At 71.2% G+C, this 55,942-nt stretch carries 57 protein-coding genes (1 of these 57 cut by a window edge); 14 read left to right on the top strand and 43 right to left on the bottom strand.

Features of this window, described 5'->3' with window-relative positions; all coding sequences use genetic code 11:
- Positions 1-704 precede the first annotated feature (704 nt).
- From scpB to ACVKXF_RS12045, 9 genes are all read right to left on the bottom strand, one after another.
- The gene (scpB, locus tag ACVKXF_RS12085; RefSeq protein ID WP_456795841.1) at positions 705-1,406 is read right to left on the bottom strand and encodes an SMC-Scp complex subunit ScpB; all 702 of its coding nucleotides are present in this window, start codon (positions 1,404-1,406) and stop codon (positions 705-707) included.
- The gene (locus tag ACVKXF_RS12080; protein ID WP_456795840.1) at positions 1,396-2,199 is read right to left on the bottom strand and encodes a segregation and condensation protein A; all 804 of its coding nucleotides are present in this window, start codon (positions 2,197-2,199) and stop codon (positions 1,396-1,398) included. Before ACVKXF_RS12080 ends, scpB begins: the two co-directional genes overlap by 11 nt.
- Complete coding sequence (locus ACVKXF_RS12075; protein ID WP_111084609.1) at positions 2,183-3,058, bottom strand: ParA family protein; 876 nt, start codon at positions 3,056-3,058, stop codon at positions 2,183-2,185. Before ACVKXF_RS12075 ends, ACVKXF_RS12080 begins: the two co-directional genes overlap by 17 nt.
- A gap of 55 nt (positions 3,059-3,113) precedes the next feature.
- Positions 3,114-3,929, bottom strand: a complete 816-nt coding sequence (locus ACVKXF_RS12070; protein WP_456795839.1) for an SseB family protein — start codon at positions 3,927-3,929, stop codon at positions 3,114-3,116.
- A gap of 4 nt (positions 3,930-3,933) precedes the next feature.
- Positions 3,934-4,680, bottom strand: coding sequence for a bifunctional 1-(5-phosphoribosyl)-5-((5-phosphoribosylamino)methylideneamino)imidazole-4-carboxamide isomerase/phosphoribosylanthranilate isomerase PriA (gene priA / locus ACVKXF_RS12065; protein ID WP_123313545.1), 747 nt, complete (start codon positions 4,678-4,680; stop codon positions 3,934-3,936).
- A gap of 97 nt (positions 4,681-4,777) precedes the next feature.
- Positions 4,778-5,413 (bottom strand): imidazole glycerol phosphate synthase subunit HisH, encoded by a 636-nt coding sequence (hisH, locus tag ACVKXF_RS12060; protein ID WP_123313544.1) that lies wholly within the window; start codon positions 5,411-5,413, stop codon positions 4,778-4,780.
- Positions 5,410-6,012, bottom strand: coding sequence for an imidazoleglycerol-phosphate dehydratase (gene hisB, locus ACVKXF_RS12055; RefSeq protein WP_456795838.1), 603 nt, complete (start codon positions 6,010-6,012; stop codon positions 5,410-5,412). The genes hisH and hisB overlap by 4 nt, the downstream gene beginning before the upstream one ends.
- Positions 6,009-7,115 carry a histidinol-phosphate transaminase gene (locus ACVKXF_RS12050; protein WP_456795837.1) on the bottom strand — a complete coding sequence of 369 codons (1,107 nt, stop codon included), beginning with the start codon at positions 7,113-7,115 and terminating at the stop codon, positions 6,009-6,011. The genes hisB and ACVKXF_RS12050 overlap by 4 nt, the downstream gene beginning before the upstream one ends.
- A gap of 75 nt (positions 7,116-7,190) precedes the next feature.
- Entirely contained in the window at positions 7,191-7,568 is a 378-nt protein-coding gene (locus ACVKXF_RS12045; RefSeq protein WP_123313541.1) for a LysM peptidoglycan-binding domain-containing protein, read from the bottom strand.
- A gap of 235 nt (positions 7,569-7,803) precedes the next feature.
- Here ACVKXF_RS12045 and lexA point away from each other — a divergent pair, with 235 nt between their 5' ends.
- Positions 7,804-8,448 carry a transcriptional repressor LexA gene (lexA, locus tag ACVKXF_RS12040; RefSeq protein WP_123313540.1) on the top strand — a complete coding sequence of 215 codons (645 nt, stop codon included), beginning with the start codon at positions 7,804-7,806 and terminating at the stop codon, positions 8,446-8,448.
- Positions 8,449-8,645: 197 nt separating this feature from the next.
- On the opposite strand, the gene hflX is transcribed toward lexA, so the two are convergent.
- A complete protein-coding gene (gene hflX / locus ACVKXF_RS12035) occupies positions 8,646-10,184 on the bottom strand; it encodes a GTPase HflX (RefSeq protein ID WP_456795836.1) in 1,539 nt (512 codons plus the stop codon).
- Positions 10,185-10,245: 61 nt separating this feature from the next.
- Between hflX and ACVKXF_RS12030 the strand changes: the two genes are divergently transcribed.
- On the top strand, positions 10,246-10,857 hold the full coding sequence (locus ACVKXF_RS12030; protein ID WP_456795835.1) for a class I SAM-dependent methyltransferase: 612 nt from the start codon (positions 10,246-10,248) through the stop codon (positions 10,855-10,857).
- A 21-nt stretch (positions 10,858-10,878) separates the two neighbouring features.
- Here ACVKXF_RS12030 and dapF read toward each other — a convergent pair whose 3' ends face one another.
- The 14 genes from dapF to ACVKXF_RS11960 all read right to left on the bottom strand — a co-directional run bounded on the left by dapF (position 10,879) and on the right by ACVKXF_RS11960 (position 25,749).
- Positions 10,879-11,769 carry a diaminopimelate epimerase gene (dapF, locus tag ACVKXF_RS12025; RefSeq protein WP_456795834.1) on the bottom strand — a complete coding sequence of 297 codons (891 nt, stop codon included), beginning with the start codon at positions 11,767-11,769 and terminating at the stop codon, positions 10,879-10,881.
- The gene (gene miaA, locus ACVKXF_RS12020) at positions 11,766-12,677 is read right to left on the bottom strand and encodes a tRNA (adenosine(37)-N6)-dimethylallyltransferase MiaA (RefSeq protein WP_456795889.1); all 912 of its coding nucleotides are present in this window, start codon (positions 12,675-12,677) and stop codon (positions 11,766-11,768) included. The genes dapF and miaA overlap by 4 nt, the downstream gene beginning before the upstream one ends.
- Positions 12,678-12,756: 79 nt before the next feature.
- Positions 12,757-14,250 (bottom strand): tRNA (N6-isopentenyl adenosine(37)-C2)-methylthiotransferase MiaB, encoded by a 1,494-nt coding sequence (miaB, locus tag ACVKXF_RS12015; protein ID WP_456795833.1) that lies wholly within the window; start codon positions 14,248-14,250, stop codon positions 12,757-12,759.
- Between the two features lie 26 nt (positions 14,251-14,276).
- Positions 14,277-15,149, bottom strand: a complete 873-nt coding sequence (locus ACVKXF_RS12010; RefSeq protein ID WP_456795832.1) for a regulatory protein RecX — start codon at positions 15,147-15,149, stop codon at positions 14,277-14,279.
- Positions 15,146-16,207 (bottom strand): recombinase RecA, encoded by a 1,062-nt coding sequence (gene recA / locus ACVKXF_RS12005; RefSeq protein WP_123313535.1) that lies wholly within the window; start codon positions 16,205-16,207, stop codon positions 15,146-15,148. The genes ACVKXF_RS12010 and recA overlap by 4 nt, the downstream gene beginning before the upstream one ends.
- A 284-nt stretch (positions 16,208-16,491) precedes the next feature.
- Positions 16,492-16,716, bottom strand: a complete 225-nt coding sequence (locus ACVKXF_RS12000; protein WP_123313534.1) for a DUF3046 domain-containing protein — start codon at positions 16,714-16,716, stop codon at positions 16,492-16,494.
- 111 nt (positions 16,717-16,827) lie between these two features.
- Positions 16,828-17,136: a helix-turn-helix domain-containing protein gene (locus tag ACVKXF_RS11995; RefSeq protein WP_027464765.1), complete on the bottom strand. Its 309-nt coding sequence runs from the start codon at positions 17,134-17,136 to the stop codon at positions 16,828-16,830.
- 154 nt (positions 17,137-17,290) lie between these two features.
- Positions 17,291-17,806: a CinA family protein gene (locus ACVKXF_RS11990; RefSeq protein ID WP_396291108.1), complete on the bottom strand. Its 516-nt coding sequence runs from the start codon at positions 17,804-17,806 to the stop codon at positions 17,291-17,293.
- 26 nt (positions 17,807-17,832) lie between these two features.
- Complete coding sequence (gene pgsA, locus ACVKXF_RS11985) at positions 17,833-18,477, bottom strand: CDP-diacylglycerol--glycerol-3-phosphate 3-phosphatidyltransferase (RefSeq protein WP_396290714.1); 645 nt, start codon at positions 18,475-18,477, stop codon at positions 17,833-17,835.
- Positions 18,478-18,482: 5 nt separating this feature from the next.
- A complete protein-coding gene (locus ACVKXF_RS11980) occupies positions 18,483-21,410 on the bottom strand; it encodes a DNA translocase FtsK (RefSeq protein ID WP_456795831.1) in 2,928 nt (975 codons plus the stop codon).
- A gap of 128 nt (positions 21,411-21,538) precedes the next feature.
- Positions 21,539-23,215 (bottom strand): ribonuclease J, encoded by a 1,677-nt coding sequence (locus ACVKXF_RS11975; RefSeq protein ID WP_340196207.1) that lies wholly within the window; start codon positions 23,213-23,215, stop codon positions 21,539-21,541.
- A 49-nt stretch (positions 23,216-23,264) separates the two neighbouring features.
- A complete protein-coding gene (gene dapA, locus ACVKXF_RS11970) occupies positions 23,265-24,242 on the bottom strand; it encodes a 4-hydroxy-tetrahydrodipicolinate synthase (protein WP_123313656.1) in 978 nt (325 codons plus the stop codon).
- Between the two features lie 182 nt (positions 24,243-24,424).
- A complete protein-coding gene (locus tag ACVKXF_RS11965) occupies positions 24,425-24,919 on the bottom strand; it encodes a dihydrofolate reductase (protein WP_123313530.1) in 495 nt (164 codons plus the stop codon).
- Positions 24,919-25,749: a thymidylate synthase gene (locus tag ACVKXF_RS11960; RefSeq protein ID WP_456795830.1), complete on the bottom strand. Its 831-nt coding sequence runs from the start codon at positions 25,747-25,749 to the stop codon at positions 24,919-24,921. The genes ACVKXF_RS11965 and ACVKXF_RS11960 overlap by 1 nt, the downstream gene beginning before the upstream one ends.
- A gap of 38 nt (positions 25,750-25,787) precedes the next feature.
- On the opposite strand from ACVKXF_RS11960, the gene ACVKXF_RS11955 reads away from it, so the two are divergent.
- Positions 25,788-26,708 carry a TIGR01777 family oxidoreductase gene (locus ACVKXF_RS11955; RefSeq protein ID WP_123313528.1) on the top strand — a complete coding sequence of 307 codons (921 nt, stop codon included), beginning with the start codon at positions 25,788-25,790 and terminating at the stop codon, positions 26,706-26,708.
- A 7-nt stretch (positions 26,709-26,715) separates the two neighbouring features.
- Here the strand turns inward: ACVKXF_RS11955 and ACVKXF_RS11950 are convergent, their stop codons facing one another.
- Together ACVKXF_RS11950 and ACVKXF_RS11945 are read right to left on the bottom strand one after the other, a co-directional pair.
- Positions 26,716-27,186: a tetratricopeptide repeat protein gene (locus tag ACVKXF_RS11950; protein WP_456795829.1), complete on the bottom strand. Its 471-nt coding sequence runs from the start codon at positions 27,184-27,186 to the stop codon at positions 26,716-26,718.
- A 4-nt stretch (positions 27,187-27,190) separates the two neighbouring features.
- Positions 27,191-27,937, bottom strand: coding sequence for a 4-hydroxy-tetrahydrodipicolinate reductase (locus tag ACVKXF_RS11945; RefSeq protein ID WP_228505012.1), 747 nt, complete (start codon positions 27,935-27,937; stop codon positions 27,191-27,193).
- 23 nt (positions 27,938-27,960) lie between these two features.
- On the opposite strand from ACVKXF_RS11945, the gene ACVKXF_RS11940 reads away from it, so the two are divergent.
- Positions 27,961-28,455, top strand: coding sequence for a GNAT family N-acetyltransferase (locus ACVKXF_RS11940; protein ID WP_456795828.1), 495 nt, complete (start codon positions 27,961-27,963; stop codon positions 28,453-28,455).
- Here the strand turns inward: ACVKXF_RS11940 and ACVKXF_RS11935 are convergent.
- Both ACVKXF_RS11935 and ACVKXF_RS11930 read right to left on the bottom strand, forming a co-directional pair.
- On the bottom strand, positions 28,452-29,054 hold the full coding sequence (locus ACVKXF_RS11935; protein ID WP_123313525.1) for a histidine phosphatase family protein: 603 nt from the start codon (positions 29,052-29,054) through the stop codon (positions 28,452-28,454). The genes ACVKXF_RS11940 and ACVKXF_RS11935 overlap by 4 nt on opposite strands.
- A gap of 8 nt (positions 29,055-29,062) precedes the next feature.
- Positions 29,063-30,397, bottom strand: a complete 1,335-nt coding sequence (locus tag ACVKXF_RS11930; protein WP_123313524.1) for a M16 family metallopeptidase — start codon at positions 30,395-30,397, stop codon at positions 29,063-29,065.
- Positions 30,398-30,643: 246 nt separating this feature from the next.
- Here ACVKXF_RS11930 and ACVKXF_RS11925 point away from each other — a divergent pair, with 246 nt between their 5' ends.
- Together ACVKXF_RS11925 and ACVKXF_RS11920 are read left to right on the top strand one after the other, a co-directional pair.
- Positions 30,644-31,291, top strand: coding sequence for a TetR/AcrR family transcriptional regulator (locus tag ACVKXF_RS11925; protein WP_123313523.1), 648 nt, complete (start codon positions 30,644-30,646; stop codon positions 31,289-31,291).
- Between the two features lie 354 nt (positions 31,292-31,645).
- Positions 31,646-32,173: a YbhB/YbcL family Raf kinase inhibitor-like protein gene (locus ACVKXF_RS11920; RefSeq protein WP_123313522.1), complete on the top strand. Its 528-nt coding sequence runs from the start codon at positions 31,646-31,648 to the stop codon at positions 32,171-32,173.
- 69 nt (positions 32,174-32,242) lie between these two features.
- On the opposite strand, the gene ACVKXF_RS11915 is transcribed toward ACVKXF_RS11920, so the two are convergent.
- Positions 32,243-34,510, bottom strand: a complete 2,268-nt coding sequence (locus ACVKXF_RS11915; protein ID WP_123313521.1) for a polyribonucleotide nucleotidyltransferase — start codon at positions 34,508-34,510, stop codon at positions 32,243-32,245.
- A 281-nt stretch (positions 34,511-34,791) separates the two neighbouring features.
- Between ACVKXF_RS11915 and ACVKXF_RS11910 the strand changes: the two genes are divergently transcribed.
- Positions 34,792-36,003, top strand: a complete 1,212-nt coding sequence (locus tag ACVKXF_RS11910; RefSeq protein WP_456795827.1) for a coiled-coil domain-containing protein — start codon at positions 34,792-34,794, stop codon at positions 36,001-36,003.
- 10 nt (positions 36,004-36,013) lie between these two features.
- Here ACVKXF_RS11910 and ACVKXF_RS11905 read toward each other — a convergent pair whose 3' ends face one another.
- The 8 genes from ACVKXF_RS11905 to ACVKXF_RS11870 all read right to left on the bottom strand — a co-directional run bounded on the left by ACVKXF_RS11905 (position 36,014) and on the right by ACVKXF_RS11870 (position 41,031).
- Positions 36,014-36,262 carry a ferredoxin gene (locus tag ACVKXF_RS11905; protein WP_456795826.1) on the bottom strand — a complete coding sequence of 83 codons (249 nt, stop codon included), beginning with the start codon at positions 36,260-36,262 and terminating at the stop codon, positions 36,014-36,016.
- The gene (locus tag ACVKXF_RS11900; RefSeq protein WP_456795825.1) at positions 36,259-37,518 is read right to left on the bottom strand and encodes an NADH-ubiquinone oxidoreductase-F iron-sulfur binding region domain-containing protein; all 1,260 of its coding nucleotides are present in this window, start codon (positions 37,516-37,518) and stop codon (positions 36,259-36,261) included. The genes ACVKXF_RS11905 and ACVKXF_RS11900 overlap by 4 nt, the downstream gene beginning before the upstream one ends.
- Positions 37,515-38,072: a ferric reductase-like transmembrane domain-containing protein gene (locus tag ACVKXF_RS11895; protein ID WP_456795824.1), complete on the bottom strand. Its 558-nt coding sequence runs from the start codon at positions 38,070-38,072 to the stop codon at positions 37,515-37,517. The genes ACVKXF_RS11900 and ACVKXF_RS11895 overlap by 4 nt, the downstream gene beginning before the upstream one ends.
- Positions 38,072-39,013, bottom strand: a complete 942-nt coding sequence (locus ACVKXF_RS11890; protein WP_456795823.1) for an FAD:protein FMN transferase — start codon at positions 39,011-39,013, stop codon at positions 38,072-38,074. Before ACVKXF_RS11890 ends, ACVKXF_RS11895 begins: the two co-directional genes overlap by 1 nt.
- 2 nt (positions 39,014-39,015) lie before the next feature.
- Positions 39,016-39,330, bottom strand: coding sequence for a hypothetical protein (locus ACVKXF_RS11885; protein WP_456795822.1), 315 nt, complete (start codon positions 39,328-39,330; stop codon positions 39,016-39,018).
- Positions 39,331-39,456: 126 nt separating this feature from the next.
- Positions 39,457-40,074, bottom strand: coding sequence for an NADPH-dependent FMN reductase family protein (locus ACVKXF_RS11880; protein ID WP_456795821.1), 618 nt, complete (start codon positions 40,072-40,074; stop codon positions 39,457-39,459).
- 138 nt (positions 40,075-40,212) lie between these two features.
- Positions 40,213-40,482, bottom strand: a complete 270-nt coding sequence (gene rpsO / locus ACVKXF_RS11875) for a 30S ribosomal protein S15 (RefSeq protein ID WP_070416523.1) — start codon at positions 40,480-40,482, stop codon at positions 40,213-40,215.
- A gap of 102 nt (positions 40,483-40,584) precedes the next feature.
- Positions 40,585-41,031 (bottom strand): VanZ family protein, encoded by a 447-nt coding sequence (locus tag ACVKXF_RS11870; protein ID WP_111084575.1) that lies wholly within the window; start codon positions 41,029-41,031, stop codon positions 40,585-40,587.
- A 144-nt stretch (positions 41,032-41,175) separates the two neighbouring features.
- On the opposite strand from ACVKXF_RS11870, the gene ACVKXF_RS11865 reads away from it, so the two are divergent.
- The 3 genes from ACVKXF_RS11865 to ACVKXF_RS11855 are packed head-to-tail and all read left to right on the top strand — an operon-like array spanning position 41,176 to position 43,630.
- The gene (locus tag ACVKXF_RS11865) at positions 41,176-42,231 is read left to right on the top strand and encodes a glycoside hydrolase family 6 protein (protein WP_456795820.1); all 1,056 of its coding nucleotides are present in this window, start codon (positions 41,176-41,178) and stop codon (positions 42,229-42,231) included.
- 41 nt (positions 42,232-42,272) lie between these two features.
- Positions 42,273-43,322 (top strand): M4 family metallopeptidase, encoded by a 1,050-nt coding sequence (locus ACVKXF_RS11860; protein ID WP_456795819.1) that lies wholly within the window; start codon positions 42,273-42,275, stop codon positions 43,320-43,322.
- A gap of 29 nt (positions 43,323-43,351) precedes the next feature.
- Positions 43,352-43,630, top strand: a complete 279-nt coding sequence (locus ACVKXF_RS11855) for a protealysin inhibitor emfourin (protein ID WP_340196196.1) — start codon at positions 43,352-43,354, stop codon at positions 43,628-43,630.
- Positions 43,631-43,782: 152 nt separating this feature from the next.
- On the opposite strand, the gene ACVKXF_RS11850 is transcribed toward ACVKXF_RS11855, so the two are convergent.
- The 3 genes from ACVKXF_RS11850 to ACVKXF_RS11840 form a co-directional block, all read right to left on the bottom strand.
- Positions 43,783-46,026: a HelD family protein gene (locus ACVKXF_RS11850; RefSeq protein WP_456795818.1), complete on the bottom strand. Its 2,244-nt coding sequence runs from the start codon at positions 46,024-46,026 to the stop codon at positions 43,783-43,785.
- A gap of 73 nt (positions 46,027-46,099) precedes the next feature.
- The gene (locus ACVKXF_RS11845; RefSeq protein ID WP_340196194.1) at positions 46,100-46,936 is read right to left on the bottom strand and encodes an aldo/keto reductase; all 837 of its coding nucleotides are present in this window, start codon (positions 46,934-46,936) and stop codon (positions 46,100-46,102) included.
- The gene (locus tag ACVKXF_RS11840) at positions 46,936-47,307 is read right to left on the bottom strand and encodes an FKBP-type peptidyl-prolyl cis-trans isomerase (protein WP_123313509.1); all 372 of its coding nucleotides are present in this window, start codon (positions 47,305-47,307) and stop codon (positions 46,936-46,938) included. Before ACVKXF_RS11840 ends, ACVKXF_RS11845 begins: the two co-directional genes overlap by 1 nt.
- Before the next feature lie 69 nt (positions 47,308-47,376).
- Between ACVKXF_RS11840 and ACVKXF_RS11835 the strand changes: the two genes are divergently transcribed.
- Positions 47,377-48,696, top strand: coding sequence for an MFS transporter (locus ACVKXF_RS11835; RefSeq protein ID WP_396290698.1), 1,320 nt, complete (start codon positions 47,377-47,379; stop codon positions 48,694-48,696).
- Between the two features lie 49 nt (positions 48,697-48,745).
- Positions 48,746-49,843: a YihY/virulence factor BrkB family protein gene (locus ACVKXF_RS11830; RefSeq protein WP_456795888.1), complete on the top strand. Its 1,098-nt coding sequence runs from the start codon at positions 48,746-48,748 to the stop codon at positions 49,841-49,843.
- An 18-nt stretch (positions 49,844-49,861) separates the two neighbouring features.
- Here ACVKXF_RS11830 and ACVKXF_RS11825 read toward each other — a convergent pair whose 3' ends face one another.
- The 3 genes from ACVKXF_RS11825 to ACVKXF_RS11815 form a co-directional block, all read right to left on the bottom strand.
- Positions 49,862-51,352, bottom strand: a complete 1,491-nt coding sequence (locus ACVKXF_RS11825; RefSeq protein WP_396290696.1) for an aspartate ammonia-lyase — start codon at positions 51,350-51,352, stop codon at positions 49,862-49,864.
- Between the two features lie 71 nt (positions 51,353-51,423).
- Positions 51,424-51,720 (bottom strand): hypothetical protein, encoded by a 297-nt coding sequence (locus ACVKXF_RS11820; protein ID WP_123313505.1) that lies wholly within the window; start codon positions 51,718-51,720, stop codon positions 51,424-51,426.
- A complete protein-coding gene (locus ACVKXF_RS11815; RefSeq protein WP_123313504.1) occupies positions 51,720-52,976 on the bottom strand; it encodes an inorganic phosphate transporter in 1,257 nt (418 codons plus the stop codon). The genes ACVKXF_RS11820 and ACVKXF_RS11815 overlap by 1 nt, the downstream gene beginning before the upstream one ends.
- A 117-nt stretch (positions 52,977-53,093) precedes the next feature.
- Between ACVKXF_RS11815 and ACVKXF_RS11810 the strand changes: the two genes are divergently transcribed.
- Entirely contained in the window at positions 53,094-54,782 is a 1,689-nt protein-coding gene (locus tag ACVKXF_RS11810) for a cation:proton antiporter (RefSeq protein WP_123313503.1), read from the top strand.
- Positions 54,783-54,833: 51 nt separating this feature from the next.
- Positions 54,834-55,942: the 5' portion of an ABC transporter permease gene (locus tag ACVKXF_RS11805; protein ID WP_123313502.1), read on the top strand. 448 nt of this gene lie beyond the right edge of the window; the window shows 1,109 of its 1,557 coding nt (coding positions 1-1,109); the start codon lies at positions 54,834-54,836; its stop codon lies beyond the right edge, outside the window.

Below are 55,942 nucleotides of genomic sequence, written 5' to 3'. Positions count from 1 at the left end.
ATCCGCCACGGTCATCACGGGGCGGGGCGCTGCGGTCGTCGCGCCCGCGGTACCCACCACGGTCATCACGCGGCGCCGAACTGCGGTCATCGCGACCCCGGTACCCACCACGGTCATCGCGCGACGCCGAGTTGCCCCGGTACCCACCACGGTCATCACGCGGAGCCGAGCCGCGGTCATCACGACCCCGGTATCCGCCACGGTCATCACGCGGCGCCGAGTTGCCCCGGTACCCACCACGGTCATCACGCGGAGCCGAGTTGCCCCGGTATCCACCACGGTCATCACGGGGCGCCGAGCTGCGATCGTCGCGCCCGCGGTAGCCGCCACGGTCATCGCGCGGCGCCGAGCTGCGATCGTCGCGCCCGCGGTACCCACCACGGTCATCGCGCGGCGCCGAGCTGCGATCGTCACGACCGCGGTAGCCACCACGATCATCACGCGGCGCCGAACCGCGGTCATCGCGACCCCGGTACCCACCACGGTCACCACCGCGGTCGTCGCGCGACGGGTACCCGCCACGACGGTCGTCGTCGCGCGGCGGACGTGCGCCCCCGCGGTCGTCGCGCCCGTACCCGCCGGAGCGGCCACCGGCACTGGAGCCGGCCCCGCCGCGGCCGGGAGCCGAACGCCCGGGGCGATCCGGGCCTCCTGAGCGTCCGTTGCGGTCGTCTCGGTCTCGGGGCGCGCCGCGCCCCCGGTCGTCAAACCCGGCCATCGGGGATCCCTTCGTTCTGCCCGAAGCCGTCCGCACCGTCGTCCAGGAGGGGCGAGATGAGCGGCAGCTCGTCGAGCGAGTTGATGCCGAGCTGCTGCAGGAGCAGATCGGACGTGACGTAGTTGATGGCGCCGGTCTCGGAGTCGGTGAACGACTCCTCGATGAGACCGCGCGCGACCAGCGTTCGGACGACGCCGTCGACGTTGACGGCACGGATCGCCGCGATCTGGGATCGCGTGATCGGTTGCTTGTAGGCGACGACCGCCAGGGTCTCGAGCGCGGCCTGCGACAGACGCGAGGGGCGCTCGGCCTCGACGAACTGCTCGACGACGGCGTCCAGGTCCTGGCGGACGTAGAAACGCCAGCCGCCGCCGACCTCGCGGAGTTCGAACCCGCGTCGGATCGTGCCGTCGACACCGTCGAAGTCCGCGACGAGGCGCTCGATCGCCTGGCGGACGGCGGGCACCGGGGCGTCCACGGCGGCGCCGAGTGCGACGAGCGACTGGGGCTCGTCGGCGATCATCAGGATCGCCTCGAGCTGGCGGTCGAGCGGAATCGCCGGGTGCGCCTGCGGGGCGCGGTCGTGCTCGGCGCGCTCGTAGATCGCGTGCTCGATCGCGCGGGCATCGGCCATCTCGTCGGCGCCGCCGGGTTCGGCGCTGGACGCGTCGTGTGCGTCATCCGTCATAGTCGGCTCCCAGGTTGGCGAGGCTCTCGTCGGACCAGTCCTCGGCGGTCCACCGGAGCGTGAGTTCCCCGAGCGGCTCGAGTTGTTCGAACGAGATCGATGCGTTCCGGTACAGCTCCAGGATCGCGAGGAAGCGAGCCACCACGATACCCGTCTGGTCGACGCCCGCGACCAGTTCGCGGAACGAGACGCCCTCGCCGTCGTGTGTCCGCAGGATCGAGACGACGATCGCGGCCTGCTCGCGGATGCTGATGAGCGGCGCGTGCAGGTGGTCGAGACCGACCGTCGGGATCTCCCGCGGGGCGAACGCCAGCGCCGCCAGCGCAGCGAAGTCCTGCACCGACAGCGTCCACACGAGCTCGGGCGTGCGCGCGCGGAACCGCTCCTCGAGCCGGACGCTGCGGACGTGCCGACGCGACTCCACGCCCCAGCGTTCGCCGAACCAGTCGGCGGCCTGCTTGAACGCCCGGTACTGCAGCAGCCGCGCGAACAGCAGGTCGCGGGCCTCGAGCAGGGCGACGTCCTCGGCGTCCACGAGCTCACCCTGCGGCAGCAGCCCGACGATCTTCAGGTCGAGCAGGGTCGCGGCGACGACCAGGAACTCGCTGGCCTCGTCGAGCTCGTCCGCCGACTCGGCCTGGCGCACGTACTGGATGAACTCCCCCGTGACCGCGCCGAGCGAGACCTCGGTGATGTCGAGCTCGTGCTTCGTGATGAGCGACAGCAGGAGGTCGAACGGGCCGTCGAAGTTGGCGAGTCGGACCCGGAACCCCGGCTCAGGCGACGGCGCCACGCTGGACGAGCTCTCGTGCGAGCTGCCGGTAGGCGTGGGCGGCGGCGTGGTCGGGCGCCGTCTGGGTGATCGGCCGCGCGGAGACCGTGGCGTCGGGGAACTTCACGGTGCGTCCGATGACGGTGTCGAGGACCCGGTCGTCGAACGTGTCGACGACGCGCTCCATGACCTCGCGCGAGTGCAGGGTGCGGGAGTCGTACATGGTGGGCAGGATGCCGTCGAGCGTCAGTGCCGGGTTGAGTCGGTCGCGCACCTTGTCGATCGTCTCGATGAGCAGGGCGACACCGCGCAGGGCGAAGAACTCGCACTCGAGCGGGATGAGCACACCGTGCGCCGCGGTCAGGGCGTTGACGGTGAGCAGACCGAGCGACGGCTGGCAGTCGACCAGGATCACGTCGTAGTCGTTCGCGACCTTGCGCAGCACGCTCGCCAGGATCTGCTCGCGGGCGACCTCGTTGACCAGGTGCACCTCGGCCGCGGACAGGTCGATGTTCGCGGGGATCACGTCGAGCCCCGGGGTGTTGGTCGGCTGGATGACCTGGATCGGGTCCTTCACGGCGCCCATGAGCAGGTCGTAGACGGTGTGGATGTCGTGCGTGCGGACACCGAGACCCGCCGAGAGCGCACCCTGCGGGTCGAAGTCGACGGCCAAGACCTTGCGGCCGTACTCCGCCAGCGCTGCACCGAGGTTGATCGCCGTCGTGGTCTTGCCGACGCCGCCCTTCTGGTTGCAGAGGGCGATGATGCGCGCGGGGCCGGTGCTGTCGAGTTCCTCGGGCACGGGGAACTCCCGGACAGGACGACCCGTCGGACCGATGGAGGTCGCGCCGGTGGGGTTGGTCGTCGGGTTCGTGCTCACCCGGCCATCGTACCGGCGACGCCGCCCGGGCCGAGGCCGCACCGCCGCGCGCGGCTCAGGCTGCGCGGAGGGCCACGCGCATGCTGTCGACGCGTTCGGCGATGACCGGGTCTGTCGACCACCGCTGCTGCAGCCGGCCGACGAGGTCGCCGACCTGCTCGCGGTCGAGCCCCGGGTGCAGCGCCAGCCCGACGGTCAGCTCCGGTCCGGCGAAACGACCGACCGGGTCCCCGGGGGTGAGTTCGACGCGGGCGACGCTGCGCTCCCCCACGACCGAGTCCGCGAACGCCTGGGCGACCTCGGGGTCCTCGAAGCACGGTGTCCACGGCAGGTCCTGGCCGAGCGCCCAGACCGCGGGACGGCGCAGCACGAACTCGGTGTCGGACTTCGGGTCGAGCACGACGAGCTGGGTCTCCTCGCTCGCCGCGGCCATCGCCACCCGGCGTGATTCGACGGGCACGGGCCGGGCATCGGCGTCCCACACGTGCATCGCGTCGACCGAGGTGAACGCGGGCATCACGCTCCGCCCGTCCGGCCCTGCGACCGTCACGATGGAGAGTTCCTGGGTCTTGTCCACCACCTTGCCGGCGTCGGTCTCGCCGAGGTCACCGGCCTCGGCGATGAGCGGGATGAGCAGTCGGGCGGTGCGCAGCGCCTCGATGACCGCCGCCTGCGAGGCACCGGCGGCCAGGCCCGTGATCGCTGCCGTCACCGCAGGGTCGGACAGACCGTCGTCGTCGGCGAAGGCGGTGTCGTGGTGGTCGAACGTGCGGCCCTCCCACGCGAAGCCGGCCGAGTCCGCCGCGCCACCCGGGGTGTGCGCGTCGTCGGCGTCGGGCCCGGTTCCGCGCCCGTTGGAGATCCCCGCCACGCCGCTACTCCGAGGCGATGTCGAGCGCGGCCGGCAGCGTGAACGCCCCGGAGTACAGCGCCTTGCCGATGATCGCGCCCTCGAGCCCGAACGGCACGAGCTCGCGCAGGGCCCGTAGGTCGTCGAGTGTCGAGATCCCACCCGAGGCGACCACGGGCTGGTCGGTCCGGTCGCACACCTGGCGCAGCAGCTCGACGTTCGGGCCCTGCAGCGTGCCGTCCTTCGTCACGTCGGTGACGACGTAGCGTGCGCACCCCGCGGCCTCGAGGCGGTCCAGGACCTCCCACAGGTCGCCGGCGTCCTCGGTCCAGCCGCGGCTGGCGAGGGTCGTGCCCCGGACGTCGAGCCCGACGGCGATCTGCTCGCCGTACTCGCCGATCACCCGAGCGGCCCAGCCCGGGTTCTCGAGGGCCGCCGTGCCGAGGTTGACGCGCGCGGCACCGGTCGCGAGGGCCGCCTCGAGCGAGGCATCGTCGCGGATGCCGCCCGACAGCTCGACGGACACGCCCTCGACCTCGCGGATCGCGTGCGCGATGACCTTGCGGTTGTCGCCCCGCCCGAAGGCCGCGTCGAGGTCCACCAGGTGGATCCACTCCGCGCCCTGGTCGCGCCAGGTGCGTGCGGCGGCGACGGGGTCGCCGTAGCCGGTCTCGCTGCCCGCCTCGCCCTGGGTCAGCCGGACCGCCTGGCCGTCGACGACGTCGACGGCCGGCAGCAGGACGAGGGGCGAGGTGTCGGTGAGGTCGGTCATGGTCCTGTCGGTTTCGTCGCGGTGGAGAAGGTGCGGTGTTCGGACTGGAGGCCCGTGGCGCGTCCGGCGGCGCCGTCGCGCCCGTCGCGGGCCGGGTTCAGAGCGAGCGCACCCAGTTGGTCAGCAGGCGGATGCCCGGCTCGCCGGACTTCTCGGGGTGGAACTGGGTCGCCGTGAGCGGCCCGTTCTCGACCGCGGCGATGAACCGCTGCCCGTGCTCGGCCCAGGTCAGGCCGGGAGCACGGAACGGCCCGTAGGCGTCGAGCGGGAAGTCGGTCACCCCGTACGAGTGCACGAAGTAGAACCGCTCGTCGTGCAGCCCGTCGAACAGCACGGAGTCCTCCGGCGCCTGGACGGTGTTCCAGCCCATGTGCGGCAGGACCTCGGCCTCGAGCTGCTCGACGGTGCCAGGCCACTGCCCGAGCCCCTCGACGTCGGCACCGCGCTCGATGCCCCGCGAGAACAGCACCTGCATGCCGACGCAGATGCCGAGGACGGGACGGCCGCCGGCCAGACGGTGGTCGACGATCTCGCCGCCCTGGACGCCCTCGAGCTGGTCGATGACCGCGGCGAACGCCCCGACCCCGGGCACGAGCAGCCCGTCGGCTCGGAGCGCCGCCTGCTTGTCCGAGGTCAGCGTGACGTCGGCACCGGCCCGCTCGAGCGCCTTCGCCGCGGAGTGGACGTTCCCCGACCCGTAGTCGAGGACGACGACGTTCGGCTTCGCGGTCACAGTGCGCCCTTCGTGGAGGGGATGCCGTCGACGCGCGGGTCGAGTTCGACCGCCTTGCGCATCGCTCGCGCGAACGCCTTGAACTCGGCTTCGGCGATGTGGTGCGGGTCGCGACCACCGAGCACGCGGACGTGCACGGTGATGCCGGCGTTGAACGTGATCGCCTCGAACACGTGGCGGATCATCGACCCGGTGAAGTGCCCGCCGATCCGGTGGAACTCGAACCCGGCCGGCTCGCCGGAGTGCACGAGGAAGGGGCGCCCGGAGACGTCCACGACCGCCTGGGCGAGCGCTTCGTCGAGGGGCACGAGGGCGTCGCCGTACCGGCCGATGCCGGAGCGGTCGCCGAGTGCCTGCTTGAGGGCCTGGCCGAGCACGATGCCGGTGTCCTCGACCGTGTGGTGCACGTCGATGTCGGTGTCACCCGTCGAACGCACGCGGAGGTCGATGAGCGAGTGCTTGCTGAACGCCGTCAGCATGTGGTCGAAGAACGGCACGCTCGTCGAGATGTCGGACGAGCCGGTGCCGTCGAGGTCGAGCTCGAGTTCGACGCTCGATTCGCTCGTCCTGCGGCTGATCGAGGCGGTGCGGGCGGTCATGCCCCAACCCTAACCGGCGGCTGCTCGGCGGCGACCTGGCGCATGGCGTCGAGGAACGCGGTGGTCTCCTCTTCCGTTCCGGCGCTCACCCGCAGGTGGTGCGGGATGCCGAGGTCGCGCACGATGACGTCCCGCTCGAGCAGGGACTCGAACGCGGCGTGCGGGTCGGCGACCCCACCGAACAGGACGAAGTTCGACCACGTCTCGTACGTCCGGTAGCCCATGGCCTGCAGCTCCGTCACCATCCGGTCGCGCTGCTGCTTGATGTCGTCGACCATCGCGAGCATCTCGGGCGCGTGCCGCAGCGCCGCGACGGCCGCAGCCTGCGTCAGGACGGAGAGGTGGTACGGCAGCCGAACGAGCCGGAGGGCGTCGATCACGGCGGGGTGCGCGGCCATGTAGCCGACACGGGCCCCGGCGAAGGCGAACGCCTTGCTCATGGTGCGTGAGACGACGAGACGCTCACGACCCGGCAGCAGCGTGAGCGCGCTCGGGACGTCGGACGGCATGAACTCGGCGTAGGCCTCGTCCACCATCACGATGCCGTCGCTCGCGGCGTACGCGGCCTCGATCGTCTCGATCGGCAGCGGCGTGCCCGTGGGGTTGTTCGGCCCGCACAGGAACACGATGTCCGGCCGGTGCTGCTCGATCGCCGCCACCACGGTCTCCGGCGAGATGCGGTACTCGTCATCGCGCTCCGCCGGGATCCACGTCGTGCCGGTGCCGGACGCCAGGATGGAGTGCATCGAGTACGTGGGCGGGAACCCGAGGACCGTCCGGCCCGGGCCGCCGAACGCCTGCAGCAGCTGCTGGAGGACCTCGTTCGACCCGTTCGCTGCCCACAGCTGTTCTGCCGACAGGCCGTGCCCGAGGTAGCGAGCCAATGACTCGCGGAGCTCGGTGAACTCGCGGTCCGGGTAACGATTGACCGTTGCCAGCGCCTGTCGGATCGAGGCGACGATGTCGTCAGCCACGTCGTCCGGCACCGGATGCGTGTTCTCGTTGACGTTCAGCTGGACGCGGACGTGCTTCTGCGGAGCGCCGTACGGGCTCTGACCGCGGAGGTCGTCTCGGATCGGGAGGTCTTCGAGCGTGAATGCCACCGATCCATCGTAGGCCGCTGAGCGCGACCCGCGACCAGCCGTCTGGACGGGACTGCCCACCACGACGGGCGGCGACTACTGGCCGGAGGTGTACTTCGTCGGGATGGCGATCTGCTCGCCGGCCTGCAGCCCCGAGCCGTCGAGAGCGTTGAGGCTGATGACGTCCTGCACGAAGTCGCGCGGGTCGGCGTTCGGCGCGGTGTCCTCAGCCAGCTGCCAGAGCGTCTCGCCCGGCTGGATGGTGACGGTGTCGAAGTGCGTCCGGGCTCCACCGGCGGCGGCGTCACCGGCGGACGCCTGCCCGCCGTTCAGGACGAAGAAGGCGACGACGATGAGGAGAGGGAGTGCTGCGAGCGTCGTGAAGACGATGCGCCCGCGGCGCGTCAGGCGCAGGCGGACGCGTGCGGCGGGGGCCGCGGTGCGCTGGATGTCAGCGATGGCGATGGTGCTCATGTCGTTCTTGCCTTCCCGTTCGGGTGAACCGAAGTCGTGTACCGAACATAGTTTCGAATCGGACGTCGCACAAGTCCTGGGAGAGGATTTCTGCGGGGTTTTCTTGCGACACGCTCGAACAGGTGTTTGTCCGGGGTTGACCGGTCGGATACTGTTTCGATCGACTGGGACAAGTCAAGCGGGGACCACCGACATTCCCGCCACGGCCGCTCAGCACCGACGAAAGCGAGACGACGTGGTGGACGAACTGCGGGGCCAGAAGCCGCTGACCGCGAAGCAGCAGACGATCCTCGACGCCATCCGTGCGTCCATCGCCTCGCGGGGGTACCCGCCGAGCATGCGCGAGATCGGCGACGCGGCCGGGCTGTCCTCGTTGTCGAGCGTGTCCCACCAGCTCGGCCAGCTCGAGCTCGGCGGTTGGATCCGCCGTGACCCGAACCGCCCTCGCGCGCTCGAGGTCCTGGTCGACGAGCCGACGCCCGACGTCACCGGACCCGACGTCGACGCCACCACGCTCGTCCCCCTGGTCGGCCGGATCGCCGCCGGTGTGCCGATCACCGCCGAGCAGCACGTCGACGAGATCGTCCCGCTCCCCCGTCAGCTCGTCGGTTCGGGCGACCTCTTCATGCTCAAGGTCGTCGGCGAGTCCATGATCGACGCCGCGATCTGCGACGGCGACTGGGTGGTCGTCCGCTCGCAGCAGACCGCCGAGAACGGGGACATCGTCGCCGCGATGCTCGACGAGGAGGCGACCGTCAAGGTCTTCCGCCAGCGCGACGGTCACACGTGGCTGCTCCCCCGCAACACCGCGTTCGAACCGATCCTCGGCGACGCGGCATCGGTGCTCGGCAAGGTCGTCGCGGTCCTCCGCTCCCTCTGACCCGCGCCGGACGCCGGCCGCACTGACCCGCGCAGGGTCCAGACCCGCGCACAACCAGAATCGGCTCGAACCACGAGATCTCGTGGTTCGAGCCGATGTGCGTTGTGCGGCGTTGAACGGAACCGCGGCCGGACCGGACCCGCGCGGCGGACGCGGGGCGGGCCTCCCGGCCGTCAGCCGTCAGCCGTCGCCGGCCGTCAGGACGTGACGGGGGCGACCACGTACGGGTCGAGCTCCGCGACCTGGCGCTGGAAGACGCGCACGCGCAGGCGCGTGCCGTCCTCCACGTAGTCGACGGACTCCACCGCACCGGTGTCGTGCAGCGTGGACACGAGGTCGCCGCGGTCGTACGGCACGACGACCGTGAGCTCGACGTCGGGCTCCGGCAGACGGTCCTCGATGACGCGGAGCAGCTCGTCGATGCCCTCGCCCGTGCGCGCCGACACGAAGACCGCGTCCGACGCCAGACCGATGAGCACCAGACGCTGGGCGTCGTCGATCAGGTCGGCCTTGTTGAACACGACGATCTCGGGGATGTCGTGAGCACCGACGTCGCCGATGACCTCGCGCACGGTGGCGAGCTGCGCCGCGGGGTCGGGGTGCGAGCCGTCCACCACGTGCACGATGACGTCGGCCTCCCCGACCTCCTCGAGGGTGGAGCGGAACGCCTCGACCAGCTGGTGCGGCAGGTTCCGGACGAAGCCCACCGTGTCCACGAAGGTGAACTCGCGGCCCTTGGTGCTCTCGGTCCGGCGGACCGTGGCGTCGAGCGTCGCGAACAGCTGGTTCTGCACCAGCACACCGGCGCTCGTCAGGCGGTTCAGCAACGAGGACTTCCCCGCGTTGGTGTAGCCGGCGATCGCGACGCTCGGCACCTCGTTGCGGTGTCGGTCGGCACGCTTCGCCTCGCGCGCGGGCCGGAACCCGGCGATCTGGCGGCGGAGCTTCGACATGCGGGTGTGGATGCGACGACGGTCGAGCTCGATCTTCGTCTCACCGGGGCCACGGGACCCCATGCCGGCACCGCCGGAGACCTGGCCACCGGCCTGGCGGGACATCGAGTCGCCCCAGCCACGCAGTCGTGGCAGCAGGTACTGGAGCTGCGCGAGCTCGACCTGGGCCTTGCCCTCCCGGGTCTTCGCGTGCTGGCTGAAGATGTCGAGGATCACGGCCGTGCGGTCGATGACCTTGACCTTCACGACGTCCTCGAGCGCACGGCGCTGCGACGGGGCGAGCTCGGTGTCCGCGATCACGGTGTCGGCGCCGGTGGCCTTGACGACCATCGCGAGCTCTTCGGCCTTGCCCTTGCCGAGGTAGGTCGCCGGGTCGGGGTTCGGCCGGCGCTGCAGGAGTCCGTCGAGGACGACAGCGCCCGCGGTCTCGGCCAGGGCGGACAGCTCGCGCAGCGAGTTCTCGGCCTCTTGCGCATCGCCGTGCGGGTACACGCCGATCAGGACGACCTGTTCGAGCCGCAGCTGGCGGTACTCGACCTCGGTGACGTCCTCGAGTTCGGTGGAGAGGCCGGCGACGCGGCGCAGGGCCGCCCGGTCCTCGCGGTCGTACTGGTCGCCGTCGCCGTCCCAACTCGGGTCGTCGACCGAGCGGGTCTGGATCGCCTGGGCGGGGGCGAAGATGGACGATGCTGCGCGGTGGTCGGCGTTGCGCAACACCCGTTCGACGACACCGTCTGCGCTGTCGTCGTTGGTCTGGTCGTTCTGCTGATGGGTATCCGTCATCCTGTCCACAGGGTACCTCCGGCGGCCCTCGGACACACCGGGTTCCCGCTACGGTTCATCCATGGCGAACGACCACTACTTCTCCGCGAACCCGTCATCGGACACCCGCGAACGCCAGATCGACGTCACCCTCGCCGGCCGGCCGCTCACGCTGACCACCGCGGCCGGGGTCTTCAGCCCGGACGGCCTCGACCGCGGCACCCGCGTGCTGCTCGGTGCCGTCCCGCCGCCCGCGCACGACGGCGCCCTGCTCGACATCGGCTGCGGCTGGGGGCCGATCGCGATCACGATGGCGCTGCACTCCCCCGACGCCCAGGTGTGGGGCGTCGACGTCAACGAGCGCGTGCTCGGACTGGCGCGTGCGAACGCCGAGGCAACCGGAACCGCCAACGTCACGATCGCCCTGCCCGACGACGTGCCGGCCGACCTGCGGTTCCGGACGATCTGGTCGAACCCGCCCATCCGCGTCGGCAAGGACGAGCTGCACGAGATCCTGCTGACCTGGCTGCCCCGGCTCGAGGTCGAGGGCGACGCCTGGTTGGTGGTGTCGAAGGACCTCGGGGGCGACTCGCTGCAGAAGTGGCTCGTCGGCGCGCTCGGCACCGGGTTCCACGTCGCGCGGGCGTCCACGGACAAGGGGTTCCGCGTCATCCGCGTGCGCCGGACGGCGTAGGGACGGCACCGAGCGCCGGCGTCAGACCGTCAGGTCCCCGGAGAACACGAGCTCGGCCGGCCCGGACAACGAGACGTGCTCGCCGTCCTCCGCCGCGAACATCCGAACCGTCACGACCCCGCCCGGCACCCGTACGCGCCAGGTGTCCGGCGCGCCGGAGCCCACCCAGTACCGCGTCGCCAGGGCCGCTGCCACCGCACCGGTGCCGCACGACAGCGTCTCGCCACTGCCCCGCTCGTGCACCCGCATCGTGATCTCGCCGACGCCGTCGTTGATGAGTGGGTCGCCGGGCAGCACGAACTCGACGTTGGCGCCGTGTTCGGGCGCCGGGTCGAGCACCGGCAGGAAGGTCAGGTCGAGGTCGGCGAGTTCGTCCTCGGTCGCGACGGCGACGACGACGTGCGGGTTGCCCACGTCGATGCCGATCCCGGGACGAGCACCGTCGAGGTTCTTGGCGCGCACCATGACGTCGTCGGAGCCGCCGTCCTCGATGCCGAGTCCCCACCGGCCGAGGTCGGCAGCGAAGCCGTTCGTGGTGCGCTGGATGTCGACGAGGCCCTTGCGGCTGCCGACGGTCAGCGTCTCGCCGGGCGCCACCTCGACCAGGCCGGACTCGGTCAGGTAGCGCGCGAACACCCGGATCCCGTTGCCGCACATCTCGGCGATCGTGCCGTCGGCGTTGTGGTAGTCCATGAACCAGGTCGCGGCGGGTTCGACGGCGACCAGGGCGCGCCCCTCGGGGATCGCCTCGGACCGCACCGCACGGATCACGCCGTCGCCGCCCACGCCGAAGCGTCGGTCCGCGATCGCGCGGATCCGCTCGGGGGTCAGGTCGACGGTGGCGTCGGGGTCGGCGAACAGGACGAAGTCGTTGCCGGTCCCCTGGCCCTTGGTGAAGTGCAGCTCGGTCACGGGACGATCCTACGGGCCAGTTCCGACAGGTCCCCGCGGTCCGCTCCGGTGACGTCGAGGGTCTCGGCGTCGGCGTAGCGGCGGAACCAGGACACCTGCCGCCGCGCGTACTTGCGCGTCGCGATGCCGGTCGCCTCGACCGCGGCCTCGACCGTGGAGCTCCCCCGCAGCACGTCGAGCGCCTGCGAGTACCCGATCGCGGCCCGCGCCGTCTTGCCCTGCTCGATGCCCTGCTCGCGCAGCGCGGCTACCTCGTCCACGAGCCCGGCGGCGAACATGCCCGCCGCGCGCGCGTGCAGCGCCGCGACGAGTTGCTCGCGGTCCCGTCGCAGGTGCAGGATCCGGGACGGTCGCCACGCGCGGGGCGCGGACGGGAGGCTCGGGGTCACGACCTCGGATCGGCTCGCGATCTCGAGTGCGCGGATCAACCGCCGTGGGTTGCGTGCGTCGATCGTCGCTGCGGCTGCCGCGTCCATGCCGCGCAGCCGTTCGAGCAGGATGCCCGGACCGAGCTCGTCGTGCTCGCGTTCGAGCCGCGCGCGGAGTTCGGGGTCGGTGCCGGGGAACGCCAGGTCGAACAGCACCGACGACACGTAGAGCCCGCTGCCGCCGACGAGCACGGCGACGCCGCCGTCGGCACGGATCCGGTCGACCTCGGCTCGGGCAGCCACCTGGTAGGCGGCGACGCTCGCCTCGTCGGTGACGTCGAGCACGTCGAGTTGGTGGTGCGGGATGCCGTGCCGTTCGTCGAGCGACAGCTTCGCGGTGCCGATGTCCATGCCGCGGTACAGCTGCATGGCGTCGGCGTTGACGATCTCGGCGTTCCGGCCGGCGGCGCGGAGGCGCTCGGCGATGGCGATGCCGAGGTCGGACTTGCCCGTCCCCGTCGCACCGACGACCGCGATCAGGTCGGCATCGGTCGCGTCGCGGGGGTGCCCGTGGTCCGGGACCGGGTCGCGCCCGAGGTCGTCCGGTCCGACGAGGGCTTCAGCGCCCGACACGGAGCGTGGGCAGCCCGAGCGACACCGGGCGTGGGCCGTCGCCGGGCGCCGCCGGCGTCGGCACACCGCAGCTCTCGGCCTCGGCACGGTCCCAGGCGTCACCCGCCCGGGTGCGTCGGATGCGCAGCGGAGCATCGTCGTCGGCGATGAGGAAGTGCGGAGCAGCCCGGGTGATCTGGACGGTGACGACGTCACCGGGGCGCGGGACCGCGGAACCCTCCGGCACGGCGAAATGCACGAGCCGGGAGTCCTCGGCGCGTCCGGACAACCGGCGGGTGGCTTCGTCCTTCCGCCCTTCGCCCGTCGCGACCAGCACCTCGACGCTCCGGCCGACCTGCGCCGCGTTCTCCTCGGCGGTGATGCGTTCCTGCAGGGCGACGAGCCGCTCGTACCGCTCCTGCACCACCTGCTTCGGCAGTTGGTCGTCCATCGTCGCCGCGGGGGTGCCGGGGCGGATCGAGTACTGGAACGTGAAGGCGCTGGCGAACCGTGCCTGCTCCACGACGCGGAGCGTGTCCGCGAAGTCCGCTTCGGTCTCGCCGGGGAACCCGACGATGATGTCGGTGGAGATGGCAGCGTTCGGGATCTTCGCGCGCACCCGGTCGAGGATGCCGAGGAACCGCTCGCTCCGGTAACTGCGGCGCATCGCCTTGAGCACCCGATCCGAGCCGGACTGCAACGGCATGTGCAGCTGCGGCATCACGTTCGGGGTCTCGGCCATGGCGTCGATGACGTCGTCGGTGAAGGCCGCCGGGTGCGGGCTCGTGAAGCGGATGCGCTCGAGGCCGTCGATGGTGCCGGCCGCGCGCAGCAGCTTGCCGAAGGCCTGGCGATCGCCGAACTCGACCCCGTACGAGTTCACGTTCTGTCCGAGCAGGGTGACTTCGATCGCACCGTCGTCTACGAGCGCCTGGATCTCGGCGAGGACGTCGCCGGGGCGGCGATCCTTCTCCTTGCCACGGAGCGACGGGACGATGCAGAACGTGCAGGTGTTGTTGCAGCCGACCGAGATCGACACCCACCCGCTGTGGGTCGAGTCGCGCTTGGTGGGCAGCGTCGACGGGAACACGTCGAGCGCCTCGAGGATCTCGATCTGTGCTTCGTCGTTGTGGCGTGCACGCTCGAGCAGCGTCGGCAGTGACCCCATGTTGTGCGTCCCGAAGACGACGTCGACCCACGGCGCCTTCTCGAGGATGACGTTCTTGTCCTTCTGCGCCAGGCACCCACCGACGGCGATCTGCATGCCGGGGTGGTCGCGCTTGATGCCGGCGAGCTGCCCGAGGTTGCCGTACAGGCGGTTGTCGGCGTTCTCGCGCACAGCACAGGTGTTGATCACGACGACGTCGGCCTGCTCGCCATCCGCCGCCGTGTAGCCCGCCGCCTGCAGCGACCCGCTCAGTCGCTCGGAGTCGTGGACGTTCATCTGGCACCCGTAGGTGCGGACTTCGTAGGTGCGCTGGCGCGCTGCGACGGTGGCCATGGTCGTCCCAGTGTAGGTCGGGGCGACTACTCGAAGCGCACGGTCCCGCGGCCCGTCGGAGGCCGACGTCCGCCGCCGTCGAGGGCGCGCTGGACGGCGATCCGCACCACGCCCGAGCCGTAGCCCTTGCGCATCAGGAAGCCGGACAACCGACGCTCGGCGGTCGCTCGGTCGAGCCCGCGCATCTGCGGCACGCGCTTGTCGGCGAGCTCCTGGGCGCGGATGAACTCGTCGTCCTCGTCGTCTGCTGCTTCGTCGAGCGCGGTGTCGATCGCGATCTGGTCGATGCCGCGTCGCCGGAGCTCGGTCACGACGCCCTGCCGCCCCAGACCCTTGCGGGCGTGCAGGCGGTCCACCAGGTCGGTGGCGAGCGCGACGTCGTCGAGCAGCCCGACGCGGGTCAGGCGTTCGATCTCGTGCTCGACCACGTCGGGGTCGAGGTCCTGCTGCGTGAGGAGCGTCCGCATCTCGGACTCGCTCACGCCCTTGCGACCGAGCGCGCGCATGCTGAGCCGCTCGGCGTCGGCACGCTGTTCGTCGAGCGGACGAGGAGCATCCGCAGGGTCGAGTTCCCCGCCACCGGCGATCGAGAAGACCGATGCCGTGGTGGCGTCCGCGCCGTCGTCGGCGTAGCCGTCCTGCTCGGCCCGAGCGCTCCGGCCGGACCCGTCACCGATGACCGGCGAGACCCAGTCCGCCTGCGCACGCGGCCCGCGGATCGGCAGTGGGACGGGGGTGTCCGCGTCGTCCTCGAGCACGGGATCCGAGACGTCGGACAGCAGCCGCTCGGGCGTGGGAGGAGAGGTGGGCTCCGCAGGTGCCGGGGCCCGACGACGGGACCTCGCACCGAACAGGTCGGTGACCGGTGCGAGGCCGTCGTCGTCGTGGTCGGTGCTCACGCGCCCTTGCGCTCCGCGAGCTTCGGCGCGATCGACTCGACCGGGGCGTCCTCGGCCTTGGCACCGCCGACGCCGAGCTTGGCGAGGATCTTGCCCTCGATCTCAGCAGCCGTGTCCGGGTTCTGGATCAGGAAGGAACGCGAGTTCTCCTTGCCCTGCCCGAGCTGGTCACCGTCGTAGGTGTACCAGGCACCCGACTTCTTGACGATGCCGTGGTCGACACCGAAGTCGAGCAGCGAGCCTTCGCGCGAGATGCCGACGCCGTACAGGATGTCGAACTCGGCCTGCTTGAAGGGCGGCGCCATCTTGTTCTTGACGACCTTGACGCGCGTGCGGTTGCCGACGGCGTCGGTCCCGCTCTTCAGCGTCTCGATGCGACGGATGTCGAGGCGGACGGACGCGTAGAACTTCAGCGCCTTACCGCCAGAGGTGGTCTCCGGGGAACCGAAGAACACACCGATCTTCTCGCGCAGCTGGTTGATGAAGATCATCGTGGTCTGCGTCTGGTTCAGCCCACCGGCGAGCTTGCGCAGGGCCTGGGACATGAGGCGGGCCTGCAGACCGACGTGGGAGTCACCCATCTCGCCCTCGATCTCGGCGCGCGGCACGAGTGCGGCGACGGAGTCGATGACGATGAGGTCGATCGAACCGGAGCGGACGAGCATGTCCGCGATCTCGAGCGCCTGCTCGGCGGTGTCCGGCTGCGACACGAGCAGGGCGTCGATGTCGACACCGAGCTTCTTCGCGTACTCCGGGTCGAGCGCGTGCTCGGCGTCGATGAAGGCTGCGATGCCACCGGCGCGCTGGGCGTTGGCGATGGCGTGGATCGTGAGGGTCGTCTTACCCGACGACTCCGGACCGTAGATCTCGACGATGCGGCCGCGGGGCAGTCCGCCGATGCCGAGCGCGACGTCGAGCGCCACCGACCCGGTCTGGATGACGTTGACGGGGGCGCGTTCGTCCGAACCGAGGCGCATGATCGCACCCTTGCCGAACTGCCTGTCGATCTGTGCGAGTGCGGTCTCGAGGGCCTTTTCGCGGTCTGCCGGTGATGGCATGGGGTGCTCCTTCGTGCTCGTGTTCGGCCGCCTGTAGGCTGTCGCGTCCACGCCGGCCGGTGGTGCAAGGCCGATGGTTCTGCGACAAGGCTTCGGGCTGTTCCCGATGTCCATCAACCTATGGCTGGCCACCGACATCACTGCCGACGGTCACGCGATCTGTGGATGGAACACCCGGGCGACGCCGCTGTGGAGGAACGTACCACCGATCGAACACCCGTTCGAGCAACACGCCGAACAGAGTTTCGGGCGACGGAGCCGGCACGATCGGAGGAGCACGCGCCTCAGTTCTGCGGCTCGGCCAGCCCCTTGCCGTGCCGCCGGTCCAGCGGGACGTCCTGCGAATCGCACAGGGCGTCCCACACCCGGCGGGCGTCGATGCCGGCGTCCAACGCGTCCACGGCCGAGCGGCCACCGAGGTCCTCGAGCACGACGTCACGGGTGACCACGGATCCGTAGGCCTCGCCGAACACCTGGTCGACGGCACGCCAGAACTCACTCACCCGCATCCACCAAGCCTAGAGCGTCCGCGAACGCAGGGCCTCCCCGCACGCGCAGTACCCCCGGACGCAGAACGCCCCCGCCGGGAGGTTCCGGCGGGGGCGTTCAGTGCGAGGCGCTCAGCGCACCGCGAGGTCGTTGTCGAACTCTGCGACGAGGTCGTCCGGGAGCGTGTCGGGGACGGGAGTGAGTCCCTCGACGATCGCGAGACGGTCACCCACCTCGCGCATGATCGTGGAGATGGGGGTGTCCAGCGCATCCGCGACGGACGCGAGGATCTCCGAGCTGGCCTCTTTCTGACCACGCTCGACCTCACTGAGGTACCCGAGGGCCACACTGGCCTTGGACGCGACCTGACGGAGGGTCCGGCCCTTCTGCAAGCGGAAGTCCCGAAGCACATCGCCGATTTCCTGACGAACGAGAACCATGAGAACTCCTCCTCTCTGTCGTCTCCGCGCCCGCCCGATCCGGAGGATCGAGTTCGGGTTCAGCAACTTTAGCGTTGCCGGTTGAAGCATGCTAACCAGGCTGGCTGCCGTCCTGCTGGAGATTGCGTGAGATGTAACCCAGTGGAAACGGGACCTATTCCCGGCCCCGGACCACGGACGACATCCGTGTCAGGAGTTCGGAGACGGACGCCGTCCGGATTGCACCGCGGTCCCCGTCGAGGTGGAGTTCCCAGGCAGTGGCGCCGTCCGCCGACGCGATCCCGACGAACACGGTGCCGACGGGCTTGCCGTCCTGCGGGTCCGGCCCCGCGACGCCGGTCGTGCTGATCCCCCACGTCGCCGGCTCGCCGTCGACGGACAGCGCGGTCCGGACACCGGCAGCCATCTGCCGCGCGACCTCCGGGTCGACGGCGCCGTTGGCGGCCAGCAACTCGGCCGAGACCCCGAGCACGCTGTGCTTGACGGGCGTCGCGTAGGCCACGACTCCCCCGCGCACCACGGCGCTCGCCCCCGGTACGCCGACGAGCGTCGACACCACCGATCCGCCGGTGAGCGACTCCGCCACGGCGACGGTCTCACCGCGACGCGTCAGCTCGGCGACCAGGGACTGCGCGATCGCGTCGACCGTGTCGGCCGGACCGGGAGGCACGGTGCCGGTCGCGTCGTCGGCCTGCGTCACGCGGTGGTCCGGTTGTGCTTCCACGCCTGGTACAGGTAGTCGATGCCGCTCAGCACGGTCGCCAGGAAGGCGGCGGTCATCAGGATGCCGTTGACCCAGTGCGCCCAGTCGCCGACGAGCTCCCACCACGGGAACAGTGCCGCCGTCAGGGCGACGGCCTGCAGCACGGTCTTGATCTTGCCGCCGCGGCTGGCCGGGATCACCCGGTCCGACAGCACCGCGAAGCGGAACACCGTGATGCCGATCTCGCGCACCATGATCAGGACGGTCACGTACCAGGGCAGCTCCCCGAGGATCGACAGGGCGACGAGCGCGCCGCCGATCAGGACCTTGTCGGCGATGGGGTCGACGAGCTTGCCGAAGTCGGTGACCAGGTTCTGCCGGCGGGCGATGATGCCGTCGGCACTGTCGGTGACGATCGCGACGACGAAGACGACCGCGGCCCAGATGCGCAGTGGGCCGTCGTTGCCGGCGTCGGCGAGGAGCAGCACGAAGAACAGCGGCGCCATGAGGATGCGCACGACGGTGATGATGTTCGCGACGTTGGCCGTCGATGCGGGGCCGGGGCCCTTGCGGAGCAGTCGCCCGCGCCAGGGGAACTTCGCGCCGTGTGTCGTGTCCGTGCCGTCCGAGGCGGTCATCGCCTTCACTCCCTGCCCGTCAGTCCCCACGCGTCCTCATCGGGCTCGTCGTGCACTTCATCGTACCCGCGGGTCATGTCGCCCACGGGGTCGGCGCCGTACCGGTCGCCGTCGTCACTCGGACCGGGCGCGGGGGCCACGGGCGCCGGAGCGGCGGGCGGCTCCTCGCCACGGAGCTTCGCGAGCACCGCGGGCAGCTGGTCCGCGGTGACGAGCACGTCGCGGGCCTTCGACCCCTCGGACGGCCCGACGATGTCGCGGGACTCCATCAGGTCCATCAGGCGACCCGCCTTCGCGAAGCCGACACGGAGCTTGCGCTGCAGCATCGAGGTGGACCCGAACTGCGTCGAGACCACCTGCTCGACCGCCGCGAGGAGCAACTCGAGGTCGTCGCCGATGTCGGCGTCGATCTCCTTGCGCTCGACCACGGCCTGGACGTCCTGGCGGTACTCGGGCTGGGCCTGCCGCGTGACGTGCTGGACGACCTCGGCGACCTCGCCCTCCTGCACCCAGGCACCCTGCACGCGCAGGGACTTCGACGACCCCATCGGGAGGAAGAGCGCGTCACCCTGGCCGATGAGCTTGTCCGCACCGGGCTGGTCGAGGATGACGCGGGAGTCCGTGACGCTCGTGACCGCGAAGGCGATGCGGGACGGCACGTTCGCCTTGATCAGGCCGGTGATGACGTCCACCGACGGACGCTGCGTCGCGAGCACCAGGTGGATGCCGGCTGCACGGGCGAGCTGGGTGATGCGGACGATCGACTCCTCGACGTCGCGCGGGGCGACGAGCATGAGGTCGGCGAGCTCGTCGACCACGACGAGCAGGTACGGGTACGGCTTGAGCTTCCGCTCACTGCCTGCCGGCAGGACGATCTCCTCGTTCTCGATCGCCTTGTTGAAGTCGTCGACGTGGCGGAACCCGAACGACGCCAGGTCGTCGTACCGCATGTCCATCTCCTTCACGACCCACTGCAGCGCTTCGGCCGCCTTCTTCGGGTTCGTGATGATGGGCGTGATGAGGTGCGGGACACCCGCGTAGATCGAGAGCTCGACGCGCTTCGGGTCGACCAGCACCATGCGGACCTCGGACGGCTTCGCGCGCATGAGCAGCGACGTGATCATTGAGTTGATGAAGACCGACTTGCCCGAACCGGTCGAACCGGCGACGAGCAGGTGCGGCATCTTCGCCAGGTTCGCGACGACGAAGCCGCCCTCGACGTCCTTGCCGACGCCGATCGTCATCGGGTGCTTCGACTTGCGCGCGGCGTTCGAGCGCAGCACGTCGCCCAGGGACACGATCTCGCGGTCGGTGTTCGGGATCTCGACGCCGATCGCGCTCTTGCCGGGGATCGGCGAGAGGATGCGGACCTCGTTCGACGCGACGGCGTAGGACAGGTTCTTCGACAGCGCCGTGACCCGCTCGACCTTGACGCCCGGACCGAGCTCGATCTCGTACCGCGTGACCGTCGGCCCACGGGAGAACCCGGTGACCTTCGCGTCGACCTTGAACTCGGTGAGCACACCGGTGATGGCGGCGACGATGTCGTCGTTCGCCTGACTGCGGGCGACCGAGGGCGTGCCGGAGCTGAGGGTCGTGGCGGCGGGCAGGCGGTACGGCTTCGACGGGTCCTCGTCGGACCCGGCTGCGGCCGCACTCAGCTCGGCGGCGGCGTCGTCCGGCTCGTCGACGACCTCGGGTTCGGACAGGACCGCAGGCACCGCCGGTCGGATGTCGGCGGTCGGTTCCGGACGCGCGGGGACGTCGGTGCCGAACGCCCGGAGCGCCTGCTCGGCGTCCTGCAGGTCCTGCTCGACGGAGTCGTTGAGGTTGACCGACGCGGGCTCGGCGGGTGTCAGGTCGACCAGGCCGGCCGCGGCGCCGGCGTTCGGGTTCGTGGTCGGTGCGGCCGTCGCGGGAGCAGCCGCAGCCGTGGGCGGGGCCGTCGGAGCGACACCGGTCGCCGGGGGCAGGACGGGGCTGTCGTACGCCGGGTCCTCTTCGCGCCCGGACTTGTTCCGGCGCCACCACGGCACGTTGTCGCCGTCCGCCGCGCCTTCGGCAGCGGACTGCTCGTCGCCGAAGCCGAGGTCGTCGAACAGCTGGAAGTCGGTGTCGCCCTTCTTGCCGCGCTTCGACGTGCGGGTGCGGGTGGCGGGCTCGGCCACGGCCGCGGCGGCCTCGGGCTCGGCAGCCGGGGCCGGGGCCGGCGCACCGAACAGGTACGCGTACAGCTCGTGCAGGCGACGACCGACCTTGTTCGGCGGCGTCTTGGTGATGATGAAGAGCGAGAGCACGAGCAGCACGATCGCCACCGGGACCGCGACCCACGCGGTCGCGATGGTCACGAGCCAGCCGATCACGACCCAGCCGAGCACCCCGCCGGCCGCGGCCAGCGCGGGCATGCCGTCGGCTGCGCTCGGCTGACCACCGAAGACGTGGCAGAGCGAGGCGATGGAGACGAGCAGGATCCCCAGGCCGATGCCGATGCGGGTGTTGTCGTGCACGGAGGCCGGGTGCCGGAACAGCCATCCGGCGAAGACGATCATGATCACCGGCAGCGCGAACGCCAACCGGCCGAACAGTCCACCGAAGGTGTAGGCGTCGAGTGCGACGGACACGTCGTTCGTCGGGTTGAGCCACTCGACGACCGCACCGGCGATGGCCAGCACGAACAGCAGGAACGGGAACCCGTCGCGCCGCTGGTCCTTCTCGAGCGACTCCTTGCCGAGCAGCCGGAACACCGCGCCGACGCCGTGCGCCATCGCGAGCCAGAAGGTCACGAGCGGGTTCTGCTCGCGGAACACCGGTGTCGGTGCAGCCTGCGGCAGCTTCTTCGTCGTGGCCTGGGTGCGCGACGAACCACGCGTCCCGTTCCCACGGGACGACGTGGACGCGCGCGAGCGCGTGGTCGACTTGGTGCCTCCGGCCATGGGCAGAACCCTAATCCCCACTCAGGACAAACCAAGGGAGGCCCGCCGCAGCGTCCGTGACGGACGCTGGACGGGCCTCCCGGTCGACCGCGATGAACGCGACTGACGCGACTGACGCGACTGACGCGCTACGCCTCGATGACCACCGGGACGATCATCGGACGGCGGCGGTGCTTGGTGTTGACCCACCGGCCGACCGTGCGGCGGACGACCTGCGCGAACGCGTGCGAGTCCCGCGTGCCGTTCGCGGCCGCCTCGGCGATCGCCTTGGCGATCTGCGGACGGACGTCGTCGAACACGGAGTCGTCCTCGGCGAAGCCGCGCGACTGGATCTCCGGGCCGATGACGCACTGGCCGGTGGTGAAGTCCACCGCGGCGAAGACCGAGATGAAGCCCTCTTCCGACAGGACACGGCGGTCCTTGAGGTCGGCGTCGGTGATCTCGCCCACGGTCGAGCCGTCGACGTACACGTAGCCGATGTCGAGCTGCCCGGCGACCGTCGCGACGCCGTCCTTCAGGTCGACGACGATGCCGTCCTGCCCGAGGATCACGTTGCGCGGCGGCACACCCGTCTGGATCGCCAGGTCGGCGTTCGCGTACAGGTGACGGTGCTCGCCGTGCACGGGCAGCACGTTGCGCGGACGCAGGATGTTGTAGCAGTAGAGCAGTTCGCCGGCCGAGGCGTGTCCGGAGACGTGCACCTTCGCGTTGCCCTTGTGCACGACCTTCGCGCCGAGCTTCGTCAGCCCGTCGATGACGCGGTACACGGCGTTCTCGTTGCCGGGGATGAGCGACGACGCGAGGATGACGGTGTCGCCCTCGCCGATCTCGATCTGGTGCTCGAGGTTCGCCATCCGCGCGAGCACGGCCATCGGCTCGCCCTGCGACCCGGTCGACATGTAGACGATCTGGTCGTCGGGGACGTTCTTCGCCTTCTTCGTGTCGATGAGGACGTTCTCGGGCACCCGGAGGTAGCCGAGGTCGGCGGCGATGGTCATGTTGCGGATCATCGAGCGCCCCATGAACGCGACCTTGCGGTTCGCGGCCGCGGCGGCGTCGAGGACCTGCTGCACACGGTGCACGTGCGACGAGAAGCTCGCCACGACGACCTTCTTGCGTGCCCGCATGATGATGTTCTCGAGCACCGGTCCAATGTCCCGCTCGGGCGCGGTGAAGCCCGGCACGTCGGCGTTCGTCGAGTCCGGCAGGAACAGGTCGACGCCGGCCTCACCGAGACGCGCGAACGCACGGAGGTCGGTGATGCGGTCGTCCAGCGGGAGCTGGTCCATCTTGAAGTCACCCGTGTGCAGGACACGACCGGCGGGGGTCGTGATCGCGACGGCGAGGGCGTCCGGGATGGAGTGGTTCACGGCGACGAACTCGAGGTGGAACGGGCCGAGCTGTTCGGTCTGGTCCTCGGCCACGACGAGCGTGTACGGCTTGATCCGGTGTTCCTTGAGCTTCGCCTCGACGAGCGCGAGGGTCAGCGTGGAGCCGATCAGCGGGATGTCGTCGCGGAGCTTCAACAGGTACGGGACGGCGCCGATGTGGTCCTCGTGACCGTGCGTGAGCACGACACCGAGGACGTCGTCGAGGCGGTCACGGATCGGCGCGAAGTCCGGCAGGATCAGGTCGACCCCGGGCTGGTGCTCCTCGGGGAAGAGCACGCCGGCGTCGACGATGAGCAGCTTGCCCTCGTACTCGTAGACGGTCATGTTGCGACCGATCTCGCCGAGTCCCCCGATGGGGATGACGCGGAGGGTGCCGGGTTCGAGCGGCTGCGGTGTGGAGACTTGTGTGGGCATTCGGTCCTACGGATTCGGGCGACGCGCGGGGAGCGCGCCGCGGTGTTCGCTAGCGGGTGGTGCCTGGCACCTTTGGCAGTGCGCCGCCGGCCGCTGCGTTGCGGTCGGGGCGGAAGTTCGAGAAGTCGGCGCCGGGCACGTCGCGCACGGCTTCGAGCGAGGTCTCGATGGCGTACGCCTCGGAGTCCTCGGGGCCGACGAGCGGCAGACGGACGCGCGGGCTGCCGATGCGGCCGAGCCCGTGCAGGATGTACTTCGCCGCGACGGTGCCGGGCACGTGGGTCATCACGGCGCGGACGAGCGGCTCGACGCGCTTGTGCTCGGCGGTGGCGGTCGCCAGGTCGCCGCGGTTCACGGCGTCGACGATGGTGCGGTACGGCGTGCTCGTGATGTTCGCGGTGACGCCAATCAGGCCCGTCGCGCCGATGGACAGGTGCGGGAGCACGTTGGTGTCGTCGCCGGAGAAGTACATCAGGTCAGTGTTGTTCAGCACGCGGGACACCTCGGCGAAGTCGCCCTTGGCGTCCTTCACGGCGAGGATGTTCGGGTGCTTCGACGCGCGCAGGATCGTGTCGTAGGTGATCGGGATGCCCGTGCGCCCGGGGATGTCGTACAGGATCACCGGCAGGTCGGTGGCGTCGGCGATCATCCGGAAGTGGGTGAGCACGCCCGACTGGGTCGGCTTGTTGTAGTACGGCGTGACGATCATGACGCCGTCGGCGCCGGCCCGCTCGCTCTGCTTGTAGAGGTGGATCGCGTGCGCGGTCTCGTTCGAGCCACCGCCCGTGATGATCTTCGCGCGGCCCGCGGCGACGGACTTGCCGACCTCGACCAGACGGAGCTTCTCGGGGTCGGTCAGGGTGCTCGTCTCGCCGGTGGTGCCGGTGACGACGATGCCGTCGGCGCCGGCCGTGATGCAGTCGTCGATGTGCTGCTCGACGCCGGGCCAGTCGACCTCGCCGTCGGCCGTGAACGGGGTCACGAGGGCGACGAGGACCTGACCGAAGGGATTCTCACGCGGGGACACGGGCACCAGCGTACCGGGGATGGGCGCGATGGCCGCCGTCCGGGTGGACGGTCGCCTGCCTGCGGCGCGGACGGGAGGCCCGGATCGCGTCCGTCAGGCGCTGCCCGTCCGGTGGGAACCAGGTTCCGGACACCACACCACGCGATTGCGCGGTGCTGTGTCCGGAACCTGGTTCCGAACGCTCAGGGGCGCTGCCACTCGAGGAAGCGGTAGCGGGTCCCGGTGCGGGACTCCTGCCACGGGCCCTCGTCGACGAGCGACCAGTCGGCCGACCCGGCGAGCGTCGGAGCGACGGTGTCGCCGGGCACGTCGACGTCGATCACGGTCTCGGACACCCGCTCGGCACGGTCCAGCGCTGCGGCGTAGACCTGCCCGCCGCCGATGACCCAGACGGTCTCGTCGGCACCGTCGGCACCGTCGAGGGCGGCCGCCAGCTCGTGCACGACCTCGGCGCCGTCCGCCGACCACGACGGGTCGCGGGTGAGCACCACGTTGCGCCGACCGGGCAGCGGACGGAACCGCTCGGGCAGGGACTCCCAGGTGCGCCGGCCCATCAGCACCGTGGCGTCACCGGTGACCTGCTTGAAGTGCGCGAGGTCCTCGGGCACGTGCCAGGGCATGCCGCCGTCGGCCCCGATGACCCCGCCGGTCGACCGGGCCCACACCATGCCGATCATCAGACCGCGACCGCGGCCTTGATCGACGGGTGGTGGTGGTAGCCGACGACCGTGAAGTCCTCGTACTCGTAGTCGTCGATCGAGTCCCTCGGTGCGAGCTCCAGGGTCGGCAGGGCGTACGCCGTGCGGGACAGCTGCTCCTCCACCTGCTCGACGTGGTTGTCGTAGACGTGGCAGTCGCCGCCGGTCCAGACGAAGTCACCGACCTCGAGCCCGGTCTGCGCGGCGATCATGTGGGTGAGCAGGGCGTACGACGCGATGTTGAACGGGACCCCGAGGAACATGTCCGCGCTGCGCTGGTAGAGCTGGCACGAGAGCTTGCCGTCGTTGACGTAGAACTGGAAGAACGCATGGCACGGCGCGAGTGCCATGTCCGGGATGTCCGCCACGTTCCAGGCCGACACGATGAGCCGTCGGCTGTCGGGGTTCGTGCGGATCTGGTCGATCACCTGGGCGATCTGGTCGACGTGCTCGCCGGACGGGGTCGGCCACGAGCGCCACTGCACGCCGTAGACCGGGCCGAGGTCGCCGTCCTCGTCCGCCCACTCGTTCCAGATCCGGACGCCGTGCTCCTGCAGCCAGGTCGCGTTGCCGTCGCCGCGCAGGAACCAGAGCAGCTCGTACGCGATCGACTTGAAGTGCACGCGCTTCGTGGAGACGAGCGGGAAGCCCTTCGACAGGTCGTAGCGGAGCTGCGCACCGAACAGACTGCGGGTCCCGGTGCCGGTGCGGTCGCCCTTCGGCGTGCCCTCGGTGAGGACCCGGCGGAGCAGGTCTTCGTAAGGGGTCGGCACGGTGGGGTCGGGCTGCACGGTCTCGCTGTCGCTCACACACAGAAGACTACGTCGGCATGAGTAGCGTTGGCGGCATGGCAGACACGGCGGCAGAGCCGCTCTCGATCCTGATCGCCGGCGCGTCCGGTTTCATCGGCACCCCGCTCGTCCGCGCCCTGCGCGAGGCGGGCCACCACGTGACCACGCTCGTGCGACGCGAGCCGCACACGGCCACCGAGTTCCGCTGGGCCCCCGGACAGCGTCCGCTCGACCCGGCCATCGTCGACGGCGCCGACGTGGTGATCAACCTGGCGGGGGCCAACATCGGCAAGTTGCCGTGGACCGCGAAGTACCGCGAGGAGATCCGGCGCTCGCGCGTCGACGCGACCGACACCCTGGTCGAGGCGATGCGGCACGCCAGCACGCCCCCGGCGCTGTTCCTGTCCGGATCGGCCTCGGGCGTGTACGGCGACCGCCCGGCGGACGTCCTGCAGGACGACGCGGCGCCCGGCACCGGGTTCCTCGCCGAGGTCTGCACCGCATGGGAGGCCGCGGCGAACGCGGCGCCGGACGGCGTGCGCGTCATCACCCTGCGCACCGGCATCGTCATCGGCGAGGGCGGCGGCGCGCTCGCACCGATCTTGCCGCTGACCCGGTTCGGACTGGGCAGCCGCCTCGGCACCGGCGGGCAGCACTGGCCGTGGATCGCGCTCGAGGACGAGGTCGGCGCCATCGTGCACCTGGCCACGAGCCCGTCGGCGTCCGGGGTCAGCGGCCCGGTGAACCTCGCAGGACCGGAACCCGTCGTGGCCGACCGCATCACGAAGCGCGTCGCCGAGGACCTGCACCGTCCGTACCTGTTCCGGATCCCGGAGTTCGCACTGCGACTGGCGCTGCAGGACGCGGCGGACGAGATGCTGCTGTCGAGTCAGCAGATGGTGCCGACGAAGCTGCTCGAGTCCGGCTACGCCTTCCGCTACACCCACGCGTCGGACGCGGTCGACGCGGTCCTCTGACCGGAGGTCAGGCGCTCGCCCGCGACAGCGCGGTGCGCATCGCGGCGCGGGCGCGCTTCCGGTCTCCCGCGGCGTCGTAGACGACCCCGAGCCGGTACCACACGCGCCAGTCGGCAGGATCCTGTTCGACGGCGGCCTGGTACTTCGGGAAGACCTCGTCGGCGGCTTCGCGCGTCGGACGTCCCGACGGTCGCACGGGCACGACGTCCTCCGGCGCACCGCCCTCGGCCTCGAGCCGGGAACCGAGCCGGGTGATCCGGACACCGAACCGGAACTCGAGCACGAGCAGGAGTGCCCCGATCGCGGCGACGACGAACAGGGCGACGCCGATGCCGATCCCGATCGGGATGCCGGTCGCGATGAACGCGACGGCCCGCTGCCCGACGAGCACGATGTAGAGCGCCAGCAGCAGGGTCATCAGCGCCGCACCCCAGAACGGCGACCGGATCGCGCGCCCGGCCCGCGCTGCACGTCCCACCGGGTCAGCCGATGCCGAGGACGCTGCCGAGGCCCACGGTGAGTCCGCGGGCGGACCCGAGTGCCGACAGTGCCGCCCGGATCCCGGCGACGTAGGCGACGTCGTCGTTGGTGTCGTGCCGGATGGTCAGGGTCTCGCCGGGGCCGCTGAGCAGGACGTCCTGCACCGCCTTCACCCCGGGCAGCCGGAGCGAGTGGATCGGAACGCTCGCCACCTGCTGACCGCGGGCGCGTTGGTCGACGTGCGGGGCCTCGACCGGACCGACGTCGCGCCGCGCCTCGGCGATCAGTTCGGCGGTGCGCACCGCGGTGCCGGACGGCGAGTCGATCTTGCCGGCGTGGTGCGTCTCGACGATCTCGACCGAGGGGAACCACGGCGCCGCGATCGTGGCGAGGTGGGTGCCGAGCACCGAGCCGATCGAGAAGTTCGGGACCACGAGGACGCCCTGGTCGGGTCGCTCCTGCAGCGCGGTGCGGAGCTTCGCGAGACGGTCGGCCGACCAACCCGAGGTGCCGACGAGCACGTTCGCCCCGCTCGACAGGGCGTTCTCGACGATCGCGGGGCTGAGCGCCGGCACCGTCACGTCGACGACGAGCGCGGCGCCGCCGAACACCGACGGAGGCGCCTCGTGGGCACCGTCCTTCGACGACAGACGGGCGACGAGCTCGAACTCCGGGAGTTCCTCGACGACGGAGGCCACGAGGCCCCCGAGACGACCGGTGGCGCCGACGACGGCGACGGGAGTGACCATGCCGTCCATCCTAGGATCGACCCATGTCAGTCGAGGTCAGGACCGTGCCCGCCGATCTGCCCGAGGTCGACGTCCTGCTCGACGCGTACCTGGACGAGCGCGAGGCGACGTTCCCGAGCGCGCAGGGCGCCTACTCGCGCAAGCGGACACCGGCTGCCGAGTTCACGCCGCCGAACGGGGTCTTCGCGGTGGCCTACGACGGCGGCACCGCGGTCGGGTGCGGCGGGCTCCGGCGGATCCCGGCCGGGGTCGACGAGACGGGCGCCGACGACGTCCGGTTCGAGGTCAAGCACGTCTTCGTGACCCCTGGCGGACGGGGCAAGGGCATCGCGTCGGCGCTGATGGACCTGCTCGAACGGGAAGGTACGGCGCTGGGAGCGACGAGCATCGTGCTCGACACGAACGACTCGCTCGTCGCCGCGGGCGCGATGTACCGCGGTCGGGGCTACGAGCGCGTCACAGCGTTCAACGACAACCCGAACGCGACCGCCTGGTACCGCAAGCCGACGACCCGCTAGACGGGCTGGTCGACCGGCAGCCCGGTCCGCAGCTCCACCGGCAGGTGGGCCAGGTCGTTCAGGGCGACCACCTCGGCCGGCTTCGCGGAGCGGATCCGGATGATCGTGAGTGCGGTGTGCGCGACGTTCGTGCCCATCCAGCGCCACTCGGGGGCCTGGAACGCTTCGCGCACGAACCAGCCGATCACGGCGTTGTGCGTGATGAGCAGGTCGTGCCGGTCCTCGCGCGCCGGGGTGAACCACTCGGAGACGGCATCGCCCATCTGGGCCTGTCCGGCGACGATCTCCTCTTCGGTGACGCCGCCGTACCAGCCCTGGTAGGCGTGCGGCATGTCCGGGGTCGGGCCGGAGGGGACGCAGTCGAACAGCAGTGTCGACGGTTCGGGCTGGATCGAGGGCAGCCGTTGCGCCAGGAACGCAGCCGTCTCGCTCGGGGCCTGCAACGGGGAGTGGTACACGCCGTCGAAGGGCAGGCCACCCAGTCGGTCGGCGACGAGCATCGCCTGCCGCTTGCCGCGCTCCGACAGCTTGCCGTCGCGGAGGCCGTGCTCGGCGTCCTGGTGTTCGCCGTGCCGGACGAGGTACAGGTAGTGGGACATGTCCGTGCTCAGCTGCCCATCCCGATCGCTGCGGCGAGTTCGTCCTGCTGCACCGCTCCGACCACCGACGTGATCGTCGGACGGGTCAGGAGGTCGCGGGCGAGTTCGAGCACGCCGTCGGTGGTGACCCGGTCGACGCGCTCCAGTGCGGTCGACAGGTCGGTGTACTCCCCGGTGCCGAGCTCGGACCGGCCGAGGCGGGTCATCCGGGCGTCGGAGTCCTCGAGCGAGAGGGTCAGGGCACCCTCGATCTGGCCCTTCGCACGGCGGAGCTCGTCGTCGGTGATGCCGTGGTCCACCATGCGGCGGAACTCGGCGTCGATGATCTCGATGACCCCGGGGACGTTGTCGGGCGCGCAGCCCGCGTAGACGCCGAAGGCACCGTTGTCGAGGTAGGCGGGTGCGAACGACGACACCGCGTAGGCGAGACCGCGGCGCTCGCGGACCTCTTGGAACAGCCGGGAGCTCATGCCCCCGCCGAGCACGGCGTTCAGGACGCTGAGCGACGGCCGGCGGTCGTCGCGCAGGTCGAGTCCCTGCGAGCCGCGGAGCATGCTCACCTGCTCGGTCGGCCGGTGCACCACCGACAGCTTCGGCTCGATGGGGTCTGCGACGGTCTGGGGTGTGCGGCGTGCGAGCGGTTCGGCGCGCGGGGCGTCGTGGAACACCGCGGCGACCGCGTCGCAGAACCGGTCGTGGTCGACGGCGCCGGCGGCGGTCACGACGATGCCGTTCGGTGCGTAGTGCTCGCGGTAGTGGGCCAGGACCTCGTCGCGCTGGACCGCACGGATGCTGTCCGGGGTGCCACCGATGGGGCGACCGAGCGGGTGTCCGCTGAAGGCCGCGGCGAAGAACGCCTCGCCCGCCACGTCGGCCGGGTCGTCGGCGGCCATCGCGAGCTCCTCGAGGATGACGCCGCGCTCGACGGCGAACGCCTCGGGGTCGAGCACCGAGCCGGTCACCATGTCCCCGATGACCTGCACGGCCATCGGGACGTCGGCGTCCCGCACCCGTGCGTAGTAGCAGGTGTACTCCTTGGCCGTCGCGGCGTTGTGCTCGCCGCCGACCGAGTCGAACGCGATGGCGATGTCGAGCGCCGACCGGGTCTCGGTGCCCTTGAACAGCAGGTGTTCGAGGAAGTGGGTCGATCCGAACTGCCCGTCGCGTTCGTCCCGCGAGCCGACGCCGACCCAGAACCCGATGCTCGTGGAGGCGGCACCAGGAACGGCTTCGGTCAGCACACGCACACCCGACGGCAGCACGGTGCGGCGGACGAAGGCCCCGCCGGACGTCAGGAACGACGTGTCCGGGGCCCCGAGCGGCAGTGGCACTGGCTGGTTCATCGCAGACGAGCCTACTGATGCTCCGGAGCCCGCATCCCAGTTTCCACAGGCCTGCCGACTGTCACTCGAAGAGGGGTACAGAAATTGCGGACAGACCGACTCGTCTGTCTGTCCTCCTTGTGGTACAGTCGTTCTCGCCGGATCGAAAGCCCCCCTAAGTTCCGATCCGGCGGCTCGGGACATCAGTCCTCGCGGCCACGAGTCCCCCCACTCGTCCGCGGAGCCGATGAACCAAGGAGCCACGCTGTGACGGTCGATTCCCCCCAACCGGCCGTCCAGCGTCTCCTCGGTCCGAGCACGAACCTCGCGTCGCCGGACGGGTCGAGCGTCCCCCCGACTCCCCGCTCCGGCGGCGCGAAGGTCCGCGTCCTCGAGACGGCCACGCGACTCTTCTACGAAGAGGGCATCCACAGCGTGGGCGTCGACCGCCTCATCTCCGAGGCGAGCGTCACGAAGGCGACGTTCTACAAGCACTACGGGTCGAAGGACAACCTGATCCTCGCCTACATCCGCACCCAGCACGAACGGGTGCAGGAACGCATGGAGCGACTCGTCGCCGATGCCGGCTCCCCCGCAGCAGCCGTCCGCGCCTGGGTCGCCGCCCTCGCCGACGAGGTCAACGACCCCGACTTCCGCGGGTGCGCCTTCCTGAACGCAGCCGCCGAGTACCACGACCCCCGTGACCCCGTGCGCGAGGTGGTCGCCACCCACCGCGACTGGTACACCGACCGGCTCGCCACCCTGCTGCAGGAGTCCGGCCACCAGCTGCCGGGCGACGGCGCCGACGAGCTCATGCTCGCGCGCGACGGCGCGATGGCCGGTGCCTACGCCGGTGACGCGATCGCCGCGACGGCCGCCCTCGGTCGCGTCGTCGACCGCGTCCTCGCCGACTGACGTCCGGCTGGTCCGCGCGCCGCGCGACGCGCGCGGGCACGGGCTTGGGCGCACCGTGCGCGCTCCCACATCCCGTGCGCGCTTCCCCGCTCCGTGCACGCCTACAACGCCGCACCCACCCACCAACGCCGCACCAGCCTGAGAAGGCGGCACCGTGCAGACGGGAGGAACGTGACGGGGCAGCACCGCGCCTCCCGTCCGCACCGTGCGCACTTCCACACCCCGTGTGAGCTTCCCCGCCCCGTGCACGCCTACAACACCGCACCCACCCACCAACGCCACACCAGCTGACAAAACGAGCCCCGCGCATCGGGCTTCGGGCACCCACTGAGGCTGCGGGTGTTGGCTGGTGGCATGGCCAACGACCCCAACTGGAACCTCCCCGAGGTCCCCTCGTTCACCCTGACCAGCCCCGACTTCACCGACGGCGGCGAGCTGCCGACCTCGGCGCGCGGCACCGACGCCGGTGGTGAGGACCGCTCCCCCGCACTCGAGTGGTCCGGCGCACCGGAGGGCACGAAGAGCTTCGTCCTCACCGTGTACGACCCCGACGCCCCCACCGGCTCGGGCTTCTGGCACTGGAGCCTGACGGACATCCCGGGCTCCGCGACCTCGCTGCCCGCCGGCGCCGGCACCGACGACGCCCTGCTGCCCGCCGAGGCACTCCGCCGGCGCAACGAGTTCGGCACCGACACGTTCCTCGGCGCCGCCCCGCCCGCGGGCCACGGCGTGCACCGCTACTTCTTCACGCTGAGCGCCCTCGACGTGCCGCTGCTCGAGGCGCCGGCCGACGCGACCCCCGCGGTCGTCGGGTTCGTGCTGCGCGAGCACCTGCTCGGCCGAGCCCAGCTCGTCGGCACGCAGGAGACCCCCGCCGCGTAGGACGATCCCGCAACGACGAACGGCCGCCGTCCCGCGAGGGACGACGGCCGTTCGTGTGCCAGGGGTGGATCAGACGGTGGCGTCCGTCGACTCCTCGCGCGCACCGCTGGAGTCGGTGTCCGACTCCTCGGCGACGACCGGCGCGAGCGACAGCTTGCCGCGGTCGTCCACCTTGGTGACCTCGACCAGGACCTTCTGGCCGACGCCCAGGACGTCCTCGACGTTCTCCACACGCTTGCCACCGGCGAGCTTGCGCACCTCGGAGACGTGGAGCAGACCGTCACGGCCCGGGAGCAGCGACACGAAGGCGCCGAACGTGGCGATCTTCACGACGGTGCCGAGGAACTGGTCCCCGATCTCCGGGTTGGTCGGGTTCGCGATCGCGTTGACCGACGCACGAGCGGCCTCGGCCGACGGACCGTCGACGGCACCGATGTAGACGGTGCCGTTGTCCTCGATCGAGATGTCGGCACCGGTCTCGTCCTGGATGCCGTTGATCGTCTTGCCCTTCGGGCCGATCAGCTCGCCGATCTTGTCGACGGGGATCTGCACCGAGATGACGCGAGGAGCGGTGTCCGCCATCTCGTCGGGAGCGTCGATCGCCTCGTTGAGCACACCCAGGATGGCCGAGCGGGCCTCCTTGGCCTGCTTCAGCGCCGCGTCGAGCACCGTCGACGGGATGCCGTCGAGCTTGGTGTCGAGCTGGATCGCGGTGACGAACTCCGAGGTACCGGCGACCTTGAAGTCCATGTCGCCGAGGGCGTCTTCCGCGCCGAGGATGTCGGTCAGCGCCGCGTAGCGGGTCTGACCGTCGACGGTGTCGGACACCAGGCCCATCGCGATGCCGGCGACCGGGGCCTTGAGGGGCACACCGGCGTTGAGCAGCGAGAGGGTCGAGGCGCAGACGGAACCCATCGAGGTCGACCCGTTGGAGCTGAGCGCCTCGGAGACCTGACGGATGGCGTACGGGAACTCTTCACGCGTCGGCAGCACCGGCACGAGGGCGCGCTCGGCGAGGAAGCCGTGCCCGATCTCGCGACGCTTCGGCGAACCCACACGGCCGGTCTCACCGGTCGAGTAGGGCGGGAAGTTGTAGTGGTGCAGGTAGCGCTTCTTCGTGACGGGCGACAGCGAGTCGATCTGCTGCTCCATCTTGAGCATGTTCAGCGTGGTGACGCCGAGGATCTGCGTCTCGCCGCGCTGGAAGATCGCCGAACCGTGGACGCGCGGGATCACGGCGACCTCGGCGTCGAGCGGACGGATGTCGGCGAGGCCGCGGCCGTCCATGCGGATCTGCTCGGTCAGGATGCGGCCGCGGACGACCTTCTTCGTGACCGACTTGTACGCGGCGCTGACCTGCGAGTTGGCGACCTCGGGCAGCTCGCCCGCGGTGACCTGCTCCGCGATGGCGGCCTTGACGCGCGACTTGAGCGCGTCGTCGGCGTCCTGACGCTCGGTCTTGGCGGCGATCTTGTAGACGTCACCGAGCTCGGAGAGCGCGAGGGCTTCGACGGCCGAGTAGACCTCGGGCGCGTACGGCGGGAAGACCGGGTAGTCCTGGATCTCCTTGGCCGACTGCGCGGCGAGCTTGGCCTGGGCGTCGACGAGCGACTTGAGGAACGGCTTGGCCGCCTCGAGGCCCTGCGCGACGACAGCCTCGTCGGGCTTGGTGGCGCCGCCCTGGATGAGCTCCCAGCTGTGCTCGGTGGCCTCGGCCTCGACCATCATGATGGCGACGTCCTCGTTGCCCGCCTCGTCCGTGACGACACGGCCGGCGACGGTGAGGTCGAAGACGGCGTCAGCGAGCTGCGACGCCTTCGGGAACGCGACCCACTGGTCACCGATGAGCGCGAGGCGCACACCGGCGATCGGGCCGGAGAACGGCAGACCGGAGATCTGCGTCGAGGCGGACGCGGCGTTGATGGCCAGCGCGTCGTAGAACTCGTCCGGAGCGATGCTCAGGACGGTGATGACGATCTGGACCTCGTTGCGCAGGCCGTCGACGAAGGACGGGCGCAGCGGCCGGTCGATCAGACGGCAGACCAGGATGGCCTCGGTCGACGGGCGGCCTTCGCGGCGGAAGAACGAGCCGGGGATCTTGCCGGCGGCGTAGGAGCGCTCCTCGACGTCGACGGTCAGCGGGAAGAAGTCGAATCCTTCACGCGGGTGCTTGCCGGCGCTGGTGGCCGAGAGGAGCATCGTTTCCTCGTCGAGGTACGCGGCGACCGCGCCCTGCGCCTGCTGTGCGAGCCGACCGGTCTCGAACCGGACGGTGCGCTTGCCGTACTTGCCGTTGTCGATGACGGCTTCGGCGAACTTGATCTCGGGACCCTCCAAAAGGGTGCCTCCTTGAAGTGTGTTCGGCAGGCCTTGGCGACGGCACTCGATGGTGCGTGCGCGCCGATCGTTCCGGACGCATGTCTGGCCAGCAGTAGAAGCACTCGGGAAACCGTTCCGGCCCGCGAGCCACCACCGATGACCAGCTCCGTGCCCGGCCTGCGCAGTGTTTTTTCGTGCGTCCGGGGAAACGGTCCCCGGACACGATGGACTTTACCAGTCCACAGGGAATCGGCGGCGCGGCTCGCTGACACCCGGGCGAGCCTCGGTAGCCTGCTGCCATGCGTCTCACCCCCTCGCGGGGCGTGCTCGTCGCGGCCGCCGTGGTCGTCGGCGCGCTCGTCGCCCCGGTCCTCACCGCTGTCCCGGCGACCGCGACGGAGTACCCGACCTGGCAGGACGTGCAGCGGGCCAAGGGCAACGAGACCGCCAAGCGTGCCGAGGTGACCAAGGTCCAGGCCGCGCTGCAGTCGGCGCAGGACGAGGCCGCAGCGAAGTCGCAGGCCGCGCTGACGGCCTCGTCGAAGGCGGACGCGGCCGAGGCGGAGCTGGCGGAGGCCACCCAGGCCGCCACGAGCCTCCAGGCCCAGGCGCGACGCGCGTCAGAGACGGCCGAACGCGCGCAGACGCGCGCCGGTCAGCTGGCGGCGAACCTGTACCGCGACGGCAGCACGAACCAGATGACCACCCGGATCGCGACCGCCGGCAACCCGGACCAGCTGCTCTACCAGCTGGGCGCCCTCGACCAGCTGTCGTCCACCTGGTCCGGCGTGATGGACGAGGCGTCCGTCGCGGCCGGCACGGCGTCGTCGCTGCACGAACAGGCCGAACGCGCCGAGGCCGAGCGCGCGACACGTGCGCAGGCAGCCGAGGAACGCTCCGCGGCGGCGAAGTCGGCCGAGGCCGTGGCGAACGCCGCCGTCGAGTCGACCGAGCAGCACAGCGACGAGCTGTACGCGCAGCTGGCGTCGCTCCGGGACACCACCGCCGAGCAGGCCGCCGGGTACGAGCTCGGGCAGAAGGTCGCGGCGCAGAAGGCCGAACAGCAGCGCAAGCGCGCGGCGGCGGCCGCAGCACAGGCGGCGGCAGCAGCTTCGGCGAGCGCCGACACCGGTGGCGGGAGCACCAGCGCCAGCGGTGGCTCGGGCACGAGCTACCCGAGCACCGGCGGGGTCGTCGTGGACCCCGCCGCGGCCCAGGCCTACGCCCGGAGCGCCCTGGGTTCCTACGGCTGGGGCGACGACCAGTTCTCGTGCCTGGTGTCGCTCTGGACGCAGGAGTCCGGCTGGCGGGCGAACGCACTGAACGCCTCGAGCGGCGCCTACGGCATCCCGCAGTCGCTGCCGGCCGAGAAGATGTCGGCGGCCGGAGCGGACTGGCGGACGAACGCGAACACGCAGATCAACTGGGGGCTCGCCTACATCAAGAGCGCGTACGGGTCGCCGTGCGGTGCCTGGGGGCACGAGATGAGCGTCAACCCGCACTGGTACTGAGCTCCCGCGCTCACCGCCCCACCAGCCGCAGCGCCTGCAGCGGGCACATCGCCACCGCGTCCGCGGCGGCGGCGCGTTCGTCCGGCCGAACCGGCACGTCGCGGGTGCCGCCGCCGTCCCGCGCGATCGGGTAGCCCCACTCGTCGCGCGCCAGCCGCTCGGCGAACAGCTCGGTGCACAGGCCGCGTCCCCGACAACGGGTCCAGTCGACGTGCAGCGCAACAGGTCCGGCGGCGGCACCGCCCGGTGCGCCGCTCACGGTCGTCCCCCGACCAGGCACGTGCCCCGCAGGTGCGCCTGCACGTCGTCGTGGAACACGTCGAGCGCGCTCCGCACCATCCGGGCGACGCCGTCCGGGTGGTGGCAGGCTCCACGTCCGTCGACGAGGCCAGCGATCCGCCGGACCTCGCCGGGCAGGTCGCCCGCCCGGTGCCCGGATGCGAGGTCGGCGACCACGTCGGCGATCCGCGGCAACCCGTTCACGCACGGCCCGCAGCGCCCGGCGGACGCTCCGGCGAGCGCCGCGGCGAGTCCCGCGGTGACCCCGACCGGGCAGCTCCGGTCGTCGAGCACGGCCAGCACGCCGGCCCCGGGCGCCGCACCCCACGGTGCCAGTCCGTCGACGTCGAAGGGCGCATCGAGCGCTGCGGCCGGCACCCAGGTGCCGCCCCGCCCGCCGACCAGGACGGCTCGCGTCCGTCCCGGATCGGCCGCCGGCAGCCGGGAGGCACCCAGCAGCTGCCCGAGCGGCGCACCCCCGGCGGTCTCCAGCACCACGGCACCGGCCGGGTCCGTCACGTCGCTGACGGTCACGAGGCGGGTGCCGGGAGCGCCCAGGCTGCCAACGCTCCGCGCCCACGCCGCCCCGTACCGTGCGACGAGCGCCGCCTGCGCGAGGGTCTCGACGTTCGACACCAGGGTCGGTCGTCCGCCCGGTCCACGCTCGGCCAGCCGGACGGCGCGGTCCTCCGGCAGACCTCGGCCACCGGCGACGGCCGAGGCGAGCGCCGTGGCCTGCCCGGCGACGAAGGTGCTATGCGGCAGGGCGCGGACCGTGATCGCGACCGGGTCGGTGCCGGCCCGGGCGTCGGTGCGTTCGACCAGGGCCTGCCGGACCCGGTCGGCGAGCCGTTCGCTCGTGGCGACCACGGCCTCGGTCGCACCGATCGCCAGCGCCGCGACCACGATGCCGTCGAGCACCAGGTGCGGTGCTCGTTCGAGCAGGACGGCGTCCTTGCGGCTGGCGGGTTCGCCCTCGGCGCCGTTCGCGATGACGATCGGGGCACCGCGTCGGCGGCGCCGTCCCGCGACGGCCTCGAGCTTCCGGGCGAGCGGGAACCCGGCTCCCCCGCGGCCGTCGACGCCGGCCAGGGCGATCTCGCCGACGGTGGTCGGCCCGACGTGCGGGAGCGGTCCGTGCGTCCGGTGGTGGTCGTCGAGTCCCGGCCCCGGGGCGGCGAGGAGGCGTTGTGTGCCGGTCGGTGGCGGGACGGTGAGCGGGTGGGTCAGGGTCATCGGAGGGCCTCCCTCGGGGTCGGACGGAACGCGGTGACGCCAGCGGTGCAGCGCCAGGCGACGGCACCGAGGACGGCTGCGGCGCAGACCCCGGCGATCACCAGGAACCAGGCCGACGTGCCGTCGGTCCCGGTACCGATCGCGTGCGCCATCGCGATCGGCCACATGGCGTAGGCGGCCCAGTGCACAGCGCGGAACACGCGTGGCCCGATCACCCGGCGGAGCATCCCCGTGACGACGAGCACCACGAGCAGGTCCACCGACAGCGTGCCGAGCCCGAGCCAGAACCAGCGGTACGCACCGGCGAACGGCACGAGGGCGTCGAGCAGGCGGAGTTCGGCCTCGGTGTCGAGCAGCAGCGTCACCACGTGCACGACCACGAACACGGTGGACGCCAGGGCGACGTCCCGGTGCACGAGCTGCACGCCGAACCGTGGCAGGCCGGGGAGCGGTCGTCCGCCGCGGGTCACGATGCCGAGCAGGACCGTCAGGGTCAGGAGCAGGACCGCGGCGACGCCCGTCCCACGGCCGACCACCCAGAGCGCGGTGTCCATCAGGCGGCGTCCGCCCCGTCGAGGTGGTCGACCTGGTCGTCGGGCCAGCCGCCGATCCGCAGCACCGAGCCGTCGGCCGCGACGAGTCGGGCAGCACGGCCACTCTGCCGGAGCCACTCCACGGCGCCGTGCCCCCGGACCACCGCGGCGGTGGTCATGGTGTTCGCCGTGGTGCACGACGGGGCGACGACCGTCACCGACCGCCACACCGGGTCGGCGGGCAGGCCCCACCGCGGGTCGAGGATGTGGTGCCGCACGGTCCCGTCCTGCTCCCAGCGGCGCTTCTGCGTGCTCGAGGTCGCGACGGACCACCCGGAGGCGATGCGGACGTGGTCGACGGGGTCGCCCTCCTGGTCCTGCACGCGCACCTGCCAGCCGCCGGCGGGGTCCGGGCCGGCCGTGGCGACGTCCCCGCCGAGCGAGACGAGGGCGCCGATGCCGAGCCGCGCGGTGATGCTCGCGGCGGCCATGTCCGCGGCGGCGGCCTTCGCCGTGGCGCCGAGGTCGAGCGTGACGCCCGCGGGGACCCGCAGGAACGTGCCGGACAACAGGATGCGCTGCCAGGCGGGTCGACCGTCGAGCGCTCGGGCGACGGTGTCGGGCGACGGGACCGGGGGCGCGTCGGCGAACGCGGCGTCGTACCCGAGGGACGCCATCCGCCGGCCGAGCGTCGGGTCGACGTCCCCGTCCGACAGTCGCGCGGCGTCGACGGCCTGGTGCACGAGCGTCGCCAGCAACGGCGAGACCTCGGTGCCGCGCACCAGGTCGTCGGCGCGGGACAGGAGCTCGGAGTCGTCGCGGAACCGACTGCACGCGGCGTCGACCGCCGCCGTGACCTCGCGGACGCACGACTCGGCGGCGGCGAGGTGGCGGCGGTCGCGGTGGTCCAGGACGACCCGGGCGGTGGTGGTCCAGAGGTCCCACTCGGCGGCGGCGCGCACGGTCAGGAACCCGTCGTCGTCGCGTCCGACGACCCACCGGTGGTGCCCTGCGAGACCCCGGTGTCGGTCGACGTGTCGGTCGACGACGACGAGGACGAGGACCCGGAGTCGGTGGCGGCATCACTCGACGTCCCGGTACCCGAACCGGAATCCGTGGTGGTGCTCGTGCTCGTGGACGTGTCGGTCGTCGTCGTGCCGGCCTGCTCGTGCCCGAACCACAGCCCGGCGCCCGTGACCGTCGCGACCGCGAGTCCGCCCAGGCTCACGAGCGCACTCGTGATCCGTGCGGATCGCCTACCGGTGCCTCTGGTGTCCATCGGTCCTCCTCGTCGTCATGACGAGGTTCCCGAGGCCACCGATGAGCGAGCCGCCAGCCGGCCGCACTCCGACCCCACGAACCCTGTGGCCCGCCTAAGAGCGGGCCGCGGGGTCAGCGATCCGGATCAGTGGCCGAGGCCACCGAGCAGGCTCGCGAAGTCCGCGGTCGCGGGGAGCGCGTCGGCTTCCTGCGGGGACCGACGGGAGGCCCGGATCGCCCAGGCCAGGTCGACTCCGGCCCGGCGGATGCGTCCGTCCAGGGCCGCGGCGTCACCGTCGCTCCCCCAGTCGTCGGTCGCGGCGAAGACACCGGTTGGCACCACCGCTGCGCGGAGGTACGCGAACACCGGGCGCAGGGCGTGGTCGATGGCGAGCGAGTGCCGCGAGGTCCCGCCGGTGGCGCCGAGGAGGACGGGCAGGTCGGCGAGCGAGTCCTTGTCGAGGATGTCCAGGAACGACTTCGCGAGACCGCTCACGCCGGCCGTGAAGATCGGCGTGACGAAGACGACCGCGTCGGCCTCGACCACGGCGGCCATGGCGGCGGACAGCGCGGGTGCGGCGAACCCGGTGAGCATCGCGTCGGTGATCTCGTGGGCGAGCGGCCGGAGCTCGACGTGCAGGACGTGGGCTGGCGTGCCCTCGGCGACGAGCGCGGCGACGGCGGCCTCGCCCAGGCGGTCGGCGAGCAGGCGGGTGGAGCTGGGCTCGGAGAGTCCGGCGGAGACGACGGCGATGGTGGTCATGGTGGTTCCCGACTTTCGATGCGTTTGCATGAACATCGTACCGAACCGTGCGCCACGCGCAACCATTCCCGCAGAACGGAGAACGCCCCGGTCCTCTCGAGGAGGACCGGGGCGTTCGGTCAAGCCGTGGGGCGTCGACTAGCGGCGCAGGCCGAGGCGCTCGATGAGCGCACGGTAGCGGGCGATGTCGACGTCGGAGAGGTAACCGAGGAGACGGCGACGCTGACCGACCATGAGCAGCAGACCACGACGCGAGTGGTGGTCGTGCTTGTGCTCCTTGAGGTGCTCGTTCAGGTCGTTGATACGACGCGTCAGAACGGCGACCTGGACCTCGGGGGAACCGGTGTCGCCCGGGTGGGTCGCGTACTCTTCGATGATCTCCTGCTTGACCTTCGCGTCAAGTGCCATGCGTAGATCCCCTTTCAGTCCGTTGCGCGGTGCCCGTGCCTGATGCACGAGCGCTCTTTGTCCGCGGCCGTTCGACGGCAACCGCGCAAGACTACCAGAGTCCTAGGCCGTCCTGGCGCGCAGGCGACGACGACGCGGCGCGGGCAGCAGGCTGCGGACGAGCCCGACGAGCGTCGCGCCGAGCAGTCCGCCGAGGCCGTTCGACAGCACGTCGCGGGGGTCGGCGACGCGGTAGGGCAGGTAGGTGGCCTGCGCGAACTCGATGCCGGTCGACAGGGCGACCGCGACCAGGGCCCCGAGGATCCACCAGCGCCGTGGCAACCAGAGCGCGGCGAGCATGCCGACCGGCACGAACATGGCGATGTTGGCGAGGAACTCGGTGCGCTCGTACGTGAACCAGGCACCGTGCGGCAGCTGCTGGACCCAGGCGATCGCGTGCAGCACGAACGAGTTCTGTGCCGATGTGAACACCTGCGGGGTCAGCGTCATCCGCCAGATCACCCAGGCGTACGCCGCGGTCACGGCGAGGAGGAGGAGTCGACGGAACATCCGGGTATTGTGCAACACCGTCCTGCGCGGTCGCTGGAGCGCTCCTGGCAGAAGCCGTCGGCGGACCTGGACGAACGCCCCGGTGCCCTGGTCAGGACTCCCCCGCACCTGTCAGCATGGAGAGCGAACAGGGAGGACCGCCGGATGCCGGAGGACCAGGGGATGCGCAGGTCGGCGCGCCGGCAGTGGCTGTGGATCGCGGCCGCGGTCGTCGCCGTCGCCGCGGTGGTCACGACGCTCGTCGTGGTCGTGCCGCACGGCAGCGGGCCGGACGCCGACCCGACGGCGAGCGGACGTGACGTCGTGACGCGGAAGACCGTGGAGCAGGCGTTCCCCGGCGGCCTCGCGCACCAGCCGTCGGCGGTGAACCAGCCGGGCATCCGCGAGCGCCAGGCACGAGCCGCCGGACACGACGACACCGCGGCGCAGATCGCCCGCATCGCCGACCAGCCGATCGCGACCTGGCTCACGAACACCTCGCGGTCCGAGACGCGCGCGACCATCCGCGCGGTCGTCCGGAACGCCGAGCAGCAGCGGGCCACCCCGGTGTTCGTGCTGTACACCGTGCCGGACCGCGACTGCGGCAGCTACTCGAAGGGCGGCACGACCGACGACGCCTACCTGCCGTGGGTCCGGTCCGCCGTGCGGGCGATGGCCGGGTCCGGGGCCGTCGTGCTCGTCGAGCCGGACGCGATCGCGCAGATCCAGAACTGCCAGCGCCTGCGCGACTCCCGGCTCCCCCTGCTCCGCAAGGCCGTGGACGCGCTGACCGGGCACGGGCTGACGGTGTACCTCGACGGCGGCAACGAGAACCGCGTCCCGACCGCGACGATGGCCGACTGGCTGCGGCAGGCGGGTGTCGATCAGGTGCAGGGCTTCTTCACGAACGTGTCGAACTTCTACCGCGTCGACCAGGAACGCGCCTACGCCGACGAGCTCGCCGACGCGATCGGTGGTGATCCGCACTTCGTCATCGACGTCTCCCGCAACGGGCAGGGCTGGCGCGGGACCTGGTGCAACCCCGAGGGCGCGGGGCTCGGCCAGGCCCCGCACGTCACCGGTGGATCGAGCCGACTCGACGCCCTGCTGTGGGTCAAGACGCCGGGGCTCAGCGACGGCACGTGCAACGGCGGACCGGCCGCCGGACAGTGGTGGGAGTCCTACGCGCTCGGTCTCGTCGAGAACCGCAAGCGCGACTGACCCGTGGCCGGGGTGTCGGTGCCCGGTGGTTGCATGAGCGCATGACCCCGACCGACAGCCGGCGCTCCGTCGTCCCGCCCTACCTGCTCCACGCCGTGGCCCAGGCGGCCGAGTTCCCCCGCGCAGCATCGGCCGCCCGCACCGCACTGGCGTCGCTCGAGCTCGTGCAGACCCCGAAGCACCGGCACCTGGTCGCCCCGCGCGGCGTCAGCGGCACCGCCGACCGGTCACCGCAGCGCACGATCGCCGATGCCCGCGGCACGACGACCCTGCCGGGCACGGTCGTCCGGAACGAGGGCGACCCCGAGACCGGTGACGCGGCCGTCGACGAGGCGTACGCCGGACTCGGCGCGACCCACGCCTTCTGGCTCGACGTCTTCGGCCGGGCGTCGATCGACGGCGCCGGGCTCCCCCTCGACGCCACGGTCCACTTCGGGCAGGACTACGACAACGCCTACTGGGACGGCAGCCGGATGGTGTTCGGTGACGGCGACGACGAGGTCTTCCGGCGGTTCACGATCGCCCTCGACGTCATCGGTCACGAGCTGGCGCACGGCGTCACGCAGTACACGGCCGACCTCACCTACCAGGGGCAGTCCGGGGCGCTCAACGAGTCCGTCAGCGACGTGTTCGGCTCCCTCGTGGCCCAGTACGCGGCCGGGCAGACCGCCGAACAGGCGAGCTGGCTCATCGGCGAGGGGCTCTTCACCGACGCCGTCCGCGGCGACGCCCTGCGGTCGATGCGGGCACCCGGTACCGCCTACGACGACCCGGTGCTCGGCAAGGACCCGCAGCCCGCGACGATGGCCGACTTCGTCGTGACGACCGACGACGCCGGCGGGGTGCACACCAACTCCGGCATCCCGAACCACGCGTTCTTCCTGGCGGCGACGGCGATCGGCGGGTACGCCTGGCAGGGTGCCGGTGCCGTGTGGTGGGACGCCCTGACCTCGGACGCCGTCACCGCCTCGATCGACTTCGCCGGGTTCGCCGCCGTCACGATCGGCGCCGCCGCCACCCGGTTCGGCGACGGGGCAGCGGAGCACGCCGCGGTGCAGGACGCCTGGCGGACGGTGGGCGTGCTCGCCTGAGCACGCCACCGGCGCGTACGGTCGGGAGCATGCGCATCGAGGTCCGTCGTTCCGGGGGCTTCGCCGGCACCACGCGGCGCTGGCGGGTCGACACCGACACGAGCGGTGACCCCGCGGCGTGGTCCGAGGTCGTCGACGCGCTCCCCCGCACCGCCGCGACGGAGTCGCCGTCCGGGGCACCGGTCCCCGACGACTTCACGTGGACGATCACCGTCGAGCGCACGACCGTGACGATCCCGGGCCGACGCCTGGACGGACCGTGGGCCGACCTCGTCGCGCGCGTCCGATCTGCAGGCGACCCGTCCTGAGACGGCGGGGGTGTGGCGAAGTCGCCACGAGCCTCCCGTCCGCACCGCGTCCGCCGTACCGCCGCGGATCGTGAGCAGGAATGGTCGTGTCCGCGCTGCTGACCCGACCATTTCTGCTCACGAAGTGGCCGCGGGAGCGCGCGACCCGCGGGTCAGGCGACGTCGATGACCGTCAGGCGCCGTGTCGGGCGGGTCATCGCGACGTAGACCGCGGCAGCGGGGCGCGCGGCGTCTCCACCGACACGGTCGGGGTCGACGAGCAGCACGCCGTCGAACTCGAGGCCCTTGGCGTCGGCCCCGGTCAGCACCGTGAGCGACCCGGCGTGCGGCGCGGCGAGCCCGCGCACGTCGGCCTCCGTGCGGGCGAGGCGCTGCCGGACGGCGTCGACCTCGGACTCGGGGACGATGACGCCGATCGTGCCCGCCCCGATCCGCTCGCGTTCGGCATCGGCGACCGACACGACGGTGTCGAGCAGGTCGGCGCGGGCGACGCGGACGCGCTCGACGGGATCGCCGTCGCGCACGGCCTCGTTCCGGGTGACGGTCAGGCCGGCACCGTCGGCGAAGACACCGGCGGCCTCGACGATCGACCGCGGGGTGCGGTAGTTCACGGTGAGCTGTTCGATGCGGTGGTCGAGCGGCACGAGCGGCGCCCGGCCACGGCGACGACGGGCCAACGCGCCGAGCACGTCGTCCCAGGTGCGCGCGGCCCCGGGCGAGGAGCCCTGCGCCATGTCGCCCACGATCGTGAAGGACCGCAGCGGGTTGCGGCGGGCGAGCACGCGCCACTGCATCGGCGACAGCTCCTGCGCCTCGTCGACCACGATGTGCCCGTAGGTCCACTCACGGTCGTCGGCCGCGCGTTCGGCCGTCGACCGGGGGTCGCCGCCCTCGGCGAACGAGCCGGCCACCTGTTCGGCGGTGACGATGCCCTCGACGCCCATGTTCTCGATCGCCTGGCGGGCGTTCTCGATGTCACGGTTCCGGCTGGCCTTCGCCGCGCGCTTGGCGGCGCCGCCGGTCGGGTCGAACGGGCCGAGCAGCTCGGCGGCCTCGTCGAGCAGGGGGACGTCCTCGACCGTCCACGCCGCACCACGGGCACGGTGCAACAGGGCGCGGCGCTCCGGGGTCCAGTCGGGGGTCAGCGACGCGAGCCAGTTCGGGCGGGCGTACAGGTCCTCGAGGAACTTCTCCGGCGGCAGCGGCAACCACGCGGTGTTGAGCAGCACCCGGGCGTCGTACGAACTCCGGATGTCCTCGCGCAGGACCTTCTCGTCGGCCTCGTCCACCGTCGTCCCACGCTCGCGCAGCTGGTCGGCGAGCAGCCGGGTCATCGCGTCGAGTGCGAGCTTGTTGAACGTCACACGCGCGGCGTTGTGGGGCTTGCCGCGGTCCTGTGCGCGCTTCATCGCGTCGGCCACGAGCTGCGGCAGCACGACGAGCCGCTCGCCCTCGACGTCGAGCGTCACCGACTCGGTCGGCACCACCTGACGGGAGCGCACCGCGCGGCGCAGGAGCGCGGCCGTCTGCGCGGAGCCCTTCACGGCCGCGACGTCGCGGGCGTCGTGCGTCGTCGCGTGCACACCCGGGTAGAGCGACCCGAGCGAGGCCATCACGACGCCGGTCTCGCCGAGCGACGGCAGGACCTGTTCGATGTACGTCAGGAACGCCGGCGACGGACCGACCATCAGGACCCCGGAGCCCCGCAGCCGCTCGCGGTACGAGTACAGCAGGTACGCGGCACGGTGCAGCGCCACGGCGGTCTTGCCGGTGCCGGGGCCGCCCTGCACGATCAGGACGCCCTCGAGCGGGGAGCGGATGATCCGGTCCTGCTCGCCCTGGATCGTGGCGACGATGTCGGTCATCCGGCCGGTGCGTTCCGCGGTCACCGCGGCGAGCAGCGCCCCCTCGCCCTGCAGGTGGGTGCGTTCGTCGTCGTAGAGGGCGGCGTCGAACACCTCGTCCTCGACACCGACGACCCGACGACCCTCGAGTGACAGGTGGCGGCGCGAGCGCATCCCCATCGGGTGCGCCGCGGTGGCCTGGTAGAAGGCACTGGCGCCGGGCACGCGCCAGTCGAGCAGCAGCGGGCGGTGGTCGGCGTCGCGGAGCCCCACGCGGCCGATGTACCGGAAGGCGTCCTCGGCGCTGTCGGGCTCGGAGACCTCGAGCCGGCCGAAGACCAGACGGTCCCCCACACGCTCGAGCGTCGCCACGGTGTCTTCGTAGAGCCGGGCGTACGCATCGCGCTCGCTGCGGCTCTGGTGGTTCCCGCCGACCGCCTGACGACGGGTCTCGGCGAGACGCTGCTCGGCCTCGGCGGTCAGCTCGTCGAGACGGCGGAAGAGGCCGTCCACGTAGCCGCGCTCGCGGTCGATCTCGGTCGGTTCGGACACACGCAACCCTTCGGGAAGAGGGGAATCCAGTGTACTGCCCGCTGGAGCCCCGCAGTTCCCGAAGGGTCGTCGCTCACATCTCTTCGTGCGTGTCCGGGTCGGCGTCCCAGAGCCGGCCGCGCTCGAGGCCGGAGATGGCCTGCACCTCGGCGTCGGTCAGCTCGAAGCCGAACACGTCGAGGTTCTCGCGCTGTCGGGTGGCGTCGGCCGACTTCGGCACCGGCACGGCGCCGAGCTGGACGTGCCACCGCAGCACGACCTGGCCGGGGGTCACGCCGTGGGCCGCTGCGGCGTCGGTGATCGGCTGCTCGGTGAGGAGCTCCGAGCGGACCGCGAGCGGGCTCCAGCTCTCGGTGACGATGCCGAGCTCCTGGTGCACTTTCCGCAGTGCCGCCTGCGGGAAGTACGGGTGGAGCTCGACCTGGTTCACCGCCGGTGCGACGCCGGTCGCGTCGATGATGCGGCGCAGGTGCTCCGGCGTGAAGTTCGAGACGCCGATCGAGCGGACCTTGCCGCTGTCGCGCAGGTCGACGAACGCCTTCCAGGTGTCGACGAACTTGTCCACCGACGGGTTCGGCCAGTGGATCAGGTACAGGTCGACGTGGTCGAGCCCGAGGTTGCCCAGGGTCTCGTCGATCGAGCGGTGCGCCTCGTCGTAGCCGTGGTGCCGGCCGGGGAGCTTCGAGGTGACGACGAGGTCCTCGCGCGCCACCTCGGACTCGCGGACGGCACGGCCGACGGCGTCCTCGTTGCCGTAGTTCAGCGCGGTGTCGAGCAGCCGGTAGCCGCTGGCGATGGCGGTGCCGACCGCGGCCGCACCCTCGTCGCCGTTCAGCCCGTAGGTGCCGAGGCCGAGCTCCGGGAACCGGTGGCCGTCGTTCAGCTCGATGGTCGGGGCACCGACCTGCATCAGCGCACCCCGAGCAGGTCGATCACGAAGATCAGGGTCTTGCCGGACAGGAAGTGGCCGCCACCGGCGGGACCGTAGGCGAGCTCCGGCGGGACGACGAGCTTGCGGCGGCCGCCGACCTTCATGCCGGGGATGCCCTCCTGCCAGCCGCGCACGAGCGCCGCGAGCGGGAAGTCGATGGGCTCACCGCGGTTCCACGAGCTGTCGAACTCCTCGCCGGTCTCGTACTCGACGCCGGCGTAGTGGACCTTGACGGTCGACCCGGCGCTCGCGACGTCGCCGTCGCCCTCGACGATGTCGGTGACGACGAGGTCGGTGGGGGCCGGGCCCTCGGGCGCGTCGAACTCGGGCTTGCTGTTGAGGTCAGTCATGCGATCCAGTCAACCAGAGCGCGGCAAGGGCAGACGCAACGACCGTCCAGGCCGCAGAATGGTTCCACCGTGACACGACCCACTCCCGCACCGCCGCGCCGCCGCCTGCTCGCCGACCTCACCCCGCTCCGCCGATCCCCCGCCTTCGCCCGGCTCTGGGCGGGCACCGCCATCGCCGGGATCGGCACGCAGATGACCACGGTGGCGGTCGGGCTCGAGGTGTACGAGATCACGCACTCCACCTTCGCCGTGGCGCTCGTGGGGGTCATCGCCCTGCTGCCGATGGTGGTCGCGGGCCTGTACGGCGGCATGCTCGCCGACGCCTTCGACCGGCGCACGGTCGCGCTCGTGTCGTCGATCATCGCCTGGGTCGCGGTCGCCCTGATCGCCACCCACTCGTGGCTCGGGCTGCACAGCGTCGCCCTGCTCTACGTCCTGGCGACCGTGAACGCCGTCGCCGCGACCGTGAGCAACGCCTCGCGCTCGGCGATCGTCCCGCGACTGGTCGGCACGGACCTGCTGCCCGCGGCGAGCGCCCTGGGCGGGATCGCCTCGGGCTTCCAGGTCACGGTGGGTCCGGCGGTCGCCGGTGTGCTGATCGCGAGCGTCGGGTTCGCGCCGACCTACACGATCGACGTCGTCCTGTTCACGTTCGCGTTCCTCGGGGTGTTCACGCTGCCGCGGATGGCCGCCGACCACGGTGCGCTCCGCCCCGGGCTCAGCTCGCTCATCGAGGGTGCGAAGTTCCTGCGGCGGTCGCGCAACATCACCATGACGTTCGTGCTCGACATCGTCGCGATGACGTTCGGGCAGCCCCGCGTCCTGTTCCCCGCGATCGGGGCGCTGGTGATCGGCGGCGGATCGATCACCGTCGGCACGCTCACGGCCGCGTACGCGATCGGTGCACTGCTGTCGAGCGTCTTCTCCGGCCCGCTCGGGCACGTGCGCCGCCAGGGCGAGGCCGTCGGCTGGGCCATCACCGCGTACGGCGGCGCGATCGCCGCGTTCGGTGTGGTCATCGCGCTGGCGCACGTGCTGGGTGGGCGCTCGGGCGAGGCGTTCGGTGTCGAGATCCTGCCGGCACTCGGGCTCGCGGCGCTGTTCCTGGCGATGGCCGGCGGTGCGGACAACGTCAGCTCGGTGTTCCGGAACACGATCCTGCAGGCGGCGTCGCCGGACGGCATGCGCGGTCGACTGCAGGGCATCTTCATCGTGGTCGTCACCGGAGGCCCGCGGCTCGGTGACCTGTACGCCGGCCTGGTCGTAGCGGCCGGCATCGCGTACCCGCCGATCATCGGCGGCGTGCTCATCGTCGCGCTCGTCGCGCTGCTCCTCCGCCTGGTCCCGTCGTTCCGCCGCTACGACGCCCTGCACCCCCACGCCGACTGACGGGCGCGCGGCCGCAGCACCGGACCACCCCCTTCCGCGAAAGCGACAGATCTGCGCGAACCTTCCGCGGACGTCTGTCGCTTTCGCGAGGCGGACGGGAGTCCGCGCCGTCGTCCGGCGCACCTACCACTCGGTCATCCGGCACCGCGTCGTCGACGCGGCCGCGTCGCTGACGTTCTTCGCACTGCTGACCGTGTTCCCGACGGCGCTGACGGTCGTGTCGGCGCTCTCGATCGTGGACCGCGAGGGCGACAGCCTGTCCGACATCATCGGCGTGCTCGGGTTCATCCTGCGACCGGAGACGGCGGAGCACCTCGAGACCCCGCTGCGGCAGCTGCTGACCCTCGACAACCCGTGGCTCGGCTTCGCGATCGGTGTCGTGCTGACGCTGTGGTCGCTGTCCGGGTACGCGACGGCGTTCGGGCGCGCCATGAACACCTCGTACGAGGTCGAGGAGGGGCGGCGGATCTGGAAGTTCCGCAGCATGATGCTGCTCGTCACGCTGCTCGTGATGGTGGGCGGGGCGATCGCGATCGTCATCCTGCTCGGCACCCCGACGATCTCGGCGGCGATCGTCGCCTCGTTCGGTTGGGCGCCGTGGATCGACGACGTGTGGAACGTGGTGAAGTGGCCCGTGCTCGCCGCCGACCTGGTCGTGATGGTCGCGGTCCTGTACTACGCGACCCCGAACGTGAAGACGCCGCAGCTGCGGTGGGTGTCCGCCGGTGCCGCGTTCGCGATCGTCACGTGGGCCCTGGCGACGGTCGGCTTCGCGGTCTACGTCGAGACGATCGGCGGCGGCAACCGTGCGTACGGGTGGCTCGGCGGCGGGATCCTGCTGCTCGTCTACCTGTACATCTCGAACTTCGTGCTCGTGGTCGGCGGCGAACTCGACTCCGAGGTGATCCGGATGCGGCAGCTCCTCGCCGGCATCGAGGCCGACGAGTCGATCCGGTTGCCGCTGCGCGACGTGACGCGGAACTTCACGCTGGCCCGCTGGCGCGACGCCGACATCGCGGCTGCTCGGCACGTCCGGAGCGTCGCGGCGCAGGTCGCTGCCGACGACGACGCCGAGCCGACCCCGGCGCAGGAGCACCTGCGCGACGTCGCGCAGCAGGTGCGCGTCGGCGAGGCACCGATGCCGTGAGGCGGTCGCGCGTGGGCTTCAGCGCTCGCGCGCCGCTCGGTCCAGCATCTCCTCGGTGACCACCGGGATCGCACCGGTCGCGAGCTCGATGCCGGACAGCCGCGCCGGGCTCAGCACACGCTGCACCTGGTCCTCGTCCATCAGGCCGGCCGCGACGACGAGCGTCGAGATCGGCGTCGACGTCGTCAGTGCCGTGTGCGCGATCGACGCCGCCGCCGCGTAGCCGATGTACGGGGTGAGCGCCGTGACCACCCCGACGTTCGTGTCGACCTGCGCCGCGAGCTTCGCCTCGTTCGCCTCGATGCCGGTCACGCAGTGCTCGCGCAACGTGGCACAGCCCCGGGACATCCACTGCAGCGACTGGAGGATCGAGTGCGCGATGATCGGCTCGAACGCGTTGAGCTGCAGCTGGCCGCCCTCGGCTGCCATCGTCACCGTGGTGTCGGCGCCGACCACGGCGAACGCGATCTGGTTCACGACCTCGGGGATCACCGGGTTCACCTTGCCCGGCATGATCGACGAGCCCGCCTGGCGCGCCGGCAGGGTGATCTCGCCGAGCCCCGCCTGCGGCCCCGACGCGAGCAGCCGCAGGTCGTTGCAGATCTTCGAGAGCTTCGCGGCACTGCGCTTCACCGTGCCGGACAGGGTCATGAAGGCGCCGGCATCGCTCGTCGCCTCGATCAGGTCCGGCGCCGTCACCACGTCGATGCCGCTGGCGTCCTGTAGCTGCCGGCGGACCTCGTCGCGGTAGAGCGGGTCCGCGGTGATCCCGGTGCCGATCGCCGTCGCGCCGAGGTTCATCTCGGCCAACAGCGGCAGGACCTTGCGGAGCAGGTCGGCGTCCTCCTGGATGGTGTGCGAGAACCCGGTGAACTCCTGCCCGAGGGTCATCGGCACGGCGTCCTGCAGCTGCGTCCTGCCGACCTTCAGCACGTCGGCGAAGGCGTTCCCCCGCTCGGCGAACGCCGCGGAGAGCTGCTCGAGCTGCTCGATGAGCCGCCGGGCGGAGAAGATCATCGCGATCTTGATGCTCGTCGGGTACGTGTCGTTCGTCGACTGGCTGCGGTTCACGTGGTCGATCGGGTGCAGGTACCCGTAGTCGCCCCGCTCGCGGCCGAGGAGCTCGAGGGCCCGGTTCGCCAGGACCTCGTTCGTGTTCATGTTCGTGCTCGTGCCCGCGCCGCCCTGCACGACGTCGACGACGAACTGCTCACGCAGGGCACCGTCACGCACCTCCTGCGCAGCACGGTCGATGGCGTCGGCGCGCTCCTCGTCGAGGACCCCGATCGCCCGGTTCGCCCGCGCCGCCGCCTGCTTCACGGTGGCGAGGGCCTCGATGAGGTCCGGGTACACCGAGATCGGCACCGACGTGATCGGGAAGTTCTCCAGCGCGCGCAGGGTGTTGATGCCCCAGTAGGCGTCGATCGGGACCTCGCGCGACCCCAGCGAGTCGCTCTCGGTACGGGTCTGCGCCCCTGCGGGGGCCTGTGCTGCTTCGTTGCCGGTCACACGTCGAGGCTAGCCCAGTCCGTCCGGCCGGTCCGGGACGAGCTCGGGGTGTGTGCGGGCCCGCGCCGGAGTCAGTGGAACTGGGGGACGATGAGGTAGATGCCGTACAGGACGACGGCGCCGCAGACCGCGTAGCAGAGGATCGCGAGCGCCCGGAAGGCACGCACCGCGGTCGACGCTCCGGCCGGGTTCGGGAACCCGGCGGTCGCCGGACCGATCGTCCCGTCGTCCTTCACGGTGAACTTGCCGGCGCGGGTGTCCGCGGCGCTCCAGAAGCGGAGGCCGACCGAGTAGACGGCGACGACGAAGCAGGACGAGACCACGGCGACGAGCGCCACGGTGAGGAATGCAAACCAGTCGATGCCCATCAGCGACGGCCTCCCTTGCGTGCGGCCATGCGGCGGAGCGTGCGCTCGCGGCTCAGTGCGGCGCGACGGTCGGCGACGGCGTCCGCACGCTTCTTGCGCTGCAGGTCGCGCAGTTCCTTGCGGGTGTACACGGCGTTCGCGGCGACGTCGACCTCGATGGCCGATGCCTGCTCGTGCGGCTTCCGGAGCGACCACAGGTACAGGCCGAGGATCACGGCGGCACCGACGACCGCGTCGATGACGAGCCCGACGACGCCGAGGCGTGCGATGCCCGACGCCACGGCGCCCACGGCTGCGGCGGCGGGCAGCGTGATGAACCAGGCGATGACGATCTTGCCGGCGGTGGACCACTGGATCTTCGAGCCGCGGCGGCCGAGCCCGGCACCGATGATCGAGCCCGAGGACACCTGCGTGGTCGAGAGCGCGAAGCCGAGGTGGCTGGACGCCAGGATCGTCGCGGCGGTCGACGCCTCGGCCGCGAAGCCCTGGGTCGCACGGATCTCGGTGATGCCGGACCCGAGGGTGCGGATGATGCGCCACCCGCCCGTGTAGGTACCGAGGGCGATCGCCAGGGCACAGGCCACGACGACCCAGAACTGCACGCCCTGGTTCGACGACTGCGCCCCCGACGCGATCAGCGTCAGCGTGATGACACCCATCGTCTTCTGGGCGTCGTTCGTGCCGTGTGCGAGCGACACCATCGACGAGGTGAAGATCTGCCCGACGCGGAAGCCACCGCGCTCGTTCGGGAACACCGGGCGCTTCGTGATCCGGTACGCGATGCGTGTCGACAGGAACGACACGAGCGACGCGATCACCGGGGACGCGAAGGCGGGGATGATCACCACCGTCAGCAGCGCGACGTAGTTCACGGACTGGAACCCGGCGCCGACGATCGCGGCTCCGATCAGTCCGCCGAACAGCGCGTGCGACGACGACGAGGGCAGCCCGCGGAGCCACGTGATCATGTTCCACACGACCGCTCCGATGAGCCCCGCGAAGATCATCTCCGGTGAGATCGCGACGCCGCCCGGGCCCTCGTTGATGAGGCCGTGCGAGATCGAGGTCGCCACCGCGGTGCTGAGGAACGCGCCGACGAGGTTGAGCACCGCGGCGACCGTGACCGCGACCTTGGGCTTCATGGCCCCGGTCGCGATCGGAGTCGCCATCGCGTTGGCGGTGTCGTGAAAACCGTTTGTGAAGTCGAAGAAGAGGGCCAACGCGATGACCAGGACGACTATGAGTGTGATGTCCACCGCGGGCCAGTGTTCCCCATCGACGGCCTCCGGAGCAAACCTGATCGGCAACCCGTTGTTCACCGGAGCTTCAGACTCGTTCAGATTCGGAACCATGCCGATGCGAGAATGAGTCCCATGGACACCGTCGAGCTCCTCATCCTGTTGGTCGGATCGCTCGCGGTGACCGGGTTCGCACGGGCGAAGGGACTCCCCGCTCCCCTGCTCGTGACGGCGGTCGCGCTCGCAGCGTCGTTCCTGCCGGGGCTCCCCGCGATGGAGATCGACTCCGAGGTGATCCTGACGGTGATCCTGCCGCCGCTGCTCTACTCGGCGGCCCTCGACGTGTCGTGGCAGAGCTTCCGCACGTCGATCAAGCAGATCCGGCGTCTCGGCATCTTCCTGGTCATCGTGACGGCACTCGTCGTCGGCGCGGTGGCGTACTTCCTCATCCCGGACATGACCCTGCCGGCGGCGATCCTGCTCGGTGCGATCGTGGCCCCGCCGGACGCCGTGTCGGCCGCCGCGATCGGCCGCAAGCTCGGGCTCCCCCGCCGGGTGATGACGGTGCTGTCCGGCGAGAGCCTGATCAACGACGCCGCGTCCCTGACCCTGGTGCGCGTGTTCACGCTGATCATCGCGGGCACGTCGCTGACAATCTGGCAGGACCTCGGCATCTTCGGCCTGGCGATCGGCGTCGGGCTCGCGGTCGGCATCGTGCTCGGCGTCGTCGTGCACTGGATCCGGATGCGTCTGAACGACCCCGTGGTCGAGACGATCATGAGCATCCTGCTGCCCTTCGTCGCGTACATCCTGGCCGAGGACCTCTCCGGCTCCGGCGTCATCGCGGTCGTCACGGCCGGCCTGTACATCGGCTACAACTCGCCGAAGGAGGGCTACGCCACGCGGCTGCAGGAGCGCCCGCTGTGGACCAGCATCGACGTCATCCTCGAGGGCTTCGTCTTCGCCCTGATCGGCCTGCAGCTCAACACGGTGGTGCAGGACCTGGTCGAGAGCGAGCGGAGCCTCGGGCAGACCCTCACCGCCGCGGCCGTGGTGCTCGGCGTCGTGATCCTGGTGCGGCCCCTCTTCATCTTCGAGTCGTACGTGCGCAACCGCTTCAACGGGCGGTGGCTCCGTCCACTGCGCATCAAGCTGTCCCGCGGGCACCCGTCCCTGCGGTGGATGCGCGGTACGGCCGAACCGAAGCTCAACTGGCGCGAGCTGACCGTGATCTCGTGGACCGGCATGCGCGGCGTGGTCACCCTGGCCGCCGCGGTGTCGGTGGTCGCGAGCCCGACGCAGATCCCCGCACAGGACACGATCTTCATCATCGCGTTCTTCGTCACCGTCGGCACCCTGCTGCTGCAGGGCCTGACCCTGCCGTTCGTCATCCGCGCCCTCAAGGTGCAGGACCCGGCCGAGGGCGAGGAGGACGTCCGCAGCGAGATGCGCCTCAACCAGCGCACGACCGAGGCGGCGATCGAGCTGCTCGAGAAGCGCCGCCCGGACTGGTCGAAGCAGTACGGCGCCGTCGCCGTCGACTCCGTGGTGAACCGGCTGAAGGCCCGGCTCGAGCGGCAGGTCGAGACCTTCCGCCAGGACGCTCTCGAGGAAGAGGACGAGGAGCGGAACGCCCCGATGCGGCTGCGCGGCTCGCAGATCCAGGACATCCGGCGCGAGCTGCTCGACCGCCGCCGCGAGATCGTGCTCGAGGAGCGCGAGAAGGGCAACCTCGACGAGGAGGTCATGCGCCGCGTGCTCGTGACCCTCGACGCCGAAGAGCTCGCGATGGACTCGGCGCAGGCCTCACGCAGCCGCTCCTGAGGGCCCCGGCGTATCCTGGCGCTCCGTCCGAGAACAGGAGCACAGCGCCGAGTGAGCACGCCGCGGAACGACGTCCCCAGGAACGACGACACCCCGGAACGTCCCGGAGCGTCCCGGCCGACGTCGGCACCGAAGCCACGCAGCACCCGGCCCTCGGCCCGCGGGACGAAGCCCCGTCGCGGTGCGAAGGTCGCCGGGTCATCCCGACCGGCCCCGCGTCGTCAGGCGCCCGTCCCGGAGCCGCAGCAGCACGGCGCCTACCGCCGCTGGTACGCCACCCTGCACCCGTCGCTCCAGCTCATCGGCCTGCAGCTCTGGATGCCGCTCTTCTTCATCGTCGGCTTCTGCCTCTGCTACGTCTTCGCCTTCCACGCACCGCACCCGCACGACGTGCCGATCGCACTGGTCGGCAGCGACCCGACGCTCGTCGCGGCCGTGCAGAAGGCCTTGCCGGGCGAGTTCGTCTTCCACACGTACGACTCGTTGGCCGCGGCGAAGCGTGACGTCCTCGCCGGCTCGATGGCGGTCGCCTACGACCCCGCGACGAACGAGTTCTTCAAGGCGAGCGCACACCAGTTCCAGGTCGCGAGCCTCGTCCCGGCGACGCTGACCGCGGTCCTGACCGGCATCGGGGTCGCGAGTCCGACGGTCACCGAGCTCGCTCCCCTGCCCGCCTGGGACGAGTACGGCACCGTGCCGATGTACGTCATGCTCGCCTGGTGCATCGGCGGCTACATGGTCGCGATGTTCATCGGGATCATGGGCGGTCCGCTCCGGCACCGCACCCGCATGGCCGTCATCGTCGTCGGTGGCCTCGTCATCTCCCTCATCACGAACACGCTCGCCGGACCGGTGGTCGGTGCGATCCACGGCCACTGGATCCAGCTCGTGCTCATCGCGTGGGGGTGGATCGTCGCGATCGGTCTCGCCGTCAACGGGCTGAGCTACTTCGTGGGCCGGTTCATCGCCGCCCCCGCCATGATCTGCTTCGTGTTCCTGTCGATGCCGTCGTCCGGGGGCGCGTACCCGAAGTGGTTCATGCCGGAGCCGTTCGCCTGGCTCAACAACGTCGTCGTCGGGTCGAGCATGGTCGACATGATCAAGCACCAGATCTACGGCGTCGGTCCGGGCCCGGCGCGTGGCCTGATCACGATGGGCTG

The organism is Curtobacterium sp. PvP017, assembly GCF_054060195.1.
The sequence above is the reverse complement of the archived record's forward strand: the minus strand, read 5'-3'. Positions and strand labels throughout refer to the sequence as shown.

What these genes read in the sequence shown, in the direction of transcription:
- scpB (WP_456795841.1), bottom strand. Translation starts at nt 1,406, where the DNA reads ATGACGGATGACGCACACGACGCGTCCAGCGCCGAACCCGGCGGCGCC.
- priA (WP_123313545.1), bottom strand. Translation starts at nt 4,680, where the DNA reads ATGACCGACCTCACCGACACCTCGCCCCTCGTCCTGCTGCCGGCCGTC.
- hisB (WP_456795838.1), bottom strand. Translation starts at nt 6,012, where the DNA reads ATGACCGCCCGCACCGCCTCGATCAGCCGCAGGACGAGCGAATCGAGC.
- ACVKXF_RS12045 (WP_123313541.1), bottom strand. Translation starts at nt 7,568, where the DNA reads ATGAGCACCATCGCCATCGCTGACATCCAGCGCACCGCGGCCCCCGCC.
- hflX (WP_456795836.1), bottom strand. Translation starts at nt 10,184, where the DNA reads ATGACGGATACCCATCAGCAGAACGACCAGACCAACGACGACAGCGCA.
- ACVKXF_RS12030 (WP_456795835.1), top strand. Translation starts at nt 10,246, where the DNA reads ATGGCGAACGACCACTACTTCTCCGCGAACCCGTCATCGGACACCCGC.
- miaB (WP_456795833.1), bottom strand. Translation starts at nt 14,250, where the DNA reads ATGGCCACCGTCGCAGCGCGCCAGCGCACCTACGAAGTCCGCACCTAC.
- recA (WP_123313535.1), bottom strand. Translation starts at nt 16,207, where the DNA reads ATGCCATCACCGGCAGACCGCGAAAAGGCCCTCGAGACCGCACTCGCA.
- ACVKXF_RS12000 (WP_123313534.1), bottom strand. Translation starts at nt 16,716, where the DNA reads ATGCGGGTGAGTGAGTTCTGGCGTGCCGTCGACCAGGTGTTCGGCGAG.
- ACVKXF_RS11995 (WP_027464765.1), bottom strand. Translation starts at nt 17,136, where the DNA reads ATGGTTCTCGTTCGTCAGGAAATCGGCGATGTGCTTCGGGACTTCCGC.
- pgsA (WP_396290714.1), bottom strand. Translation starts at nt 18,477, where the DNA reads ATGACCGCCTCGGACGGCACGGACACGACACACGGCGCGAAGTTCCCC.
- ACVKXF_RS11980 (WP_456795831.1), bottom strand. Translation starts at nt 21,410, where the DNA reads ATGGCCGGAGGCACCAAGTCGACCACGCGCTCGCGCGCGTCCACGTCG.
- ACVKXF_RS11975 (WP_340196207.1), bottom strand. Translation starts at nt 23,215, where the DNA reads ATGCCCACACAAGTCTCCACACCGCAGCCGCTCGAACCCGGCACCCTC.
- ACVKXF_RS11965 (WP_123313530.1), bottom strand. Translation starts at nt 24,919, where the DNA reads ATGATCGGCATGGTGTGGGCCCGGTCGACCGGCGGGGTCATCGGGGCC.
- ACVKXF_RS11955 (WP_123313528.1), top strand. Translation starts at nt 25,788, where the DNA reads ATGGCAGACACGGCGGCAGAGCCGCTCTCGATCCTGATCGCCGGCGCG.
- ACVKXF_RS11945 (WP_228505012.1), bottom strand. Translation starts at nt 27,937, where the DNA reads ATGGTCACTCCCGTCGCCGTCGTCGGCGCCACCGGTCGTCTCGGGGGC.
- ACVKXF_RS11940 (WP_456795828.1), top strand. Translation starts at nt 27,961, where the DNA reads ATGTCAGTCGAGGTCAGGACCGTGCCCGCCGATCTGCCCGAGGTCGAC.
- ACVKXF_RS11935 (WP_123313525.1), bottom strand. Translation starts at nt 29,054, where the DNA reads ATGTCCCACTACCTGTACCTCGTCCGGCACGGCGAACACCAGGACGCC.
- ACVKXF_RS11930 (WP_123313524.1), bottom strand. Translation starts at nt 30,397, where the DNA reads ATGAACCAGCCAGTGCCACTGCCGCTCGGGGCCCCGGACACGTCGTTC.
- ACVKXF_RS11920 (WP_123313522.1), top strand. Translation starts at nt 31,646, where the DNA reads ATGGCCAACGACCCCAACTGGAACCTCCCCGAGGTCCCCTCGTTCACC.
- ACVKXF_RS11910 (WP_456795827.1), top strand. Translation starts at nt 34,792, where the DNA reads ATGCGTCTCACCCCCTCGCGGGGCGTGCTCGTCGCGGCCGCCGTGGTC.
- ACVKXF_RS11900 (WP_456795825.1), bottom strand. Translation starts at nt 37,518, where the DNA reads ATGACCCTGACCCACCCGCTCACCGTCCCGCCACCGACCGGCACACAA.
- ACVKXF_RS11895 (WP_456795824.1), bottom strand. Translation starts at nt 38,072, where the DNA reads ATGGACACCGCGCTCTGGGTGGTCGGCCGTGGGACGGGCGTCGCCGCG.
- ACVKXF_RS11885 (WP_456795822.1), bottom strand. Translation starts at nt 39,330, where the DNA reads ATGGACACCAGAGGCACCGGTAGGCGATCCGCACGGATCACGAGTGCG.
- ACVKXF_RS11880 (WP_456795821.1), bottom strand. Translation starts at nt 40,074, where the DNA reads ATGACCACCATCGCCGTCGTCTCCGCCGGACTCTCCGAGCCCAGCTCC.
- rpsO (WP_070416523.1), bottom strand. Translation starts at nt 40,482, where the DNA reads ATGGCACTTGACGCGAAGGTCAAGCAGGAGATCATCGAAGAGTACGCG.
- ACVKXF_RS11870 (WP_111084575.1), bottom strand. Translation starts at nt 41,031, where the DNA reads ATGTTCCGTCGACTCCTCCTCCTCGCCGTGACCGCGGCGTACGCCTGG.
- ACVKXF_RS11865 (WP_456795820.1), top strand. Translation starts at nt 41,176, where the DNA reads ATGCCGGAGGACCAGGGGATGCGCAGGTCGGCGCGCCGGCAGTGGCTG.
- ACVKXF_RS11860 (WP_456795819.1), top strand. Translation starts at nt 42,273, where the DNA reads ATGACCCCGACCGACAGCCGGCGCTCCGTCGTCCCGCCCTACCTGCTC.
- ACVKXF_RS11855 (WP_340196196.1), top strand. Translation starts at nt 43,352, where the DNA reads ATGCGCATCGAGGTCCGTCGTTCCGGGGGCTTCGCCGGCACCACGCGG.
- ACVKXF_RS11845 (WP_340196194.1), bottom strand. Translation starts at nt 46,936, where the DNA reads ATGCAGGTCGGTGCCCCGACCATCGAGCTGAACGACGGCCACCGGTTC.
- ACVKXF_RS11840 (WP_123313509.1), bottom strand. Translation starts at nt 47,307, where the DNA reads ATGACTGACCTCAACAGCAAGCCCGAGTTCGACGCGCCCGAGGGCCCG.
- ACVKXF_RS11820 (WP_123313505.1), bottom strand. Translation starts at nt 51,720, where the DNA reads ATGGGCATCGACTGGTTTGCATTCCTCACCGTGGCGCTCGTCGCCGTG.
- ACVKXF_RS11810 (WP_123313503.1), top strand. Translation starts at nt 53,094, where the DNA reads ATGGACACCGTCGAGCTCCTCATCCTGTTGGTCGGATCGCTCGCGGTG.